Below are 55,617 nucleotides of genomic sequence, written 5' to 3' on the forward strand. Positions count from 1 at the left end.
GTCGGACGTGTTCCGGTAGGAATCGGCAATCCCGCCGTGCCAGCTTACCAGGCCGGTGCCGTTCTCCACGGCTGCCCGCAGTCCGGCGAATTCGTCCTTTTCGATGGTGGTCATGGTCATGCACTGCATGATGAGGTCCACCCCTGCCATATAGGCAGCATCGGCGTAGACCTTGGGGGATTCCTCCACCCGGACGTCGTAGCCGTTGTCCTTGAGGTAGGGGATGAAGAGCTCTGTGGCCTCGTAGGGCTGGTGGCCGTCCCAGCCGCCGCGGACCACCAGGGCGTTCTTGCGTTCTGTCATTTGAGTTTCCTTTGGTTTGCTGCCGGCTCTTGCCGGCAAGGCGTGGGGTCAGCGGCTGGCGAAGGCGGCGTCGAAGGCTGCTGCCGGCGGGGCGATCCGGGCCAGGTCCTGGACCATGGCCAGCGCCTGCGGGGCGCCGATGAGCCGGTCCATGCCGGCGTCCTCCCACTCGATGCTGGTGGGGCCCTCGTAGCCGATGGCGTTCAGGGTCCGGAAGATCCGGTTCCACTGCACGTCCCCGTGCCCTGCCGTGACGAAATCCCAGCCGCGCCGGGGGTCGGCCCAGGCCAGGTGCGAGCCCAGGCGGCCGTTGCGGCCGTCGAGCTGGCGGATGGATTCCTTGACGTGGACGTGGAAAATCCTGTCTGCGAAGTCCTGCAGGAACATCACGGGGTCCAGGTCCTGCCAGATGAAGTGGGAAGGGTCGAAGTTCAGGCCGAAGTTTTCCCGGTGGCCGATGGCTTCGAGGGTGCGCTTGGCGGTCCAGTAGTCGTAGGCAATTTCGGACGGGTGGACTTCGAGGGCGAACCGGACACCCACTTCGTCGAAGACGTCGAGGATGGGGTTCCAGCGGTCTGCGAAGTCCTGGTAGCCGGCGTCAATCATTTCCTGGGAGGCAGGAGGGAACATGGCCACCGCCTTCCAGATGGAGGAGCCGGTGAAGCCGGTGACGGTCTTCACCCCGAGGCGGGCAGCAGCCCTGGCGGTGTCCTTCATGGCTTCCGCTGCCCGGCGGCGTACGCCTTCGGGCTCGCCGTCGCCCCAGACGTCCGCTGACAGGATGCCCTGGTGGCGCTCGTCGATCGGGTCGTCACACACTGCCTGTCCGGTCAGGTGGTTGGCGATGGCGAACACCTTCAGGTTGTTCTTTTCGAGGATGTCCAGCCGGCCCTGGAGGTAGTTGTCATCCTCGGCCGCGCGGTGCGGATCCAGATGGTCGCCCCAGCAGGCGATCTCCAACCCGTCGAAGCCCCACTCGCCCGCGAGCCGCGCCACTTCCTCGAAGGGCAGGTCGGCCCACTGGCCGGTAAACAGCGTGATTGGTCGTGTCATGTCTATTCCTTGGATCGCTTGAAGCTGGTCAATGCCGTGCCGAACTGCCGCTCAGACTCTTTGCCACTGGCTGGAATTTGCGGCACTGGACTCCACGGCGGCCAGGACCCGCTGCACCTGCAGGGCGTCCGCGAAGGACGGTTCCGGCTGGCGGGCTTCGCCGATGGCCGTGACGAGGTCCACCACCTGGTGGGTGAAGCCGTGCTCATACCCCAGGCCGTGGCCGGTGGGCCACCAGTTTCCGACGTAGGGGTGCTCGGGCTCGGTGACGAAGATCTTCCGGAACCCGGCGTCGGGGGATTCGGCGGCGTCGTAGAAGGACAGGACGTTCATGTCCTCGAAATCGAAGGCGAGGGAACCCTTGGTGCCGTTGATTTCCAGCCGCATGGCGTTCTTCCTGCCCAGGGCGTACCGCGTGGCTTCAAAGACGCCGATCGCACGCGAAGCCGTGCCGCCGTCGAACCTGGCACTGAAGATTGCCGCGTCATCAACCGTGACTTTTCCGCGCGGAGCATCACTGCTGAGGTCGCCGTGCCCGCCGAGGCCCACCAGGTCGCCGGTCAGCGGGCGTTCCTGCACAAAGGTCTCCATCAGTGCCGAGACCCCGCTGATGTTCAGGCCCGTGACCCACTGCGCGGCGTCGATGCTGTGTGCTCCGATGTCACCCAGGGAGCCGGATCCGGACTTGCTCTTGTCCAGCCGCCAGGTCATGGGGGCGTTGGCATCGGTGAGCCAGTCCTGCAGGTACTGGGCCCTGACATGGCGGATGTCGCCCAGCCTGCCCTGTTCCACGAACCGCTTGGCCAGCGCCAGTGCCGGAGTTCGGCGGTAGCTGAAGCCGCACATCGAGAAGACGCCGTTCTTCGCAGCGGTTTCCGCGGCGAGCGTCATCCGTTCGGCTTCCTCGACGGAGTTGGCCAGCGGCTTCTCGCACAGCACGTGCTTGCCGGCTTCAAGGGCGGCGATGGCAATATCGGCGTGCGTGTCGCCGGGCGTGCAGATATCGATGAGGTCGATGTCGTCGCGCTCGATCAGGCGGCGCCAGTCCGTTTCAACCGATTCCCAGCCGAGCTTGTCTGCGGCGGCACGGACGCCCTCGGCATTCCTGCCCGCGACCGCAGTCAGCTGGGGCTGCAGGGGCAGGTCGAAAAACCGGGGTGCGGTGCGCCAGGCGTGGGAGTGGGCTGCACCCATGAAGGCGTAGCCCACCATGCCGACCCGCAGGGGTTGTGCGGTGGTCATGGAGATGTCCTTTCTACTTGCTGAAGCCCGCGGTCAGGCCTGCGAGCAACTGGCGCCGGTCGATGACGTACAGCACCAGGATGGGCAGGGTGCTGAGCACCACGGAAGCGAGCACGGCGGGAATGTTGACGCTGAATTCGCCCTGGAAGGTCCACAGGCCCAGGGGCAGCACCCGCAGGCCGGGGCTCTGGGTGAGGACCAGCGGCAGCAGGAACCCGTTCCAGACGTGCAGGCCGTTGTAGATGGCCACTGTCACGATGGCTGGCCGGGTGAGGGGCAGCGCGAGCCGCCACATGGTCTGCCATTCACTGCAGCCGTCCAGCCGCATGGACTCGAACAGTTCGTTCGGGACGTCGCGGATGAAGTTGGAGAGGATCAGCACCGTCAGCGGGATGGCGAAGGCAATGGACGGCAGCATCAGCGCCAGCAGGCTGTCATACAGGTTGAGCCGGATGATCATCAAGTAGATGGGAATGATCGTTGCCTGCAGGGGAATGGCAAGCCCCATGAGGAACACGCCGTTGACCAGCTTGAGGAACCTGCCGCTGCCACGGACGATGGCGAAGGAAGCCATGAAGGAAACCAGCACCGTGGGGATCACGGAACCGAGCGTGACGATGGCGCTGTTCATGAAGTACGTTGCGAAATCCGCCTCGAGGACCATCTGGTAGTTCTCCAGCGTAGGCGATGCGGGCAGGGCCAGAGGGTTCTGGCCAAAGTAGCCTGCCTGCGTCTTCAGGCTGGTGATCACCACGTAATAGACCGGCAGGATGATGATGGCGAGCCAGATCCAGCCGCCAAGGCCGCCGGGAATGTTCAGCCGCTTCAGCCGTGAACCGAGTCCCCTTGTGGCGGCCGGTGGGCCGCCAATGGAGCCGGTCCGGGCCTCCCGTGTATTGCTCTTCAGGACGGTACTCACCCTACAAACCTTCCAATTGGCTGCCCTGCTTGTCCTTGCCTCCAAGGCGCTGGAGGAACAAGGCAAGTGCAAGGCCGATGATGACGAGAATGACGGCGATGACGCTGGCAGGGCCCATGAGGTTGGCCCGGAAGCCCCTGAGGTACATGTCCAGGGCCAGGATCCGGGTGGAGTTTCCGGGTCCGCCGCCGGTGAGGACGAAGATCAGGTCGAAGTACGTCAGCGAGCCCACCACCATCAGCGTGGAGGAGGTGATGATGGTGTACTTCAACTGGGGCAGGGTGATGTGGAAGAACTGCTTGATGGTTCCGGCGCCGTCAATCTGGGCCGCTTCATACAGCGACTTGGGGATCTGCCGCACGCCGCCCTGGTAGATGAGCGTGTGGAACGGCACGAACTGCCAGGCGATGACGAAGATAACCAGGCCCAGGGCAAGGTGCGGAACCCCCAGCCAGTCCTGCGCCAGGAAGGGCAGGCCCAGGCCGGTTGCCAGGCCGAAGTTCGGGTCCAGCAGGGCCTTGAAGGCGATGGCGACGGCGGCCGAGGACAGCAGCAGGGGCAGGAAGTACAGCACTGCCAGGGCGGCACGGTACCGCTGGCTTCCTGCCGTGAAGACCCCCAGCAGGAGGCTGATGGGGGTCTGGACCAGCCACGAGACGATCATGATCAGGAAGGTCAGGCCCAGGGCGTTGTACAGCCCCGGGTCTGCCAGCACGGAGAACCAGTTGTCCAGCCCCGCCGCCCCGATGGCACCGATCCCGTCCCAGCTGGTGAAGCTGAGGATGAGCACGCCGGCCAACGGGATGACGGCGAACACCAGGAAGAAGAACAGGGCAGGCAGTGTCAGCCAGGCCAGGGCGGCCTTGCGCTGTTCGGTCTGCCTGGATTCCTTGATCCTGGCAGTGGCCCGCGGGGCGGTGGAGACGGCGTTACTCATTTCCCGAGGGTGCCGTTCATGTTCTCGGCGAACTGCTGCGGCGTAATCGACTTCAGGAAGAGCTGGTCGATGTTGTTCAGCAGGGCTTCGGCGGCGGTGGGGCTCAGCGCCTGGTCCCAGGACTGCTGGAAGTTCGGGGCGTTCTTGGCCATGTCGTAGACAAAGTTAAGGAACTCTTTGTCCTCGGACGTATTCAGCTTGTCTTCGATGCCGTTGACGATGGGCACCGAGCCGGAGTTGATGTAGGCGTCGATCACGGTCTCGGTCAGGATGCCGTCCTTGAAGAACTTCTTGGCGGATTCCTTTTCCTTGTCGCTGGCCTTGGAGGAGATGGACATGTAGGCCGCGGGGTTTCCCACGCCGTTCTTCGGATCGCCCTTCCCGCCGGCAATGGTGGGGAAGGGGACGAAGCCCAGTTTGCCGTTCTGGACGAAGTTCTGGCCGGCCTTCTTCATGGCACCGTAGGTCCAGGAACCGTGCAGCATCATGGCGGCCTTGCCGGAAAACAGCAGTGCCTGGTCTGCCTGCGAGTCAGCGGTAATGGAGGAGAAGCCCTTGATGAAGCCGTCGGCGGAGACCAGCTCCTGGACCTTGGTGCCGGTCTCGATCACCGCCGGGTCCATCCAGGCATTGGGCTTGCCTTCGAAGATCGCCTTGAAGACTTCCGGGCCGCCAATGCGGTCCAGCAGGTACTCAAGCCACATCATCGAGGTCCAGCGCGACTGGCCGCCCAGGGAGAAGGGAGCCACGCCCATGTCGTTGAAGGTCTTGACCAGGGACATGATGTCTTCCCACGTCTTGGGCGGCTGGACGCCTGCCTTCTGGAACAGGTCCTTGTTATAGAACAGGACAATCGGGGCCACGTACTGGTTGGGCAGGGCGTAGATCTTGCCATTGATCGTGGCGGCACCGAAGGAGGACGGGAAGAACTTGTTCTTCACGTCCGGGTTCTGCTCAAACCAGCTGGTCAGGTCCTCGACCTGGTTGGCCTCTGCGTAGGTCTTCAGGCCACCGCCGCCCCAGCCGTAGATGATGGTTGGCGCCTGGTTGGCGCCGATGGCGGTCTTGATCTTGGTCTTGTAGGCGTCGTTCTGGAAGTAGGTGACGTTGATCTTGTCAGCGGAGTTGGCCGAATTGAATGCATCCACCGCCTTCTGCATGGTGGTCTGGTTCGGCTCACCGGACAGATACCACATGCTGGCGCCTCCACCGCCGCTCGAGGCGCCCGGACCTGACGTTCCGCAGGCAGTGGTTGCGGCAACGGCAAAGGGAGTAAGGGCAGCGAGGGCGAGGAAAGAGCGCCGGGACGTCTGGGGTTGCTTCATTGCTTCTCCATTGTGAATTTGCGGTCGAGGTACGGGGCATCAGCTCCGACGTTCATTCGAAACATTTCGAACGGTGATATAAGTCACGCTGTAAACTAAAGCCCTAAATATTCGCGTGGTCAAGGGATCGTAGAGGATCTTTTTTGGCTCAACACCATAAACCGAGCTGAGCTTGACGTTTCGAAGTCGCCTTCCCCAGAATGAATTCACTCTCCATTTTCGAAAGATTGCGAACCAATGACGACCAGATTGCCTGAGCGGACAAAGCCAACGCTCGCCACCGTTGCCAGGCAGGCAGGGGTCTCGGCTCCAACTGTTTCCAAGGTGGTGAACGGCCGGGACGACGTGGCGCCGGAAACCAGGGCGCGGATCCTCGCGGTACTGGAGCAGGCGGGGTACCAGTCGCCCGTGCAGCGCCGCGCAGCCACGGAAAGTGCCACCGTGGTGGAAGTGGTCATCGACGTCCTTGATTCCGCCTACACCATCCAGGTCCTGAACGGCATCCTGCAGTTCGCAGCCGTCGCCGATGTCGAAATCCTCGTGAGTGTGACCGGCCAGTCCACCGTTGGGGCGCACAGCCCCGAACGCCGTGCCCAGCGCATCCTGGAAGAGGGCAGGGCGGGAATGATCGTGGTCACCTCAGCCTTCAGCGAGGCCCAGCTGAATGCGTTCCGGCGCCGCCAGATTCCGGTGGTGGTCATCGACCCGCTCAATCCGCCTTCCGCTGACGTGGTCAGCGTCGGCGCGACAAACTGGGCCGGCGGCAAGGCGGCCACCGAGCATCTGCTGGGGCTGGGGCACCGCCGCATCGCCTACATCGGCGGGATTGAGGGGGCCGAATGCAACCAGGCGCGGCTTCACGGTTACATGGCTGCCCTCATGGCTGCCGGCGTGCCGGTGGACCCCCGGTACATTGTCTCCGGGGGCCGGTTCCGGACCGAGAGCGGGGTCAAGGGACTCAAAGCCCTGCTGCAGCTCGATGAACTTCCCACCGCCATTTTCGCGGGAAGCGACACGATCGCGCTGGGGGTCCTGAGCGAGGCGCGGCACCACGGGATCAGGGTCCCGGAGGACATCAGCCTCATCGGTTTCGACGGCACCAACCAGGGCGAGCAGTCCGTCCCCTCATTGAGCTCGGTGGCCCAGCCCCTCGAGGAGATGGGACGGGCTGCCCTGAGGTCGCTGCTGCGCCAGGCACGCGGGGAAGTCCTCGATTCCCACCGGGTGGAGCTGGCCACCCACGTGATTGTCCGCGAGTCCACCGCCCCTCCCGCCGCCTGAACGCCGGGGCGGGGCGCACGGGGCGTCAGGCGGGCTTTCCCGCCAGCTGTTCGCGGCCAGGCTTCCCGGTAGTGGCCGGGCACGGCCCCACTGACCCACGCCGCACCAGGGTCGCCGTGAACTGTGCGGGAGCGGCAGGCGGGAGCCCCTCCATTTGCCGGATCAGCGCCTTCGCTGCCGCCACTCCCATGTTGTAGACGGGCTGGGCGATGACTGTGAGGGGCGGGGTTGTAAGCCTGGTCCACGCAAAGTCGTCGTACATCAGGAATGAAACATCCGCTGGAATGGACAGGCCCAGTTCCTGGACCGCTTCCACAACGCTGAGGGCGATGAGGCCGTCGGACGCCACCACGGCCGTGGCCCGGTCCGACCCCCTGAGCACTTCCCGGGTAGTGCTGCGGATGGAGTCTTCATCGCCCGCGTTCAACCGGACCAGGTCCTCCGGAAAAGCCAGCCCGGATTCCAGGAAGGCCTCCCGCATGCCTTCGATACGGTCGGCGATCTGGGAGGACTCCAGCGTCATTCCGGGGGTGTACGGGGCATCGGTCCTCAATGTGGAAATGAAGGCGATACGGCGGTGCCCCGCATCCAGCAGGTAGCGCGTAGCCTCGCGCGAAATCCGCGCCATGTCCACGGCCATGGTCTCAACCGGCATGTCCCCGGCAGTGCGGTCGATGAAGACCATGGGCCGGCCGGACCGGTGCACTTCCTGGAGATGTCCGGTGTCCACCGATGACGCAGGAGCGACGATCAGCCCGTCCACGCGCTTGTCCAGCAGCACCCGCACGGCGTCCACTTCCGCCTCGCGGTCTTCGTCGGTATTGACCAGGATGACGTTGTAGCCGTCCTTCTTTGCCGTGTCCGTGATGCCCCGGGTTGCCAGTCCGAAGTGGGGGTTTTCGATGTCTCCCACCACCACGCCGATGGTGTGCGACTTGCCCGTGTTCATGCTGCGCGCAAGCTCATTGGGCCGGTAGGAAAGGGCCTCTGCCGCGGCCAGGACGCGCTCGCGGACATCGTCACTGACGGCGCCGTAATTGCCCAACGCGCGGGCGGCCTGGGCCTTGGAGACCTGGGCTGCCTTTGCGACGTCCGCGACGGTGACGTCCCGCCGTCGTGCTCCTTCAGCGCTCATCTTCACCTTTCGAAGAGGCTGTTGACGCCCCCTGTGACTTCCGCTACATTTCTATCCATCGATGTGAGTCCGGTCTCAATCCTAGGGTGTGAGACCGGACTCAACAAGAGCATCGGCGACTTTCTTCGGCGGCCCTGACAGCACCGCCTCCCTCCCAACGATTGGACAACGCTGTGAAGAAAAAGAACCTCCGCCCGGCCGGAATCGCCGCCGCGGCACTGGCTGCGGTCCTGGCGCTCTCCGGCTGCAGCTCCACCTCCCCCGCTTCCACCACAGAGAACAACCCCTACGGACTGATCCAGCCGGGCACCATCCGCGTGGCCAGCCTGGGCGACTCCAAGCCGTACACCTTCGCCGACGCGTCCGGTAATTTCACCGGCTTCGACGTCGAACTGTTCAAGGATGTGGCCCACCGGGCCGGTGTGGACAACGTCGTCTTCACCGGACAGGACTTCTCCGGCCTCCTGGCCGCAGTGGCCAACGGGCAGTTCGACGCCGGGGTTGCCGCGATCGGCATCACGGACAAGCGGAAGGAAACCGTGGACTTCTCGGACGGCTACCTGGCCGGTTACCTGACGGTGATCACCACCAAGACGTCGGGCATCACGAGCGCCGAGGGCCTGGCCGTCAAGCGCCTGGGCGTGGTCCAGGGGACCCTGCAGGAAGCGTACGCCGTCAAGAACTTCACCTCAGCCAGCCTGGTCCGCTTCCCGGACAACAACACCGCCATCGCGGCCGTGAACAGCGGCAGCGTGGACGCCCACTTCCTGGATTACGAGGCAGCGAAGGCTTACGAGGACCAGCACGGCCTGGTCAGCGCCGCGGACATCCCGTCCTTCGACGCTCCGGCCGGGTTCGCCGTCGCCAAGGGCAAGACGGCCTTCAAGGAAGCCCTGAACAAGGGCTTGGCCGCCGCCATGGAGGACGGCACCTGGAAGAAGCTCTACCAGAAGTGGTTCCCGGGCTCCCCGATGCCCAAGCAGTACCTGCCCAAGGCCGAACAGGCCGCCTCCGCCTCACCGGCACCCAGCAAGTAGCCCGCGAGCACCAGCCCTCCGGCTTCACGGCCGGGGCGGGCCCGCGGCCCGCCCCGGCACCTCCACTCAATCTACGTCTGAGAGCAACCATGGACTGGTTCAACACCATCATCCGTACTTTCTTCGACTACGGCGCTATGGCCGAGGTCCTGCCCCAACTGTTGGCGGTCGGCCTGCTGAACACGCTGATCATCTCCATCGCCGCCACCGTCCTTGGCACGGTGCTGGGGATGGTGGTGGCCGTCATGGGCATCTCACCCTCGAAATGGCTGCGGGTTCCCGCCCGCATCTACACGGACCTCTTCCGGGGCCTGCTTACCATCCTGACCATCCTGCTGATCGGCCAGGGCTTCGCCCGGCTCAGCCAGTCGATCTTCGGCCCGTCCCCTTACCCGCTGGGCATCATCGCGCTGAGCCTGATCGCCAGCGCCTACATCGGGGAGATCTTCCGCGCCGGCATCCTCAGCGTGGACAAGGGCCAGGGCGAGGCCTGCCGCGCCCTGGGGATGAGCTACGCCAAGTCCATGGCCCTGGTGGTGGTCCCGCAGGGCGTACGCCGGGTCCTGCCGGCCCTGGTGAACCAGTTCATCGCGATCGTCAAGGACTCCTCCCTGGTGTACTTCCTGGGCCTGCTGGTCACCGAACGCGAACTCTTCCGCGTGGGCCAGGACGCCGCCGTGCTCTCCGGCAACCTCTCACCCCTGGTGGCGGCGGGCCTGTTCTACCTGGTAATCACCGTCCCGCTGACACACCTGGTAAACCACTTCGACAACAAGTTCCGCACCGGACGCCGCCGCGCCGCGCCGCCCACCAGCGGCCTGAAAGAAGTCAAGGAACTCGACGCGGCCTCGCCGCTCACCACCGGGAGCAACACATGAACACCCCCACAAAGAAAGCCACCACAGCAGGGCCCGCGGAGGCCCCGACATTCCACGGCTCCAGCCTGGAACTGCGCAACGTCACCATGGCATACGGCGACATCGACGTCCTGCGCAACGTCAGCCTCACGGTTGCCCCCGGAACCACCACCTGCATCATCGGTCCCTCCGGCTCGGGCAAATCCACCCTCCTGCGGGGCATTAACCGCCTCCACGAACCCAAAAGCGGCGACGTGCTGCTCGCCGGCGACAGCATCCTGGGCACCAACCCGGACACCCTGCGCACCCGCATCGGCATGGTGTTCCAGCACTTCAACCTCTTCCCGGACCATACTGCGGAAGAAAACGTGGCCCTGGCACTCTGGAGCGTCAAGGGCATGCCCAAGGCCCAGGCCATGGATCGCGCCCGTCAACGCCTGGCCGAAGTAGGCCTCGCCGAACGCGCCGACCACCGACCCCGCGACCTCTCCGGCGGCCAGCAGCAGCGCGTCGCCATCGCCCGCGCCCTGGCCATGGAACCCGAAGTCATGCTCTTCGACGAAGCAACCAGCGCCCTGGATCCTGAGCTGGTCAAGGGCGTCCTGAACCTCATGGCCGGCCTGGGCGGCCGCGGCATGACCATGCTGGTAGTCACCCACGAAATGGGCTTCGCCCGCAAAGTCGCCGACCAGGTGGTCTTCATGGACGAAGGCGAAGTGGTTGAAGCAGGAACCCCCACCCAACTCTTCGACAACCCCCGCAGCGAACGCCTTCAACGCTTCCTCTCCGAGGTGCTCTGATGGGTACGGTTACCGCTGCACCCATCCGGACCGCCGTCGTCGGCTTTGGAATCTCCGGAAAGGTCTTCCACGTGCCGCTGATCGCGGCCAACCCGGACTTCTCGCTTGACGTGATCGTGACGGCCCAGCCCGGGCGCGCCGCCGAGGCGGCCCGCCTCTACCCACGGGCACGGATCGTTGGAACTCCGGAAGAGCTGTTCGCCCTGTCCGCGGACCTGGACCTGGTCATCCTTGGCACCCCGCCGCACACCCACTTCGGACTGGCCGCGACGGCCATCGCCCACGGCCTGCACGTGGTGGTGGACAAGCCGTTCGTGCCCACGTCCGCCTTGGGTGAGGAACTGATCAGCAGGGCGGACGACGGCGGGGTGCGGCTTACGGTGTTCCAGAACCGCCGGTGGGATGCCGACTTCCTCACCCTGCAGAAGGTGCTGGCGTCCGGAGACGTTGGCGAGGTCACCAGCTTCGAGTCGCGGTTCGAATGGTGGCGGCCCGAAGGATTTGGCAACTGGCGGGACACGGTGTCCCTGGCTGAGGGCGGCGGCATCCTGCACGACCTCGGCGCACACCTGATCGACCAGGCCATCCAGCTGTTCGGCCCGGTGGACACCAGCTACGGCGAGACGGCCAACCGCGGTCCGCATCCGGAGGCGGCGGACACCGAAGCCTTCGTGTCGCTGCTGCACGCCTCCGGCGTCCGCACGCGCCTCTGGATGAACGGCATGGCCGCCCAGGCCGGGCCCCGCTTCCACGTCCTCGGCACCCGGGCCGGCTACACCAAGTGGGGCCTGGACGGACAGGAACCCGCGCTCGCTGCCGGGATGCCGCCGTCGGACCCTGCCTATGGCGTGGACCCCCAGGAGCGTTGGGGGCTCCTGGGGGTGGACGGGGCAACCAGTCCGGTACCTGCCGAACGCGGCGCGTACCCGGAGTTCTACGTCCAGCTGGCCGCCGCCCTGCGCGGGAACGGTCCGCTCCCCGTCGATCCCGCCGAACCCCTTGAGGTGCTGAAGGTCATCGAAGGCATCCACGCCCTGGCCTAACGTCCCCTCCGATTCTTTTCGTTGACGCGCCCTCCGCGTCCATCCCACCCACGTATTCCATAGAAAGTGACCCTCATGACCTCTGCATCAGCCACCAAGCGCGTCGCCGTCATCGGCGGCGGGATCCTCGGCGTCTCCACCGCAGTCCACCTGCTCCGCGAAGGAGCCTCCGTGATCCTGCTGACCGAGCGCGGCCTCGCCAGCGAAGCCAGCGGCCGGTCGCTGTCCTGGCTCAACTCCGCCGGTGAACGGTCCACCCCCTACCACCAGCTCCGCGTGGCCGGTGTGGACCGCTACCGCACCCTCTTCGCCTCCAACCCCCGGCGGGAGTGGCTCCAGTTCGGCGGCGGCCTCATGTGGAACGTGGCCGGTCAGGCTGAAGCGACCGAAGCCCGCCACGCCTACGAGAAGTCCATCGGCTACGACTCCAGGCTGCTCGCTCCGGAAGAGATTGCATCAGCCACCCCCGGCGTTGATTCCAGTGCCGTACCGGACAACGCCATCTTCAATCCCGGCGAAGGCTGGGTAAGCCTGCCGGACCTGATCGACTTCCTGATGGAGGAGTTCCACTCACGGGGCGGCGAACTGGTCCTCAACGCCGGCAAGGCCTCCGTCATGGTGGAGGGCGGCCGCACCACCGGGGTGGAGACTGCGGCGGGCGGGACCTACCCTGCCGACGCGGTCCTGGTGGCGTGCGGCGCCGCGACGCCCGCCGTCGTCCAGCCCCTGGGCGTGCACATCCCCAATGGTTCGCCCGTGTCCATGCTGGTGGTGACCAAGCAGGTGCAGCACGACGTCACCGCCGTGATGAACACTCCGCGCGCCGCGCTCCGGCCCAACCCCGGCGGCACGTTCGCGCTGGACCACGACTGGTATGAGGAACACATCACCGAGCACGCGGACGGTTCGTTCACCATTCCGGAAGAAGTGGTGCAGGAACTGGCTGATGAAGCCTCCAGGCTGGTTGCCGGCAATCCGGAACTCAAGCCGGCCTCCTGGAAGATGGGCTACAAGCCAATCCCCGGCGACGGCGAACCCGTCCTGGGGGAACTGGGCCAGGTGCCGGGCTGCTTCGTTGCCTTCACGCACTCCGGCGCCACTCTGGGCCTCATCGCCGGTGAGCTGCTGGCCGGTGAGATCCTGACGGGCCGGAAGCACCCCATGCTGGCAACGTTCCGGCCGGGGCGTTTCTCCTAGTTCTCCAACAGGGAGGGGCGGGGCCGCGGCCCCGCCCCTTCCGCGCACGCGCTGCTGCTCAGGCGCCCAAGTGCCCCGTAAGGCGCCGGTGGAACCCGGTGCTCCGCTCATCGAGGCCTTCAATGGACACCACCGCGCCGTGGTGCCCGTACTTGGTTTCGATGGAGTCCAGGGCAGCGACCGTTGACGCGTCCCAGATCTGGGCCCGGCTGAGGTCAATAGTCACCGAAGCGGGATCGTCGGCGTACGCGAAATGCTCCACCAAGTCATTGCTGCTGCCGAAGAACAGCGGTCCCACCACCTCGTAACGCACGCTCCCGCCGTCGCCTGCCAAAGTCCGCTCGACGGTGATGACGTGGGCCACCCGGCGGGCGAACAGCACCATCGCCAGGACGACGCCCACCAGGACGCCGTAGGCAAGGTTGCCCGTGAAGACGACGACGGCCACCGTGACGCCCATGACGATCGTCTCCGGCAGCGGCATCCTTTTCAGGGTGGAGGGCTTCACGCTGTGCCAGTCGACGGTGGTAACGGCCACGACCATCATCACCGCGGCAAGGGCAACCATGGGGATCTGCCCCATGATCGAGCTGAGTCCCGTCACCAAGGCCAGCAGGAACAGTCCGGCCACGAACGTCGAGATCCGGGTGCGGGCCTGGCCTGTCTTCACGTTGAGGACGGTCTGGCCGATCATGGCGCAGCCGGCGATGCCGCCGTAGAACCCGGCGAGGATGTTCGAGACGCCCAGGCCCCAGGACTCGCGGCCCTTGTGTGAGGGGGTCTCCGTAATGTCATCGACCAGTTTCGCCGTGAGGAGGGTTTCCATGAGGCCGACAAATGCCACGCTCAGCGCCGTGGGCAGGACCAGCTTGAAGGTCTCAGCGTCAAACGGAACCAGGAAGTGGGTGATCCCGGGCATCCGGCCCGTGAGGGGACCCTCGTCGGCGACGTTCGGAACGGAGAGGCCCGCAATGATGGCGATCGCCGTGACGACGACGATGGCCACCAGGGGCGACGGGACCACCTTGGTGAAGCGGGGAAGAACGAAGATGATGGCCAGCGTCAGGGCAAACAGGACGTAGGCGAGCCAGGGGACATTGAGGACATGGGGCACCTGCGCCATGAAAATCAGCACGCCCAGGGCGTTGACGAACCCGATCATCACCGATCGCGGGATGAACCGCATCAGGCGGGCAAGCCCGGCCAGGCCGAAGACCACCTGGATCACCCCGGCAAGCAGCACCGCCGGCAGGACGTACTGGACCCCGTGCTCGTGCACCAGCGGGGCGATGACCAGGGCGACGGAGCCAGCTGCCGCCGTTACGACGCCGGGCCGTCCGCCAAGGATGGACATCGCCAGGGCAAGCACGATGGAGGCGACAAGGCTGACCATCGGATCCACCCCGGCCACGATCGAGAACGAAATGACCTCCGGGACGAGCGCAAGGGTGGTGACCATGCCGGCGAGGACTTCGCGGGTCAGCTGCCGCGGAGAGCGCAGCGCGGCCATGACGGTGTTCGGCGGCCGGGTGGGGCGGGGGCGGTCGGCGACGGCCAAGGAGCGGCTCCAGGGACTTGGCTCTCAGGAAAGAGCGGGTGGGCAACGTTGTGCGCGCCACGGTGCGCAAGGGTCCAGCCCTGCCATGGAAGACAATTGGGGTGGAGAGAAAAGGCGCCGGTGACTGCCGGCTGCGCATGCAACGCTACCCTAACGTGAGGGTTGAGTCCGGATTGGTGACGTGATGGTGAAAGAGATGACCGCCGAAGAAGTGGTGGCCACGATGCATATTGGCGAACTGGCGGACCGTTCGCAGATGTCCCTGCGCACCATCCGCCACTACGACGAGGTGGGCCTGCTCAAACCGTCCGGCCGCACCGACGGCGGATTCCGCCTCTACACCGAGCGCGATTTCACGCGCCTGCTGCTGATCCGCAGGATGAAGCCGCTGGGGTTCACGCTCGAGGCCATGGCCGGGCTCTTGAAGGTCATTGACGCATTGGAGGCGGCCGCGCCCGGCGAGGATGTTACGGACATCAGGACTGAGTTGAACGGTTTCATTGAAGAGGCAGCACGGCGCCGTGCGAAGTTGGAGGAACAACTCGGCATGGCCGACGAGTTCCTGGCGCTGCTGCGTGCACGGTAGGGAACCCGCCGCTGTTGCCAAACTGTGCCTTGCCGCCCGGCCATGGCCCCGGGGCAGCAGTAAGCACGGCTGATAAAATGACCGGGTTGCAGGGCGGCCCGGAGAGCCGGTGCAACCAGTGCCGTAACAAAGTAGGGGACCACACAATCATGACGGCAGGCGGGTCACACCTTGAGACGTCGGAGAGCCGGCCGGGCAAACCGGTCGACGCCTCCGCGCCCGCCAGGGGCCGCGCCTACCTCGCCACCATCGAAGGTTTCGTCGGCGCCCTCATGATGTTTGTCGGCTCCATCGGCACGGGCTGGATCGCCAACGGCTCGCCCATGATCCGGCAGCCGGTGGTCATCGCGCTCCGCACCGAGGGGTGGGGTGTTGCCGTGTCCACCGTGCTGCTGACGGCCGGCGCCATGCTCCTGATGCGCTCCTGGCTGAGGTTGGGCCAGCGGCTGGGGGACTGGGGGCAGTCCTCGTTGCGGTCCGTGGTGGTGGCCATCTCCGCCTGGTCCCTGCCGCTGCTGTTCTGCGTCCCGGTCTTTTCCCGCGACGTCTACGCGTATACCGGCCAGGGCCGCCTGGTCCAGGAGGGCCAGAACCCGTATGAGGTGGGCATTTCCACGCTCAACAACTGGTTTTCGTTGGGCGCCGACCCCGCCTGGGCCGAGAACAGGACCCCCTACGGACCGTACTTCCTGTGGCTGGCACGCGCCGTCGTGGGGCTGACCGGTGCCCAGCCTGACGCGTCAGTCCTGCTCTTCAGGCTCCTGGCCGGCGTCGGCGTCCTGCTCTGCGTCATCTACGTCCCCAAACTGGCCGAACTGCACGGCATCAACGGTGCGCGGGCCCTCTGGATCTCCGTGGCCAACCCGTTGTTCCTCATCAGCTTCATCGCCAGTGCCCACAACGACGCACTCATGGTGGGGCTCGCCGTCGCCGGTGTCTACCTGGCCGCTACGCGCCGCTACCTGCTGGGCATCCTCCTGGTCACCGCCTCCATCGGCATCAAGCCCATCACCGTGCTGCTGCTGCCGTTCATCGGGGTCATGTGGGCGGGCCCCTCCGCTTCCTGGCCGCGCAAGTTCCTGATGTGGGGCGCGACGGCGGGCATCAGCTTTGGCGTGCTGGCCCTCAGCGGCATCCCCTACAACCTCGGCATCGGCTGGACCTGGGCCATCATGGACCCCACCCCCGGCTACACGGGGTACTCGCCGTCGGGCTTCCTGGGCCAGCAGGTGGAGATGCTCGCCAATGCGCTGGGCCTGCCCGGGGGTACGCTGGCCACCTGGCTGAGGACGGCCATGAAGTGGGCCGCCATCGCCTTGGTCCTGCTGCTGATGTTCCGCGGCGACTACTCCCGTGCGGTGCGCCGGATGGCCCTGGCGTTCACCGCCGTGGTGATGCTCTCACCCATCATCCAGCCCTGGTACATCCTGTGGTTCCTGCCGTTCCTGGCCGTCACCGGCATCCGGGACGACTGGCAGATCCGCTCGCTTTACGTGGGCGTGACGTTCTTCGTGGTGTTCGGCGCCCAGGACCAGCTCTCTGTCTGGTCCTTTGTGGAACTGCCCATCGACGCGTCCTCCCTGGCGTTCTTCACCGCCCTCGCGTTCACGTTCTACCTGCTGGTGCTGGACGTCCACACCCGGAAACTGCTCATCGAGGGAAAGCCGCTGGACCTTGCCCGGCGCGGGTGGCAGTGGGCCGTGGAGCGGCGGGCGGCACGCCGCACCCGCGCACCCCAGGCCCCCGCCGCCGTCGACCGGTCCGAAAGCCGCTAGCCGGGCGGCCGGCCACATAAAAAGCTAGGCTTCCGCCGGCACCCGTGTGGACGTCTTGCGGCCCAGTTCCGCCGTGCGCTTCACCGACCACCACAGCAGCACCACCAGGAGCACGTTGCGGGTGGTGAGGATGGCCGCCATGACCGGGTGGGCGTGGATCAGCGGCGTATAGAACAGCGGGTAAATCACGAACGTGGTCATGGCGATGCCCATCAGCAGGGCAGCGGGTACCTTCCAGCGCTCCCAGTCGTGGGTCAGGCCGGCGATGATCACCGGAGCCAGCCAGATGATGAACTGCGGCGAGCCCACCTTGTTGAACACGATGAACGCGGTGACCATCATGAGGGAGCCCTCGAGGAACAGTTCCTCGCGCTCGGCGCCCCGCCGCATGGCACGCACCAGCAGGATGGCGGCGGTCACGGCGGCGAGGACCAGCAGCGGCTGCATCAGGAAAGCTGCAGTACTGGCTCCGGGGCCGTAAACCTCGGTGGAGTTGATGGCCGTGTTGTCCGCCATCTTTGAGCCGGCGATGTGGAAGACGCTCAGCCAGACCCACGGTGTGGAGAAGGTGGCTTCGAGCTGCATGCCGCGCTCGCCCTGGTTGAGCAGGAAGTCCATGATGTGCGGCAGGCCGCCGGTCAGCCAGGTCCCCAGTCCAACGACGGCGGTCACGGCGGCGCCGGCGAGCACCACCTGGATGCGCTTGTGGCTGGCGATGACGATGGGTACAAGCACGGCTGCGGGCCACACCTTGATCCAGGTGGCCACGCTGAGCAGGACGCCGGCCACCACGGGCCGCTCGGCCGCGTAGAGCAGCGCGATCAGCACGATGGGTGCGGTGATGCCTTCCACCCGGGCGAAGCTCAGGTAGCCCATGAAGACGGTGAAGAACAGCCACCACCAGGCCGGGGCCACGCCCGTCACCTTCCGCGGGCCGCGGGTGAGGTAGAGCAGGCCGACGGCGTTGAGCGCCGTGATGATCAGGAACCACACCAGCAGGTAGAGGCTTGGCCCGGCGATGTTCGCCAGGAAGATGGGGATCTGCGCCAGCACGGGGTAGACCCAGGGGCTGATCTTCCCGGTCAGGTCCGCCGGGTTGTACCCGGCCGTGGCCCACTGCCGGTACTGCTCGGTGTCGCTGAACGTATCGCCGTTCAGGAAGAAGGACGCCATCCAGCCCAGGAAGTACAAGTGGACGACGGCGAAGCCCCACCACACGCTGGACGGGCGGGCGAACCAGTCCACTACCTTGGTAAGCAGGACTTTGCTGCGGACCGTCACCAAACGGTCAAAGAACCTTGTGGAAATCTCAGGTCTCCTTGAGCGCGGGGGCGGGTGCGGGGGTCTTCTTGCCCAGTGAATACAGGCGGCGGACGCTCCACAGGAACAGGACCACCAGCAGGACGTTGCGGATGGTCAGCACCAGTGCCATCCACGGGTTGTTGTGGCTGAGGGCGTCGTAGAAGAGGGGGTAGATGAAGTAGGTGGCCACGGCGATCGCGATCAGCATCAGTGCCGGGACGCGCCATTCGCGCCAGCTGTGCGCCAGGCCGACGGCGACGGCGGGGCCGAGCCACACCATGAACTGGGGCGAACCCACCTTGTTGAAGACCACGAAGGCGGCGGCCAGGGCGAGGGCGCCGGCGAGAAGCAGCTCGGTCCGGTCCACGCCGCCTGCGACTTTGAGCTGCTTGCCGTTGTGGAGCGCCCAGAAGGCCAGGCCCGCCACGAGCAGGGCGGCCAGGACCAGGAGCGGCTGCATCAGCACGGACATGGTGGCGGTGCCCGGACCGTCCACCTGCATGGAGTTGATGTCCGTGTTCATGTACATGCGGGAGCCGCCCACGTTCAGGACGGACAGCCAGAGCCACGGGGTGGTGAAGGTGGCCTCGAGCTGCATGCCGCGGTCGCCCTGCTGGGTGAGGAAGTTCAGGAGCTTGGGGACGCTGCCCAGGGCTGCTGCCAGCGCAACGACGCCCGCCGTCGTCGCGATTCCTGCCAGCACCACCAGCAGGCGGTTCTTGACGACGGCGAAGAGGGCCAGCATGATGGCCGCCGGTCAGACCTTCACCCAGGTGCCGATGGCCAGCAGGACGGAGGCGATGAACGGGCGCTGGACGCCGTATGCCAGGGCAACGAGGACCAGCGGTGCGGTGAGGCCGTCAACGCGGGCGAATCCCAGCCAGCCCATGAGGAACGTAAAGGCCAGCCACCACCAGCCCGCGGGGATGGCGTTGGTGATGCGGCCGCGTCCGGTGAGTTTCAGCAGCGCCCAGCCGTTGAGGAGCGTTGTCATGAGGACCCAGAGGAAGAAGAACGGTCCAGGACCTGCGAGGCCCGCAATGGCCATGGGGATCAGGGCCAGGATGGGATAAACCCAGGGGCTGGGGCCGCCCCGGAGGTTGGCGTCGTTGAAGCCGGTCATGGCCCAGTCGCGGTAGATAAAGGTGTCGCTGAATGCCTCACCGCGCAGGGAGAGTGAAGCTGCGAAGACCAGGAAGACAAGGTGGACCACAATGAAGCCGCCCAGCAGTCCGCGCCCGGAATTCAGTGAACTCCGCACGGGAGTGGGGAGGATGACATTGCGGATCCTGGTCAGATTGCCGAAGAGAGCGTCGGTGGAAATGGCGGAATCCTTGTCAGGTCGTTGCACAGTCAGCGGTCGCGCAATAATGGCTCGGTGGGCCGCGAGGCGGGTTTCAAAGGCAGATGGAAGCCCCGAAAACCGGCTCCCACTCCCTTTCAACTCTAATTGACGGCGCCCTGCGGCCAGTAATTGTCAGGACAAATGGTGGTGCGCAAGGCGCTGACCTGCGTCATTTATCTAAAGTTGCTGGCCCATTTTTGCTCAGGCACCATGGTCGAGGCGCGAAAGCGCCGACCGCCTATGCAGCCAGGGGGAGCGCTGGGCGGAGTATGCCCACCCATCCCCTGAAAGACACAGGCAATATCCATGAACTTCCCCCTGACCCTTACCGTCTCCGACCGCCACAGCATGGACACCGAGCTCGACGCCGCGGTCGCAGCCGCCAAGGCCCACGCATTGATCGGCCGCCGCCACGGAATCCTGGTGACCCGCCATGGCGCTGACAAGTTCACGGTGGACCTCAGTGACGCCGTCCCCTTCGGCCTCACCCGCGAACACCAGGCCTGGTAGGCCCCTTCAGTCGGCGGCTGGCATAGCCGGCCCCCGAACTTAGACTGCCCCTGACGGCGGTGCTTTTGGCGCCGCCGTCAGTGCCGGCGTCGCCCGTTTAGCCCGTCTAGCTGCCGGTGCTGCTGTCCCCGTCGCCGCCCACGCGGTTGCTGCGCTGCTGCAGCCGGTCGATGTGCTTTGACGCCTCCGCCTTGCTCAGGTCCGCCGGAAGTTCCTCCCCTGCCTCGCGTGCAAGGGTATCGAGGTAGCTGCGCTGGGCCGCCGTCATGGGCTCGTCCCCGGTCACCCAGTCTTCCGGGTCCCTGTTGAGGCCTGCGTTGGGTTCCGGTTCCGGGCTGCCGATCGTTTCCTGGTTGCTGTCGCTCATGGGTACGAGTCTAGGCCGGGGCGCAGACATTCCGCCGGAGCGTGCGTGCTGGAATGCCTCCCCTTGAATAAGTCGGGGAATCATGGAGACGTTGAGTAGGTAGACGCCAGACACCAACGCAGCCAGGAGAATGACTCGATGGATACCAAGCTCAAAGTCGCAGTGCTCGGGACGGGAATCATGGGAGCGGCCATGGCCCGGAACCTCCTGCGGGCGGGCCACGAGGTTTCGGTGTGGAACCGGGATGCGGCCAAAACGGAACCCCTGGCTGCTGACGGCGCCCGGCGTGCCGCCAGCCCGGCCGACGCCGTTGAGGCGGCCGACGTGGTCCTGACCATGCTCTACGACGCCGCCGCGGTGGAAGAAGTCGTTCGGGCTGCAGCCTCGGGCTTCCGGCCGGGCACGGCCTGGGTCCAGTCCACCACCGTGGGTGTGCAGGACGCGCCCGCTGTGGCCAAACTGGCCGCGGAGCTCGGCCTGGACCTGGTGGAGGCGCCTGTGTCCGGCACCCGCGCGCCCGCGGAAGCCGGCCAGCTTCTGGTGCTGGCCGCCGGGCCTGACGCGGTGCGACGGCGGGTGGCACCGGTGCTGGATGCCATTGGCGCCCGGACCATCTGGACAGGGCAGGACCCCGCGGAAGGGTCCGCCGCACGGCTCAAACTCGTGGTGAACAGCTGGGTTATTGCCGCCTCCAATGCGGCCGGCGAGGTGGTTGCCCTGGCTGAGGCGCTCGGCGTCGATCCGCAGCAGTTCCTCAACGTGATCGACGGCGGCGGTCTGGACCTTCCCTACCTGCGGACCAAGATGGGCCTCATTTTGGATGAGGGACTCGAGCCTGCGTCCTTCGCCGTGGACACCGCCTGCAAGGATGCACACCTGATCGTCGATGCCGCCGCTGAGCAGGGCCTGAAGCTTGACGGCGCCGAAGCGTTCGCCGCCAGGCTGGACCGGGTGGCAGAACAGGGCCGTGCCAAGCAGGACATGGCTGCGGCGTACTTCGCGAGCCGGTAGCAGGCATCAAGGCCGGATGTATTTATGGCTTACGGACCATCATCGCGGTCAGACTCCAACTGGGTGAAACCAGCAACCCATCCTGAACGGACGGCTTGGTTGATGATGCGAATTTCAGCGACGAGCCTCAAGGGTCACTGCTGGACAGGGAGGAGCAGTACGGTCCAGATCCCCAGGGCAGCAAGGACCACGACGCTTGCCGAGACGGCGGCGATCGAAGTGATGCAAGGCGGAATCGATTCATGTTGAATGCCGTTGATGGCGCGGTGAAAGCGCGGCTTGCGGGTGAGGTTGATAGCTGTGGCGGTGATGACGCATGCCGCTACCAGCGGCGCCGTGAACCAGCCGTGGTGTGGTGTCCACCGCAGGAAGACGGCGCCCGCAACTGCCAAGGACAGCATCGTGCGACCCCACGCCATGTCTGTGCGTTCCGGCTGGAGTCCGGGATCTCCATGGACTGGCGTTTCAGCTCGTGAAGGCATGGATTAGACGAGCACGACAGCCGTCATGATGGCGGCGGCGACGCCCCCGCCAATTGCCAGGACCGGAGCAATCCATGGGAGTGGGAGCGGGGCTTTGCGGCGTATGGCGCGTTCTACATTGAGCCAGCGGAAGAATGAGCCACCTCCGATGAGGAGCGCGAGAACGAGAAGCAGGACGGCGAGCCCTTTGCGAAGTCTGGGGTCGAATAGATCGGCCATGAAGGCTTCAACGGCGACGCCGCCGGCGAGCAGTGCCAAGGAGGTCCTAATCCATGCCAGGAACGTGCGTTCGTTGGCTAAGGTGAAGCGCGGGTCCGGTTCTTGGCCGCCGCCCAGTATCCGGCTGGATATGCCAGTTCTTCCACCATCACTGCGTGAGCTGGGGTTATCCATGGGATGGCTTCCTTCCGTGTCCACGATTTGTCGTGTAGCTAAGGCAGCCAGCGGAGGCCGCGCTTGCCGCCTCCGCTGGCTGCCGTTCGAGAGTTAGTTCTCAGGCCTTAGTGACTACCGCTCTGGCTTCCTCAGCTCCGGCTGCAGGGGCCGCCGCCCCTAGTGAAAAACCAGCGGCTGCGTCAAGGCCGAGCCGGCGACGGTCACGCTGCTGGTTGACGAACACCAGGGCCAGGACGCCGAACGTCAGCATGAGCCCTCCAGCCAGGGCAAACGCCGCACGGTAGCCGTCTGCCGGAGTGGCCGCGCCGCCGATCAGGAAACCTGACACTGCCGGTGCGAACACGCCGCCGGTGGTGAGGACCGCGTTTGCGATGGAGAGGTTGGCACCGCGCTGGCCGATGGTGGTCAGTTCAGCGACCACCAGGTACGTGATGGCGAAGAGCGCCGGCGCGGTACCGAAGCCGAACACCATGAGGACGATGGACAGGACCGGGGATGTGGTCATGGTTGCTGCGACCAGGCACGCCCCAGCGAACGCTCCGGCACCGCCGAGGACCCAGCCGCGCGCTTTCCTGGTGGGAACGCCCTTGAGGTGCAGGCGCTGGGTAAGTGCGCTAAGGCCAACGGTGGCGACGGTTCCCCAGGCCGCGGGCAGGGCGATCATGGTGCCGGACTGCTGGCCGCTGAAGCCCAGGACGTTCTGGAAGTAGGCGGGTCCCCAGGACATGGCGAGTGTGAAGGTCCAGTAGCCGAAGAAGGAGGCCAGGACCGCGAAGATCCAACTGGGGGACAGGATGGTGCGCCAGTAGCGGATCTTGGTTTCGCTGATCACCGGAGTCTCCTCCCGGGCGATGCCGTCAATTTCCTGTTCAGCTTTCCGGCTGGTGTAGGGACCCTCCTTGCCAGCGATGGCCCAGAAGACGGACCACAGCAGGCCCACGATGGCCAGCACGGCAAAGGCGGTCTGCCAGCCGAATTGTCCAATGACCCAGGCCAGGACCGGGGCGAACGCCACAATGCCCAAAGTCACGCCGGATGATGCCAGCGCCGCGGGTGTGGCGCCCTTCTTCTCGGGGAACCACTTGTAGATGCCATGCATCAGGACCGGTGCCAGCGGGCCCTCGCCGGCGCCGAGGAGCAGGCGGCTTGCCCAGAGCGCGGGCAGCGAGGCGAAGAGCAGGATGGGAACCTGCGCCACGGACCACAGCAGGCACAGGACCAGCAGGATCCACTTGCTGGATACCTTGTTGGCGATGGGGGCGGCAACGATCTGGGCCACACCAAAGGTCAGGAACATGGCGCTGCCCACCAAGCCAAACTGCTCGGGCGTGATGCCCAGCTGTTTCATCAGGGGAACGGCCGCGATGCCCAGGACTGCCTTGTCCGCCCAGCTGAGCATCATCAGGAAAAGCAGGCCGAACGTCATGAACCAGCCGTAGCGGTTACGCTTGGCCCGGGACCAGGTGCGGGGATCGCGGGAGGCCGCGGAGCCCGGCGTCATAAGCGGAGTTTTAGACACGGTTTGCCCAATCGTTGAAGGGGATTCTTTGCCGGTTTCACCGGCGTTTCCTTGACTGTAGGCTCGTGTGACCGGCCTTACATTTGAGTTTTCCGTTGGCCGGAAAGTCACTTTTGGCGGCCCGTCCCAGGAGCGCCAGCAGGCCCATTCCCAAGCAGCTCAAGGCACACGTCAGCCACCAGGTGGTGCCCCAGCCGCCGGTAGTGGTGGCGAGCAGGGCGAACAACATGAGCCCCGCAAAGTTTCCCACATTGAAGATCTGCTGCGTCAGCCCCAGCACGGCAGTGACGGAGCCATCTGCGGGTGCGATGCGCACGGAGTAGCTAGTCACCGCCGCCGGTATGAGGCCCCCGACGGCGGAAAACGCGGCGATCAGGACAACCTGGATAAAGATGCCGTTGCCGAAGCGGTCCCAGTTCACGGCGAACGTGGCCACGGAAGCGGCGGACATCGACAGGAAGGTCCAGAAAATGATGCGCCGCTCAGAAATTCCCCGCTGGATTAGCGGACCGGCACTGAGGGCACCGATGGCGTTGACGCCACCGACCAGGGCGCTGAGGATACCGGGCCACGGGCCGTCGAGCCCCGCTGAGCGGTAGATCGAGGGCAGGAAGCCAAGCACCGCCATCCACTGCGCCGTGTAGCAGGCGAACACCACGCCGATGATCCAAGGCCTGCGGGTGGCAACGGTGCGCCCCACCCTGCGTAGGGCGGGCCGGAGTCCGGTCTCGGCTGGAGCCACGTCCTTCGGCACCCGGCAAAGCAGCAGCGGCACCGGGAGAAGCGTGAGAACCGCCATAATCAGCCACCATTCCCGCCAGCCCGCAGCCTGCAGGAACAGCGCACCCGCGGAAAGGCCGATCAGCGTGGCCGTTCCCTGGAACGTGGCCCAGCTTGCCAGCGCAATGTTCAGCCTCTGCGGCGGGGCCACTTTGCGGATGAGGGCGGGCGCCACCACCACGGCAAGCAGGAAGCCGACGCCCTCCAGGGTGCGTGCTGCCATCAGCCATTCGGTGCTGGGGGCGGCTGCACCCACGGCGGACGCGCCGCTTAGCAGGACAAGTCCGAGGATCAGGAGTCGGCGCAGGCCGGCCATCTCCCCGCCCACGGCCGTGGCCAGGCCGCCAACCACGCTGGCCAGCTGGATGATGCCCAGCAGCAGCCCGGCCTGGATTAGCGAGGTGCCAAGATCCGCCTGGATGCCGGCCAGGGCGGCGGGAAGCTTCCAGATGTGCATGGCCGCTGCGATACCGGCCGCGAGGACGGCAAGCCACACCCGGTCCGTCGTCGCCCCGGTGTCATCAACGGGTGTGGTGTGCGACGGCAGAGCCAAGAGTTGTCCTTGCTGAGTTTGTGGCAGGCGACCCGGGATCAGGTTCTTCTCAGGCGGAAGCCAGGACGGGGCTGCCGATGCGGAAACGCTGGCCGCTGACGGCGACGTCCACGGTGCCGGCAAAGGTTGAGGCAGCACGGCTGCGCCACCACTGCGGTTCCGCCCGCCCGGCCAAGTGGGAGAGCACAAGCCGGTCCACCCCCGCCGCGGAGGCTACCCGGCCGGCGGCCTCAGGCGGCGTGTGGGCGATCCGCTGGTGGTTCAGGAACTCCGGCGCGAACCCCTTGTCCGCATAGAAGTCCAGGTTGACCGCTTCATGCACCAGGACGTCCGCACCCTCGGCGAGCACCACCATGGCCTCGCATTCGGCGGTATCACCGGAGAATACGACAGAACCGGCGTCGGTCTCGAAGCGGAACGCCAAGGCGGGCCGCACCGGCGGGTGCTCCACCAGGATGCCGGTGACCTTGACCCTGTCATCCTCGTAGACGTCGAAGGGGCGGGCCGCGTCCTCGGAGCCGTGCGCGGGGGTGGCCAGGTCCACGGTGCGCACCAGCGACGCAAGGTCCGGGCGGGCCTCGTCATGGACCCGGATGTCAATGTCGTAGGAGAAGGCCTGCAGCGAGTGGGATACCAGCTGGCCGGTGCCGGACAGCGCGTTGCCGCCGGGGCGGGTGGCATCCTTGCCCGGGCCGACAATGGACACAGGCTTGGTGAACCCTTCCACCGGGTTCCCCCAGTTCCACAGCAGGAAGCCCGGAAGTTCCACCACATGGTCCGAGTGCAGGTGGGTGACGAAGCTTACCACGAAGTCCTTGCCCCGAAGGCCGGCCTCGTGGGCGGCACGGGAGCAGCCGAGGCCAAAGTCCACCATGTAAAAGGCATCATCCACCACCAGTGCGCTGGAGATGCCGTTTTCAGGTCCGCGGATGGCCGGGCCGGCGGCGGTGCCAAGAGTGATCAGTTCGACGCTCACAGGGAAGTCCTTCTGCAGGGTGTGCGGGGGTCAGGCGTGGGGGCGGGCATTGATGACGCGGGTTTCCAGGTATTCCTCCAGGCCCCAGCGGCCGCGTTCGCGGCCGACGCCGGAGGCCTTCCAGCCACCGAACGGGGCGTCCGGTTCCACCAGGGTGTGCTGGTTGACCCAGACCGTTCCAGCCTCAAGGCGGGAGGCAGTGGCGTAGGCCCGCTCCTGGTCCGGGCTCCACACCGATGCGCCGAGGCCGAATTCGCCGGCGTTCAGTCCCGCGATGGTGTCGTCGAGGTTGTCGTAGGCCACGATAGGCAGCGCCGCCCCGAACTGTTCCTGCTCGACCAGGTCCATGCCGGGTTCGGCGTCGATCACCACGGTGGGGGAGAGGAAGTAGCCGGGCAGGTCGCAGCCGGCGGTGCCGCCGGAGAGGATGCGGGCACCGGCGCCCACGGCGGAATCCACCAGGCCGTGGACCAGCTTGAGCTGGGACTCGTTGTGCATCGGGCCCATGGTGGTGCCATCAGCAATGCCGTGGCCCAGCACATGGCGGGCTGCCTCGGCGGCAATGGCCTCAGCAAGTTCCGCACTGCGGCTGCGCGGGGCATAGACGCGCTTGACCGCCATGCAGACTTGGCCGGCGTTGCGGAAGGCGCTGCCCACAATGCCGCGGGCGGTGACGGCGATGTCCGCATCGTCCAGCACGATGGCAGGATCATTCCCGCCCAGTTCCATGGTGACGCGCTTAACCGTTGAGGCGGCCTGCTGCGCGATGGAGATGCCCACCTCCGTGGAGCCGGTGAAGGAGATCTTGCGGATGCCCGGCGAGGTGCTCAAAGCAACGTTCACGGTCCGCCGCGAACTGGTCCGGACCTGCAGCACACCGGCGGGGAGGGCCTCGTTGAGCAGGTTCACCAGGGCAATCGTGGACAGGGGAGTGGATGGTGAGGGCTTGGCGACCACGGTGCAGCTTACCACCAAAGCGGGGGCAAGTTTCACACAGAGCAGGGAGATGGGGAAGTTCCAGGGCGTGATGGTGCCAACGATGCCCACGGGCCGGTACTGGACCTCCAGGCTGCGGTCCGCGCGCGGGCTCAGCTGCTGTTCCGAGTCCCATTCCAGGTCGGCGTAGTACTCGAACAGCCCTGCGGCCACGGAGAATTCGCCGGCGGCCTCGGCCTTCGGTTTGCCCTGTTCCCGGGAGAGCAGGGTGGCCAGCGCGTCCAGGTCGCGGCGGATCAGGGCCGCGCCTGCCAGCAGGGAATTGCGGCGGGCCTCCCGGTCCGCGGCCCAGCCGGCCGACGCTGCACGGGCGGCTGCCACCGCGGCCTCGACGTCCTGCGCGGTGTTTTCCGGAGCATGTCCAACGAGTTCAAGGGTGGCCGGGTCGTGGACCTCATACTGGGTTGCCGTCATGGTTTTGTCCTTTCGGCCGGGAGGGAATTCTTATCCCAGTGTCATGGCACCCGTCACATCCCGGGATGACCTTTCCGTCCAACGGAAAGTGTCCGGCAACCGCCCGGTCCCGCTTGCCACTATGGAGTGAAGCACGTCACGCACCAACAAGGAGTCTGCATGTCCCACGAGCAACTGCCCATCGTACTCACCGGGGTCTCCTCCGGAATCGGGGCACGCACGGCCCGTATCCTTGCTTACCGCGGCATCCCGCTGATCGGCATCGACCGCAACCCACCCACGGAGTTCAGCGGCACATTTGTCCAGGCGGACCTCTCAAGCCAAGCCGGCATTGACGCCGCCGCGGCATCAGTCACGGCCGCAGCGCCGCACGGCATCGCGGGCCTGGCGAACATCGCCGGCGTCCCTGGCACGGCCCCGTGGCGGACCGTGCTGGCGGTGAACGTATTCGGCGTCCGTGGGCTGGTCCGGGCGCTTGCGCCCTTGCTCGGCGAGGGCGGCGCCGTGGTGAACCTGGCCTCCAACGTTGCCGTGAACTGGCGGGAGGTCAAGGCAAAGTGCTCCGCTTTCGCACTCGCCGAAGACCAAGCTGCCGCGTTGGAGTCCATTGCCGGCGACGACGAGGTGACGGGTGAGTCCTACCTCTTCTCCAAACAGTGCGTCCGGGTCCTCACCGAGCACCTGGCCGCCGAACTGCTGCCGCAGCGGATCCGGGTCAACAGCGTCAGCCCGGGACCCGTGGCCACTCCCATCCTCGAGGACTTCAAGAAAGACCACGGCCGCGACAAGGTGGAGGGCGCCGGTGCACTGCTCGGCCGCTTCGGCGACCCGGACGATATTGCCCCCGTCATCGACTTCCTGCTCCGCCCCGAATCGGGCTGGGTGAACGGCTCGGACATCCGCGTGGACGGCGGCCTGGGCGCGTACCGCGGCTCCGGCCTCGCCGCAGTACCCAAGTGAACCTTCTCCTCCCATGGAGGATGCGCCTACAGTACGACGCCGGCGCCTCGCCTTGCGTCCTGGGAGGCACCGGCGTCGGGCGTTAAAATGGCAGGATGCAGCACCGCGCCACGGGCGGCGCCGTGTCCTCCAGCGCGCAGAAGGGTGACCCATGGCTAACGCTGCCCCGGCAGGCCGGACCACCCGGCGCGCGGGTCCGACGGCCGCGCCAAAGCGTCCAGCCGGCGACGACGGTGCTGCCGCACACCAGGCGGCCAGCGTCACGTCGCGCGCCCTGGCGCTGTTGGGCACTTTCGATACCGAGCATTCCGTTCAAAGCCTCAGTTCCATGGCCCGGAGGGCAGGGCTCCCGGTGGCCACCGCACACCGCCTGGCCGGTGATTTGGTGGCGTGGGGCGGCCTCGAGAAGGCGAACGGCGAATACCGTGTAGGCCAGCAAATCTGGCGGCTGGGCCTGCTGGCACCCGCGCAGCAGAACATCGCCGAAGTGGCTGCACCCTTTATGCAGGACGTTCTCTTCGTCACCCACAACGTGGTGAACCTGTTCATTCTGGACGGCGAGGAGGTCCTGCTGGTGGAGCGGATGTCCGGCACCGGTGCCGGTCAGCCGTTCCGGCGCGTGGGCGCCCGCCTGCCCCTGCACGCAAGCGCCGCGGGCAAAATCATGCTCGCTTACGGAGCCAAGGACCTCTTTTCCTCCGCTGTCCAGCGGCTGGAGCCGCATACGCCGCGGACCATCACCCAGCCCGGACTGCTGGCTGCCGAGATCGAGCGGGTCCGTGCCAACGGCTACGCCACCACTGAGGAGGAAGCCGGCCCGGACAACTACGGCCTGGCCGTTCCGGTTTTCCTGCCGAACAACCAGGTGGTGGCCGCGCTGGGCATCGTCACCCGGGGGCGCCCGGCGCCGGTGGGCAGTGTGGTTCCGGTGCTCAACATTGCTGCACGCGGCATTGCGCGGCGCCTGGGCGTGGAGCACTTGCCGCACTAATTTGCGGCTGCGCGCCAAGTGCCGCGACAGCTGCCAGGGCAGGTCTTTCCGTTGGGTGGAAAGGGTCGCCCCGCATGTGGCGTGCAACACCTAACCTCAAGTAAGCCCTTAGAGCGCCGGACCTCCGGCCGAAGCCTGCCGCGCAGGCGAGCCGTCCCAAAGGAAGTGAAAACCCCATGAGTGCATCTGCAGGAGCCACCATCGACGCCGTGGTCGATCAGGTGGACAGAGTGGCGGACCAGGTGGTCTCCCTGGTGCTGCGGCGTGCCGACGGCCAGCCGTTCCAGCCCTGGCAGCCCGGCGCACACATCGATGTCCATGTGGGGGACGGCCTGGTGCGCCAGTACTCCCTGTGTTCCTCACCTGACGAGCTGGACCACCTCCGGATCGGCGTGCTGCACGTGCCGGATTCCCGGGGCGGGTCGAAAGCGGTGCACGCGCTGCTGGCCGGCACGCCGCTGACCATCTCCGAGCCGCGTAACAACTTTCCGATGCGTGACTCCCGCCGCTACCTCTTCCTCGCGGGCGGGATCGGCATCACGCCGCTGATTCCGATGCTTGAGGCGGCTGAGGCCGCCGGCAAGGAATGGACCCTGGTGTATGGCGGCCGGAGCCGGAATACCATGGCCTTCGCGCAGCAGCTCGAAGACCGGTATGGCCCGGACCGTATCCGCATCATCGCCGAGGACGAGGCAGGCCGGCTGGACCTGGACCAGATCCTGGGCATGCCCCGGGCGCACATGCTGGTGTACGCATGCGGTCCCGGCGGGCTGCTCGGTGCGGTGGAGGAACGCTGCATGGGCTGGCCTCCGGGCGCCCTGCACACCGAACGTTTCGTTGCCTCCACCTTGGGCGCTGCCGCGGCCAACGCCCCGTTCGAGGTCGAGCTGGCCCGCACCGGAACCACCGTGACCGTGCCCAACGACAAGACCATCCTCGAAGCTGTGGAGGAGGTGGGCGTGCGCGTCCTGTCCTCGTGCCGGGGCGGCTTGTGCGGCACCTGCGAAACCCAGATCATCTCGGGTGAGCCCGAGCACCGCGATGCCGTCCTCAGCCAGGAGGACCGTGACGCCGGCGAAGTCATGCTGGTTTGCGTCTCCCGTGCAGCGGCCGGCTGCCCGCGCCTCGTCCTGGATCTCTAGCCACCTCATTCATCCCGCCAAGTTTCGTCCCCAGGAGTGTTTCCCATGACCGTTATCACCCATGACGCCAACGTGTTGGGCGAGGATCCGTTCGACACCGCGAACCTCCTGGACCCGTACCCGTTTCTGGGTCGGCTCCGCGATGCCGGTGCCGTCTCCTACCTGGAGAGCACCGGCAGCTACGCCGTGGCCGGCTACCAGGAGGTCTATGAGGTCCTCACCGACTTCGAAACTTACATCTCCTCCGGCGGGCTGGGCCCGCGGGACATCCGGAAGGATTCGGGCTGGCGGCCGCCCAGCATCCTGGAATCGGATCCGCCCATCCACACCGTGATGCGCCGGGCGCTGACCGGCGTCATCAATCCCAGTACAGTCCGCGCCCTCCGCGAACCGTTCACGCCACCGGCTGTGGAGCTGACGGAACAGCTGGCGCAGCGCGAGCGGTTCGACGCCATCACGGACCTCGCCGAAAAGTACCCCCTGCGTGTCTTCCCGGACGCGGTGGGGATTCCCGACGTCGGACGTGAACATCTGCTGCCGTACGGCAACATGGTGTTCAACGCGTTTGGCCCGGAGAACTACATCTTCAAGCAGGCTTTCGCCCAGGGCGATGAGCACGCTGCCGCGGTGATGCGGAACTGCCAGCGCGAAAACCTGGACGACGTCGGATTCGGTGCCCAGATCTGGAAGCGCGTGGAGGACGGCCTGATTACCGAGCAGCAGGCCACGCTGCTGGTCCGCGCCCTGCTGTCGGCCGGAGTGGACACCACCATCTTCGGCATCGGGAACACGCTCTCGGTGCTGGCGCGTTACCCAGCGGCCTGGGCCCGGCTGCGCGAGAACCCCAAGCTGGCCAAATTTGCCGTGGACGAGGCGCTGCGGCTGGAATCGCCGTTCCAGAAGTTCCACCGGACCGTTGCCGTTGACACTGTCCTGGGTGGCGTGCACCTGCCGGCGGGCGCCAAGGTGCTGGTGTTCCTCGGCGCCGCGAACCGCGACCCGCGCAAATGGGGTGAGAACGCCGATGACTTCGATCTCAACCGCAATGCGTCGGGCCATGTGGCGTTCGGCATGGGCCTGCACCAGTGTGTGGGGCAGCCTATCGCCCGGCTCGAAATGGAAATTGTGCTCCAGCAGCTGCTCGAGCGCGTGGCCGCCATCGAGCCGGACGGTGCTCCCGCGCCGATACTGCACAACGTGCTCCGCGGGTTTGAATCCCTGCCGGTGAGGATCACCGCCGCATAAGCCGCACTTTCCGGGAGGGCGGGAGCCTCCCGGAAGGTGTTTCCTTCACCGGATAGCGCTTGCCCGTTGACATAACGCACGTCACCTTCTATATTTAATGAATCGATTCAAGTGCTGATGCCCAAGCCCCTCTCCGGCGGTTTGCGGCGCAGACACCGCCACAACTGTTTCCAGCGGTTCCGGTTCCTTGCCAAAGAAGACGAAGGACAAGCACATGAGCACCACCCCAACCCGCATGGCCCCTTCCAGCCCAGCTGCCGGTGATGTTTTGCGGGATCCGAAGAAGGCGGCCATAAGCGGCTGGATCGGAAGTGCCCTTGAGTACTACGACTTCGCGCTGTACTCGCTGGCCGCGACACTGATCTTCCCCACCATCTTCTTTCCCGCGGAAAACCCCACCGTCGGAATCATCGCCTCCCTTGCAACCTACGCGGTAGGCTACGTCTCCCGCCCGGTAGGCGCCGTCGTCCTTGGCGCCTACGGGGACCGGCACGGGCGCAAGAAAGTGCTCGTCTTCGCCATGCTGCTCATGGGCTTCGCAACCTTCGCGGTCGGGCTCCTGCCCACCTACGGGCAAGTGGGCCTCCTCGCCCCCGCCCTGCTGGTGATCCTCCGCCTGATCCAGGGCTTCGCGGTGGCCGGCGAACTCGGCGGTGCCAGCGCGATGATCGTCGAACACTCGCCGGACGCCCGGCGCGGCTTCTTCGCCAGCTTCAGCCTCCAGGGCACACAGGTGGGGTCAATCCTGGCCACCGCCGTCCTGCTGCCGCTCGCCGCCCTCCTCCCGGCTGACCAGTTCGGTGCCTGGGGCTGGCGCATCCCCTTCCTGCTCAGCGCCGTCGTCATTTTTGCCGGCTACCTCATTCGCCGCCGGGTGACCGAGCCCCCTGCCTACACCGCGGGTACCGACGGAACCAAACACCGCTTTCCGCTCGCCGAGCTCCTGCGCACCCGGCCGGGCGCACTGCTCCGCTGCATCCTCATGACCTTCACCAACGTCATCGGCATGGCCACCCTGATCTTCGGCGTCTCCTTTGCCACCCAGAAGGGCTACGGCAACGGCTTCTCCAGCAGCGAGTTTCTGTGGGTGACGCTGGTGGCCAATATCGCGGCCGTAGCCACCATTCCGGTGTTCGGCGCGCTCTCGGACAGGATCGGCCGGCGGATGCTGATGGCGGCCGGCGGCGTTATCGGCGGCGTCCTGGTGACCGGATACCTGTGGGCGATCGAGCAGGGGAGCCTCCCGCTGGTCTTCGTCTGCGTGGTCATCGTGCAGGGTATCTTCTTCCAGATGTGGAACGCCACGTTCGCCACGTTCTTCCAGGAGCAGTTCCCCATGCGGATCCGGGTAACCGGCTTCGCTGTCTCGCAGAACATCGGACTCATGATCGCGTCATTCTTCCCGAGCATCTTCACCGCAATCGCTCCTCCCGGCTCGGCCAACATCCCCCTGACCATCGGGCTGGTCACGCTCGGCATCTGCCTGGTCTCCGCGGTGGCCACCCTGATGTCCTCCGACACCAAGGGCACGTCTCTCGAGGACCTCGAGGCGCAAAAGACCGGACGAATCGCAGGCCGCGTTTAGGTCCGCAGTCAACCAGCCAGAAGGAGGGGCAGCGCGTGCTGCCCCTCCTTCTTCGTGGGCCAGCCTGTGCCCCGGGCAGGGCGGCATGCACGCAATGACGATTTGTATAGATGTATACAAGTATGATGACTGGCGGAGGTACAAACGATGCCAGAGTCACCCGCCCGGAACACCGGCGCCCACTTCGTCTACCAGGAACTCAAACGCCGGATCCTGAGCCTTGAGCTGAAACCGGGGGAGCGCATCTACGAACCGGCGATGGCGTCGGCGCTGCAGGTGAGCCGCACGCCGCTGCGCGAGGCCATCCGGCGCCTCATCAGCGAGGACCTGCTGGAACAACAGCCCACAGGCGGGGTGCTGGTGCCGGCCCTGGACGAAGCTGCCATATCAGAACTGTATGAGGTCCGCGCGGCAATGGAATCCCTGATGGCCCGCAACGCCTGCCTGAAAGCGACGCCCGCTGATATCGAAGCCTTGCACGGCATCCTTCAACGCAACGCCGCCATGGTCACGTTCGCCGACGATGCCATGCAGCAGGGCATGGCATTGCACGCCAAAATCGCCGCGATCGCCGGAAACTCCTGGGCCCGCCGTTTCCACGGCCAAATTTCCAGCCACATGGAGCGGTACCGGCACTTCACCAACAGCACGCAGGAGCGCCGGGACCAGGCCCTGGCCCAGCACCGGACCTTGGTGGATGCAGTGGCCGGCGGCGATCCGGACAAGGCTGCCGCCATCGCGTTCGATCACGTGATGGGCGCCCGGGACGCCGCGGTGCGGGCCATCTCCGGCACCGCCACAACCGGCGCATGATCGGTGAACTCGGACGGCGCACGTCCACGGCCCTGCTGGTCCATTCCGCGCTCATCCAGGCCGTCACGTTCCTGGTCCGCCCGGCAGCCACCTACCGTGCATTGGAGCTGGACGTTCCCGGCTTCGCCCTGGGGCTGCTGGCCGCCAGCTACGCCGTCTTTCCGCTGCTGCTCGCCGTGCCCACGGGCGGCCTGGTGGACCGCCTGGGTGAGCGCCGGCTCATGGCGATCGGGTCCGCCGTCGTCCTTTCCTGCTCTGTCTTCCTGCTGCTCTGGGGCTTCTCGATCGTGACACTCGTCATCGGAACCGCGCTGCTGGGCGCCGGGCAACTGGCCTGCGTTGTGGGGCAGCAGGCGGTGGTGGCCAACAATGCCGCCTCGTCCCGGATGGACTCCGCGTTTGGATACCTGACGTTCGCCGCGTCCCTGGGGCAGGCGCTGGGGCCGTTGGCGATTTCCCTGGTGGGCGGCGCTTCCATCCGTCCCGATACCCAGGCGATCTTCCTCCTTTCGGTCGTCATGAGCCTGGTGCTGTTCGCCACCACCTTTGTTGTCCCGGCCCACGTCAGCGCCGGGAAAAGGAAGGCCGTTTCCGCCGGTACGGGCAGCGCGGTATCGCTGCTGAAGTCGCCCGGCGTGGCGCGAGCCCTGGCCACCAGCGCCACCGTCCTGGCCGTGGTGGACCTGACCATGGTCTACCTGCCGGCCCTCGGCACCGACCGTGGACTCACCGCGGCAACCGTGGGCGCCATGCTGACGGTCCGCGCCGTCTTCTCCATGGTGTCGCGGCTCCTGCTGGGCCGGGTGTCCCGGAGGATCGGCCGGATGCGGCTGCTGGTGGTGAGCCTGGCCCTGTCCACCGCGGCGCTGGCAGCCGCAGCCATTCCCATGCCGGCGTGGCTGCTCTTCATTGTGATGGCCCTGCTGGGGCTGGGCCTGGGCATCGGCCAGCCGCTGACCATGTCGTGGCTTTCGGCGCAGGCACCGGCCGGGCAGCGCGGCCGGGCGCTGGCCCTCCGGCTCGCCGGCAACCGGGTGGGACAGGTGGTCCTGCCCAGTGCCATCGGCGTCGTTGCCGCCGGACTGGGCGCGGGCGGCGTGTTCCTGGCGTCAGCCGTCGTGGTGGGCGGGACGCTCCTGCTGCTCCGCGGCGTGCAGCTGGACTAGCGCGTCCGCGCGTCACGCCGGGCATCCTTTCAGGCAACGCACGACGGCGGGTCCCCGGGTTTCCGGGGTTTCCCCGCCTATGGTGGGCCGAAAGCCTGCCGTGCGTGATACCGTCGGCCGTCTTTTAGCGGCGGCGGACGGCGGGGTCAGTAGACGGAGCCCTCCAGCAGCTCAGAGAGCCGGCCGGCGGCGCGGCGCAGCTCGGGGACCCCGGCTTTCAAGGTCGCCTCACTGGCCGCTTCCACTGGGCTGGTGAGCGAGATCGATTCGGTGGGCCGGCCCGTCCGGTTGGGCACGGCCATGGCCACTGACAGGACGCCCGTGGCACGCTCATCGGCGGAGAACGCGAAGTCGGTTCCCGGCTCGGGGAGCCGCGCGCGCAGTTCCTTTGCCGTCAGGTCCGCGTCTTCCTGGCCGGCTGCCGCGGCTGCCGCCACCGCCTGCTGAAGTTCGTCATCGGACGCCGATGCGAGCAGGATCTTTCCTGCAGCGCCGAGCGTCAGGGGCAGCCGCTTGCCAAGCGGCAGGTCGTAGCGGAGGGGCGCCTCGCCGTCGACGCGGGCCACCAGGATGCGCTCGAAGCCGAGCCGTGAGTACAGCGACGCCGTCAGTCCGGTCTGCGAGGCCACCTGCTGCAGGACGGGGCGGGCGGCGACCACCAGGGGATCGTTCTCCAGGAAGCTCCGTGCGGCGGGCAGGACGGCGGGACCAATCCGGTAGGACTTATCCGTCTGGCTCACCATTCCGAAATCCTGCAGCACCCGGAGGATCCTCAGCGTGGTGGGCAGGCTCATGCCGCAGTTCCGCGCCAAGTCACTGAGCCGCTGCGGCCGTTCGGCCCGCTGCAGTTCGGCGAAGACCTCCATGGCCCTCGAGAGGGAGCGCATATTCGAGGACTTGGGGCCCTCTTCTGCCGTGCTTACCGTACTGGAAGTCGTCATAGCCATTCTTTCATTCTATGTAAGTTTCTTGCGCTTGACAGTCCTTGTGTCTCCTGTCACTATTTCTCAGTACGCAATATAGTTTCATTCTATGAAATGCAATGACGCGCTGTGAAAAGGAAACTCATGACAACGGAGTCAGTCACGACAAAAGCAGGGAGCACCATCCGGGTCGCGCCCGGTGTGCTGGCGGGGATCGGCGCCTTCGCCGCCGTCGGCGTCTATGTCCTGGTCAGCTCGGTCGGCCTGGGGCTCTGGACCTCACTCGGCCCGGGCGCCGGAATGTTCCCCTTCGCGATGGGGACGCTGCTGGTGGCGATGTCGGCCGTCTGGCTCCTCCAGGAACTCCGCAGGCCCAGCGCCAGGGGTGCGGGCGTGGACAAGGAGGTGGTCATCTCCGTCGTGACCAGCCTCGTCATCCTGGCGGCCGTGATGGACCTGCTGGGCTTCCAGCTGAGCATGTTCGCGTTCCTGCTCTACCACCTGAAGATCCGTGGACGCCGGACGTGGGTGCCCTCACTGATCATCGCCCTGGCGGGAAGCGTCGGCGCCTTTTACGCCTTCAACTACGGACTGAACGTGGCCCTTCCCGTCTCGGCATTTACTCCGCTGAACCTGATCGGACTCTAGGCATGGAAACCCTCAACGAACTGCTTGGCGGCTTTGCCACCGCCATGACCTGGCAAAACCTGCTGTTTGCCTTCCTCGGCTGCCTGCTCGGCACCATCATCGGCGTCCTGCCCGGCGTCGGACCCGTCGCGGGCGTGGCACTGCTCATCCCACTGACGCTCAACCTCGACCCCGCAGGGTCCATCATCATGCTGTGTGCCATCTTCTACGGCACCCAGTACGGCGGAACCATTACCAGTGTCCTGCTGAACACTCCCGGCGAAGCCTCCTCAGCCATCACCACTATCGACGGCTATGCCATGACAAAGATGGGGAGGGCCGGAGCGGCGCTGACGCTGGCCGCCGTCGGCTCCTTCATCGGCGGCACCATCGCCACCGCCGGCTTGGTCGCCGCTGCCAGGCCGCTCGGCGAGATGGGCCTGCTGGTCGGGCCGCCCGAATTCTTCGCGCTCATGGTGGTCGGCATCTCACTGCTGGTCGCATTGGCTGGAAAGTCCATGGTCAAGGCCCTGGTCTCCGGCGCCCTGGGCCTGCTGATCTCCATGGTGGGCATCGATCCCGTGGCTGGAGCGCCGCGCTTCACCTTTGGCATCGACAACCTGATGGACGGGGTCAGCTTCGTCGCCGTCATCGTCGGCGTCTTCGGGCTCTCCGAAATCCTCTCCTTCCGCCGGAACGAGCCCACCCCGGTGGTGCATGCCCCCGGTTTCCGGCAGCTGTTCCCATCCAGGACCGAATGGCGCCGCAGTGCACCCGCCATGGCCCGTGGCACGGGCGTCGGCTTCGGCCTGGGCCTCATTCCCGGCATGACCGGCTCCGTGTCCTCGCTCCTTTCCTACGCCACGGAGAAGAGGTTCTCCCGGTTCCGCCATGAACTCGGCAAGGGGGCCGTCGAAGGCGTCGCCGGTCCGGAGACCGCCAACAATGCCCACGCCAACGCTGCCCTCATCCCGCTGTTCACCCTTGGCATCCCCGCCTCGCCCACCATCGCCGTGCTGATGGGCGCGTTCCTGCAGCAGGGCCTCACCCCGGGACCCAGCCTGTTCACGGAACATTCGGAGATCGCCTGGGCCATCATCGCCAGCCTCTTCATCGGAAACGTCCTGCTGCTGCTGCTGAACGTCCCGCTCGTGGGCCTGTGGACCTCCATCCTCCGCGTGCCCACCCCGATCCTGACCGCAGTGATCCTCGTGTTCATGGTCATCGGGGCCTACACCATCAACTTCAGCGTCTTCGATGTCTACGTCATGATCGGCTTCGGCCTCCTTGGCCTGGCATTGCGGAACCTCGACATTCCGCTGGCCCCGATGGTGCTCACCCTGGTGCTGGGGCCGCTGATGGAACGCTCCCTGCGCGAATCCCTGGAAATATCCCAGGGCGACTTCACCGTCTTCACCAGCCGTCCCATCTCCGCCGTGCTGATCGGCCTTGGCCTGCTCATCATCTGCAGCCCCCTGCTCAAACTCCGCAAACCCAAGGCCCTCATGGAGGACCCGGAAGCCTGATTCCCCACCACAACCCACATTTCCCGCACCGCTTCAAAGGAGAAGAACCATGTCACGCAAGAAGATCTTCGCAGCCGTTGCAGCAGCGTCCCTGCTCGCCCTCACCGGCTGCGGCGCCAACGCCGGAGCCAGCAACTCCGCCGCAGCCGCCGGCGACTTCCCCAAGAAAGGCAAGTCAATCGACCTGATCGTCGCCTTCTCTTCGGGCGGCGCCGTGGACACCGCCGCCAGGCTCATCCAGCCGGTCCTCGAAAAGGAACTCGGCACCAACGTTGAGGTCATCAACAAGCCCGGTGCCGGCGGCCAGATCGGCTACACCGCCCTGACCAGCGCCAAGCCGGACGGCTACACCCTCGGCGCCACGGGATCCCCCTCGGTGGTGGTCTCACCCCTGGATCCGGCCCGCGGCGCGAAGTACACCAGGGACAGCTTCCAGCCACTGGGCCGGCAGGTGATCGACCCCACCGTCATCGCCGTCCAGCCGGACAGTCCCTACCAGACCCTGAAAGAGCTGCTGGAAGCGGTCAAGGCCAAGCCGAAGTCACTCACCGCCAGCACCACCGGCATCCAGACCGGCGAACACTTCGCCCTGGCCCAGATCCAAGAGAGCACCGGCTCGGAGTTCGCACCGGTCCACTTCTCGGAGGGGGCCTCGCAGGCCACCACCGCGTTCCTGGGTAAGCACGTAGACGTCCTGGTGGCCAACGTGAGCGACGTGAACGACCTCAGCAAGCAGGGCAAGGCGCGGGTGCTGGGCGTCATGTCCGGGGACCGCGCCCCCTCGCTGCCGGACATCCCCACGTTCAAGGAATCCGGCTACGACCTGACCGCCGGGACCGCCCGCGGCTACTCCGCTCCCGCAGGGCTCCCTGCTGACGTTGCCAAGAAGCTCGAAGCCGCCATCGAGAAGGCCATCGAGGACCCCGCCGTGGTGCAGAAGATGAAGGACCTGGGCCTGCAGACCAGCTACCTCAACGGCACCGACTACCAGAAGTTCTGGGCAGGCCAGGAAGACGACTTCAAGAAGGTCCTTCCGCTGGTCCAGAAAAAAGACTGACCCACAGCCCCTAAGGAACCGACCATGACAACTCCAGCCATTGACACCAGCGCCGACTTTGCCCGCCCCGACCAGGTGATCGTGGACCGGCTCGCCAAGCTGCCCGCTGCCAATATCGGTGACGCCATGGACCGGCTCGGCGTCGCGGACTCCGCCATCCAGGCCGTGTGGCCCGGTGCGAAGCTGGCCGGACCGGCGTTCACCGTATGGACCCGTCCCGGCGACAACAAGGGCATCCACGCTGCCCTGCAGCTGGCCCGTCCCGGAGACGTCATTGTGGTCGCCGGCGGCGCCGATGAAACCCGCGCCCTCCTTGGTGAACTGATCGGGGAGCGCGCCATCAACCTCGGCGTCGCGGGCTTCGCGCTGGACGGAGCAGCGCGCGACGCCGAGGCGCTGGGTGAGATCGGCATGCCGGTCTTCGCGCGGGCCACTTCGCCCGCCGGCCCCTACAAGGACGGCCCCTTCAGGCTGGGAACCGCCGTCGCCTTCGGCGGCGTCCCCGTCCTGCCAGGCGATGTCATTGTCGGTGACTCCGACGGCGTGGTGGTCGTCCCACGGGAGCAGGCCGCCGCCGTCGCCGAAGCCGCCGAAGCGGTGTTCGCGGACGAGTCCGGCCGCCGCCAGGCAATCGTCGCCGCCCGCAACTGAACCGCACCACCCCCACAACGTCCCAGAAGGAACAGAGCAAACCATGACAGCGTGCACCGTCATTGGCCTCGGCGAAGCCGGAGCCACCTATGCCGCAGCGCTCGCAGCTGCGGGCCACCAGGTCACCGGGTTCGATCCCGTGGCCCCCACCACCCCGGAGGGCGTGATTCGGGTGGCCACCGCGGCCGAAGCATGTACCGGGGCTGACATCGTCCTGGTGATGACCGGCGCTGCCGCGGCACGCAGCGTGGCGCAGGAGTGCCTGCCGGTCCTTGGCGCCGGCAGTGTCTATGCCGACTTCACATCCTCCTCCCCGGGCGTCATGCAGGAACTTGGACAGCTGCCCACCAAGGCCGGCTTTGCCGACGTCGCCATCCTTGGCCCGGTCTCCGCGCTGGGGGAAAAGACTCCGCTGATGGTGAGCGGTCCAGGCGCCCAGGCCGTTGCCGGCCTGCTGCGTCCCCTCGGCGTGCAGGTTGAAATCGCCGAGGGCGAGCCTGGATCGGCGATGGCCCACAAACTCCTGCGCAGCGTCCTCATGAAGGGCCTGGCATCCGTGGTGGTGGAAGCGGTCACGGCCGGTAAGGCAGCCGGCCTGGAGGACTGGATCCGGGGCCAGATCGCGAACCAGCTGGCAGGCGACGGCCAGGCTGTCATTGACAGGTTCCTCACCGGAACCGCCAAGCACGCCGTCCGCCGCTCCAAGGAAATGCAGGACACCGCCAGCTACCTCTCGGACCTCGGCGTCCCGGCCGAGATGACCACCGCCTCCGCCGCCGCCCTTGCCCGGATGACGCAGGACACGGAGCCGGCCTTGCGCTGACCGCGCAGCAGGGCACAATCAGGAACGGGAAATACGTGATTTCAACAGCAACCGGCATTCCGCCGTCAGGAGCAGCAGCATGATCGGCATCTGGGCACTGGGCGCCTACCTTGCCGTCATCCTGCTTTGGACGACTGCAATCAAGCGCAGCGTGGGGGAGGCCATGATCCTGGGCTTCCTGGTGGTCCTGCCGTTTACCGGGGCCGCCGCGGCGCAGGTTGGGTGGTCGGCCTTCTATTCGGCGGCGACCGACGAGATTGTCTACGCCACCATGGCATTCGTCTTCATGGGCTACCTGTTGGATAAGGGCGGCGTGCTGGATCGGCTGATCGACCTGCTGAACTCGCTGATCGGCGGAGTTAAGGGCGGTCCGGCCTGGGTCTCCACGGTAGCCTCCGCAGGCCTGGGCGGAGTGGTCCACAACCAGGCGGCCATCGCCGCGACGGTGGGCTCAGTGACCATTCCCTGGATGGAAAAGTCCAGGCTCGACAAGCCTGCTGCCGCAACCCTCGTGGCCGGGAACGCCGGCATGGGCATCACCTTTCCGTTCAGTGCCTCCATGTTCGTCCTGGTCGGTTCCGCCACGGTGGGGCCCCTGCTGGACATCAACGCCCTCGTCCTTCCCCTGCTGTTCGGCGGCCTGTGGTGTTTCCTGCACCGGCTCATCGTCACCTGGATGCTCATCAGGAAGAGCGGGATGGCGCCGCTCGACGCCGCCCACCGCCTGTCTGTCCGGGCCGCCTTCGGCCAGGGGTGGGCCACGCTCCTGCTGTTCGTCGTCGTCGCCATTCCCCTGGCCATCACCTCCGGGTTCCTCACCCCGGCGCTCTCGGACTGGACCGGCGGTGACGTCAGCAAGTCCGTCAGCGTCATCGTCTGGATCCCGGTGGTCCTCCTCATCACCGGTGCGCTGTTGGGCAGGAAGCAGCTGCCCCGCACCGGGCGCGACTGGGGAAACCTGCTGCAGGGCTCGGCTCCGCGGTTCGGCATCGTGGGCGTCACCGTGCTCTTCGCCTTCGCCGGAGCCAACGCTCTGGCCGCCACCGGCCTTCCCAAGCAAATGACCGCCCTGCTGAACGGGATGAACCTTCCCCTTTGGCTGCTCGCCATCCTGATCGGGCTGATCGTCATCGCTGTCGCGGCCCCGCTGTCCGCCACGGCCACCATGGCCGCCGTCGGAACGGTCGGCGTCGCCGCCCTCGTCGCGGCCGGTGTTCCGGCCACCACCGCGGCCGTGGCTGTCCTGGTGTTCTCCTCCTGCGAGGCCGCGGTCCCGCCCGGCGGGGCACCGCTCTATGTTGCCTGCGGCATCGCGGACGTCAACCCCATCAAGACCTTCGCCCGCCTGCTCACCCACTATGCGCTGCCCCTGCTGGTCATCGGCGTGCTGATCATCCTCGGCGTCCTGCCGATCTAAGGAACCACCATGAACACATCCCGCAGGATCACCGGAACCGTCTTCACCCTCACCCTCGCAGTCCTCCTCATCGGCGGCGTCCTGTTCGTGGCCGGGCAGGCCGCGGGCCTTGTGGCCGGGCAAAACGGCTGGCTCGAGTTCTTCAACAACGTCATCAAACCGCCCCTCTGCATTGCCGCATCGGCGTGCGCGGTGGCAGGCTTCCTGCTCAGCTACGGGCAGCCCCGGAAAGAGGCCGGGGAGAAACAGGAAGCAACCAGCCGATGACTGCCCACAAACCATTTCCCACCTTCGCGGAACTCCTGGCGAGGGAGGGCAACCTGGCGGGAACATCCTGGGGCCTCTTTCCGGCCCCGGACAGGGGTACACCGTCCTTCATCACCCCCGCGGCCGTCCTGGAAGCCAGGAACAGCATCCGGACCGGCACCGTGTTCGGGTTGGACTATCCCGCTGACGCCTTTGATCCGGGCATGTCGCTCAAACGCGGTGCGCCCCGGCACACCATGTACTCCTCCCATCCGGCCCACCGGGACGACTATCTGGACGGGTACTTCCTCCAGGGATCGACCCAGATTGACGGGCTCCGGCACCGCCGGGCCGATGACGTGGGGTTCTACAACGGCGTCCCGGACCACCGGATCACCGAAGGCACCCGGGACCTGGGGATCCAGGAATGGGCCGAACACCCCATCACTGGCCGGGGCATCCTGGTGGACCTCGACGGATTCCGGAACGGCCTGGGCCAGCCCATAGACCACGCAGCCGGGGAACCTTTGGGCCTTGACCTGCTCCATGCGGCCCTGGAGTCCCAGTCCCTGGCCACGCGTCCCGGCGACATCCTCATGCTCCACACCGGGTGGTGCGAATGGTTCCTCGCGCTGGATCCGGGGGAGAAGCAGCGGCTCCGTGAGAGCCGGAAGGCAACGGGCGTGGCGCAGTCGCAGGAGTTCGTGGCCTGGGCGTGGGACAGCCGGTTTGCCGTGATTGCCGCCGACAACTTTGCCTTCGAGTGCCTCCCCGCGGTCCCGGGAAGCCCCTACCGGGAGTCCGCGTTCAACGACCACGGCATGATGCACCAGCAGCTCCTGGCCAAGCTTGGCCTGCCCCTGGGCGAGCTGTGGCGGCTCGGCCCGCTGGCTCGGCACATGCGCAGCACGGGCAGGTGGGACGCGTTCATCACCATCAAGCCGCTGAACATCACCGGGGGCACGGGCTCCCCGGCCAACGCCACCGCCATCGTGTGAGCTGAGCCCGCCCCGCGTCACGCCGGGCATGCTTTCAGGCAACGCACGACGGCGGGATCCCGGGTTTCCGGGGCTTCCCCGCCTACGGTGGACCGAAAGCGTGCCGTGCGTGACGCCGTCGGCCGCCACAGCAGCCGGTTCCACTGGGCAGAAGCCATTCGTTGCCGCGTGGGCCGGTTGCCGGGCAGGCTGTGTGAATGACGAAGCTGCAGCCCGCCGCCAACCATTCAGGCCTCGACGCCGACGCTGTTGCCTCCGGGATCGAGCCGAACCCCGCCGGGGTCATCGCGCTGGAACCGGCGCTGGCCGGGATCTGGGAACTCACCGCGCCGTACTTGACGGTCCGGGACAACGACGCCCATACCCTGTACGCCTTCGGCCTGGCCCGCGCCCTGCTGGACGCCCACCCGGACGCGGACGCCGCCGTCGTGCTCCCCGCCATCCTGCTGCACGACATCGGCTGGTCACAGGTCCCGCCCGGCGACGTCCTGGCCGCCATTGCACCGGGCGGCGGCAGGCCGGACCTGGTGCTGCTGCACGAAAAGGAGGGGGCGCGCCTGGCCGCGGACATCCTCGCGGAGTGCCGTTATGACCGCACCAGGATCCCCGCCATTCTCAACATCATCGACGGCCACGATTCCCGGCGGGAGGCCCTCTCCATCGAGGACGCAATCGTCAAGGACGCGGACAAGACCTGGCGCCTCAGCCCGCACGGGATCGACACCGTCATGGACTGGTTCGGGCTGGACCGCGGACAGGCCCTGCGGCTCTGCTCCCAGCGCGTGCACGGCCACCTGTTCACCGCAGAGGCCCAGGCCATGGCGCGGGCACTGTCGGCACTGGAATCGGTCACCCTCTGGCCGCAGCGGCAACGCCTGCTTGGCTGAACTGGAAACCGGCGCGGCCCGGAGCCGTTCCCGCGCTTAGACTCTTTCCGGACGCTGCCGGCACCCTGGGCCCAGCGCCAGGAGCGAGGAGGCCCCCATGGCCGGCGGCAGCCGCGACCCCGGACGCACCGTGACGTCCAAAGTGCTGTCCATCCTGGAAGCCTTCGAGACCTCCCGCGGCGCCCTGAGCCTGACCGACATCGCGGACAAATCCGGGCTGCCGCTCAGCACCGCGCACCGCCTGGTGAACGAACTGACGGACTGGGGATTCCTGTCGCGGGAACCGAACGGCCGCTATCAGCTGGGCATCCGGCTGTGGGAGCTGGCGCAGAACACCGGCCGCCAGCTGCGCGATGCCGCCCACCCCTACATCCAGGACCTGTTCTCGCTGACCGGCGAGACGGCACATCTGGCCATCCGGGCCGGCAATGAAGTCCTGTACATCGACCGGGTCTACGGCTCCAAGCGGGTGCCCCGCGCATCCCGGGTGGGCGGCCGCCTTCCCATGTACGCCACCGCCGTCGGGAAAGTCATCCTGGCGTTCGAAGACGACTGGGTGCGCGACGCCTACCTGCACCGGGACCTGGAACGCGCCACCGCCCACACCCACATCGACCCGCAGAAATTCACCGCCGAGCTGGCGGACATCCACGCGCAGGGCTACGCCACCACCCTCGAGGAAGTGCGGCTTGGCTCATGCTCCATCGCGGTCCCGGTGTTCCATACAGGCCGGATTGGCGCCGCCATCGGCCTGGTGCTGCCCACCGCCCAGGCGTCCACCATGACCAGGTACCTTCCCGTCCTCAAGGGCATATCGGCCCAGATCGAAAAGGCCACAGCACGCATCCCCCTGGAGACACTGATCGGCGTCCACAAAGGACCTCGCGGCTGAGGCCATTCGTTTCCGTCCAGTGGAAGCCCGCGCTGTCCCTGCCCGGTGATGTGGACCACACTGGTCACTAAGAACCCCCCGCCGCCCTGAGGCGCCGGACGGAGCCAAAGTCACCAGGAGTCACCATGTCATCGTCGACAGAAACGGCTGGCCGCTGTCCTTTCGGGTACGGCGCCGAAGCCCCCGCCGGGCACCACGGCTACGAACCCTTCCAGATGAAGGATCCCTTCACCGCCTACGCAGAACTCCGGGCCGAGCAGCCCGTGATGTTCGATGAGCGTACCGGCCTCTACGTCGTCTCCCGCTACGACGACATCAAAGCCGTCTTCGAGGACTGGGAAACGTTCTCCAGCGAGAACGCACAGGCCCCGGTCCGGGAGCGGGGACCCGCCGCGAAAAAGATCATGGAGGACGGCGGGTTCACCGCCTACTCCGGCCTGTCCGCCCGCCGTCCGCCGGAGCACACCCGCATCCGCGCCGTGGTGCAGAAGGCCTTCACGCCCCGCCGGTACAAGGCCCTGGAACCGTTCATCCGGCAGAACGTGGTGGACCTGCTCGAAAAGATGCTTTCCCGTGAAGAGCGCCGCGGGGACCTGGTCAAGGACCTGGCCTACGACGTTCCCACGATCACCATCCTCACCCTGATCGGGGCCGACGTTTCCCAGGTGGACACGTTCAAGCGCTGGTCGGACTCCCGGGCCGCCATGACCTGGGGCGACCTCAGCGACGAACAGCAGATCCCGCATGCCCACAACCTGGTGGAGTACTGGCAGGAATGCCTGCGCCTGGTCCGGGTGGCCCACGAACAGGGCGGCGACAACCTCACCGCAGACCTGGTCAAGGCCCAGCAGGACGGCGCCGAGATCTCGGACCACGAGATTGCCTCGGTCCTGTACAGCCTGCTCTTCGCCGGCCACGAGACCACCACCACCCTCATCTCCAACGCCCTGCGCGAGCTCCTGGCGCGACCGGAGCAGTGGCAGCAGCTGGTGGACGATCCTAAGAAGATCCCCGCCGCGATCGACGAGGTCCTCCGCTACGCAGGCTCCATCGTCGGATGGCGCCGCAAGGCCCTGAAAGACACCGAGGTGGGCGGCGTTCCCATCGAGAAGGGCTCGCAGTTGCTGCTCCTGATGGGCTCGGCCAACCGCGATGAAACCAAGTTCACCGCCGGCGAGGACTTCGACATCACCCGGCCCAATGCCCGCGAGCACCTTTCCTTCGGATTTGGCATCCACTACTGCCTGGGCAACATGCTCGCCAAGCTCCAGGCAAAAATCGCGCTCGAGGAAGTGGCCCGGCTCGCCCCCAGGCTGCAGCTCGACGCCCCGGAGGACATCGCCTTCCGCGAAAACCTCTCCTTCCGTGTTCCCGAGACCGTTCCTGTCACCTGGAAGGCCTAAGCACCATGCACAGCAATGACTATGTCCAGTTCTTCGACGGCGGCATTGAGCCGAAGCTTGAAAACCTCGGCGGCAAGGGCGCGTCCCTGGTCACCATGACGTCCGCCGGCATGCCCGTTCCGCCCGGATTCGTCGTCACCACCGCGCAGTTCGATGCCTTCATGGACGAAGCCGGCATCACGGCGAAAATCCACGAACTGCTCGCCGGCCTCGACCCGGAGGACACGCGGCAGGTGGACCAGGTGTCCGCAGCCATCCGCGAGGACATTTGCTCCCGCCCGGTACCGGAGGCCCTGCGCAGTATGACCATTGCCGCTTATGAATCGCTGATGGCCCGCTTCGACGCCCCCGTCCCGGTGGCAGTGCGCTCCAGCGCCACCGCCGAGGACCTGCCGGACGCTTCCTTCGCTTACCAACAGGACACCTACCTTTGGCTGGATGGCGTCAAGGCAGTCACCGACCACATCCGCCAGTGCTGGGCGTCGCTCTACACCTCCCGCGCCATCATCTACCGGCTCAAGAACAGCATCCCCAACGAAGGCCTGTCGATGGCCGTAGTGGTGCAGAAGATGGTCAACTCCAAGGTCTCCGGCGTGGCCATCACCATGGACCCCACCAACGGCGACCGGTCCAAGATCACCATCGATTCCTCCTACGGCGTGGGCGAGATGGTGGTCTCCGGCCAGGTCACCCCGGACAACATCGTGCTGGACAAGGTGACCCTCGCCGTCGTCAGTGAGCACCTGGGCGACAAGCACGCCGAGCTGGTCCCGGACGCCGGTGCCAAAGGGCTGGTTGAACGCGAGGTCGACGACGAACGCCGGGGCCGCCGCAGCCTCACCGACGCCGAGCTCACCGCCGTCGCCCAGATGGCCAAGCGGGCCGAGAAGCACTACAAGTGCCCGCAAGACATTGAGTGGGCCCTCGACGCCGACCTCCCGGACGGCGAAAACCTGCTCCTCCTGCAGTCCCGGCCGGAAACGGTCCACTCCTCCAAGCCCGCACCGGTGACCGCGCCCCAACCGGTCGTCACGGGCGGCTACTTCAGCGGACTGAGCACCCCCGCGCTCAAGCCGACTGCCTGACCCCCATCCGAGGCTTCACCCCCACCAAGGCTCACCGCCGAGCCCTCCTGAAAGGACCGCCATGTCCATGAAGTCGTTCCCCAAGCCCTCCGAGCTGCCGGTTCCCGCCGGGGCCGAAGGCTGGGAAAAGATCTACCCCTACTACCTGGTGTTCCAGGACAAGCTCAAGGAGCAGGAGGACGCCAAGTTCTGGTTCTGCGACAGCCAGCACTGGCCCACCGTGTTCAAGCCCTTCGAGACCATCGGCGGCGAATTCGCGGTCAAGTGCCTGGGCCAGTACAACGCCCGGCACCTGATGATCCCCAACGCCAACGGCATCGAGTTCCGCATCCACCTGGGGTACCTCTACATGTCCCCCATTCCCGTCCCGGAGGATCAGATTGCCGCCCGTGTGCCGCTGTTCGAGCAGCGCGTCGGCCACTACTTCCAGAACTGGGAGCAGCTGCTCAAGGAATGGCACGTCAAGGTCAAGGGCACCATCGCCGAGATGGAGACCATTTCCTTCCCCAAGCTGCCGGACATGGTCCCCATGGAGGACATCACCTCCGGCAAGGGCAAGGACGGCTCCGAGAAGCTCCTGGAAAGCTACGACCGCCTCATCCAGCTGGCCTACCAGAACTGGCAGTACCACTTCGAGTTCCTGAACCTGGGCTACATCGCCTACCTGGACTTCTTCAACTTCTGCAAGCAGGTCTTCCCCAACATCCCGGACCAGTCGATCGCCAGCATGGTCCAGGGCGTGGACATGGAACTGTTCCGCCCCGATGACGAGCTCAAGCAGCTCGCCAAGCTTGCCGTCGAACTGGGCCTCCAGCCCCACTTTGGAAACACGGACGACGTCGAGGCTACTTTGGGTGCCATCGCCGCCGCCCCGGGCGGGGACCGCTGGCTGGCCCAGTACGAAGGTGCCAAGGACCCGTGGTTCAACTTCACCGTGGGCAACGGCTTCTACGGCCACGACAAGTACTGGAACGTGAACCAGGAAATCCCGCTGGGCTACATCGCCGACTACATCCGGCGCGTGGACGAGGGCCAGGAGATTATGCGTCCCGTCGAGGCCCTCATCGCCGAACGCGACCGCATCATCGAGGAATACCGTGACCTCCTTGAAGGCGAGAACCAGGCAGTCTTCGACGCCAAGCGCGGCCTCGCTGCCACCGCCTACCCCTACGTGGAGAACCACAACTTCTACATCGAACACTGGACCATGGGCGTCTTCTGGCGCAAGATCCGCGAACTCTCCCGCATGATGCATGCCGAGGGCTTCTGGACCCAGCCGGACGACCTGCTCTACCTGGGCCGCAACGAGGTCCGCGACGCCCTCTTCGACCTGGTCACCGGGTGGGGCGTGGGTGCCAAGCCCATCGGCCCCGACTACTGGCCCGAGGAGATCGAACGCCGCCGCGGCATCGTGGACGCCCTCAAGACCGCCCGCCCCGCGCCGGCCCTGAACACCCCGCCGGCATCCATCACCGAACCCTTCACCCGGATGCTCTGGGGCATCACCACCGAACAGGTCCAGCAGTGGCTGGGAGCCGGTGAAGAAGTGGAAGGCGGCGGACTGCGCGGCATGGCCGCCTCACCCGGCGTGGTGGAAGGCCTGGCCCGCGTGGTCACCGACGCCGACCAGCTCTCCGAGGTGCAGCAGGGCGAAATCCTGGTGGCCACGGTGACGGCTCCCTCCTGGGGTCCCATCTTCGGCAAGATCAGCGCCACGGTCACGGACATCGGCGGCATGATGAGCCACGCCGCGATCGTGTGCCGCGAATACGGCCTGCCTGCCGTCACCGGCACGGGCTCCGGATCCACCACCATCAAGACCGGCCAGCGGCTGCGTGTGGACGGCACCAAGGGCACGGTCCAGATCCTGGACGCCGAGGACGACCTCGTGGTTGCCGGACCCGGCGCCCACAGCCACAGCCATGTCTGAACGGGACATGCCCTCAGGCGAATATTCCGCTGAAGGCATGAACGAAAAGACGGTCCTTATCACCGGCGCCGCGGGCGGGCTGGGCAGGGCGTTCGCGCTCGGTTTTGCTTACCGTGGATACCGGGTGGCGGTGGCGGACATCAATCTCGAGGGTGCCGAACAGACCGCCAAGCTGGTCCGTGAAGCGGGCGCCCACGCCGCTGCCTTCGCCGCCGACGTGACCGACGTCGACTCCACGGAGCAGCTAGCCGCAAGCTGCGTGGAGTTCGGCAACGGCCGCATCGACGTCGTCCTCAACAACGCGGCGGTGTACGCGGGGGTGACCCGCAGCCGCTTCGAGGACATCAATCCGGCCGAATGGGACCTGGTGATGAACGTCAACCTCAAGGGACCCTGGCTGGTGACCCGTGCCGCGAGCCCCTACCTGGGGGAAGGCGGACCCGTCATCAACCTTTCCAGCGCCACGATCTTCAGCGGCTCCGAGCAATGGGCGCACTACGTCGCCTCCAAGGGCGGCGTGGTGGCACTCACCCGGGTCATGGCCAAGGAACTGGGTCGGCGGGGGATCACGGTGAACGCGATCGCCCCCGGCTTCACGCTCACCGAGGCCAGCTACGGACTGATGGAAAATGCCGAGAACTACGGCGTGGACCGCGGCGCCATCAAACGCGCCAGCCAGCCCGAGGACATTGTGGGCGCCGCCCTGTTCCTCGCCGGGCCTGACAGCTCTTACTACACCGGCCAGACCATGGTGGTGGACGGCGGTAAGCAGTTCATCTGACCGGCCACCCCCGCCCCCATCCAACCAACTTCAAGCAAGGAGGACCACAATGCCAACGGTTCACTTCACCGACGCAGAAGGCACCGTCCGGGACGTCGAAGGCAATGCAGGCGATTCGGTCATGGAAACCGCGGTGCGCAACGGCGTCCCCGGCATCGTGGCCGAGTGCGGCGGTTCGCTGTCCTGCGCCACCTGCCACGTCTTCGTCCGCGAGGACTGCGCCTCGCAGCTGCCCGCCATGGAGGACATGGAGGATGAAATGCTCTATGGCACTGCCGTGGACCGTGAGGACAACTCCAGGCTGTCCTGCCAGCTCCGCCTGACGGAGGAGCTGGAACTCTTCGTCACCACCCCCGAAACCCAGGTGTAGCCATGGGAACGCAGGCAGTAGAGCGGGAAGCCGGAACGGCCACGGTTCCCACCAGGACCGGGCTCCTGATCATCGGCGCCAGCCAGTCCGGCGTGCAGTTGGCGGTATCGCTCCGGGCGCTGGGCTTCGACGAACACATCACCCTGCTGGGGGACGAGGACCACCGCCCGTACCAGCGGCCGGCGCTGTCCAAGGAGTTCCTGCAGGGCACCGTGGAAAGCGAATCCCTCATCTTCCGGTCCAACGACTACTGGGCCGAGCACAACGTGGACCTGGTCAAGGGCGAATACATCGTCCGGATCGACAAGGACGCGGACGGTTCCGGGGTGGCGCATGCGTCCTCGGGCCGGGAGTTCCCGTTCAAGCGGCTGGCCCTCACCGTCGGCGCCCGTGCCCGGAAGCTGGAGATCGAGGGCAGAGGCCTGGACGGCGTGCTCTACCTCCGCAATGCCCACGACGCCCTGGCACTGAAGGCAAGAGTGGGCGACGCCACGGATGTGGTGGTGATCGGCGGCGGGTTCATCGGCCTGGAGGCCGCGTCCAGCCTGCAGAAGATGGGTAAAAATGTCACCGTGCTCGAGTTCGGGCCGCGGCTGGTGGGCAGGGCCGTAGGGGAGGAGACCGCCGAATACTTCCTGCAGGCCCACCGGTCCCGCGGCCTGGATATCCGCCTCAACACCAGTGCGGCGCGCTTCACCGCTGACGACGGCGGCACCCGGGTTGCCGCCGTCGAACTCCAGGACGGGACGGTACTGCCGGCGCAGATCGTCCTGATCGGCATCGGCGTCATTCCCAACACGCAGCTGGCAGAACAGCTGGGCCTGGCCGTGGACAACGGCGTGGTGGTGGACCGGTTCGCGCTGGCCTCCGACGGCACCACGGTGGCCGTGGGGGACGTCGCCAACATGCCCAACCCCGTTCCCGGCTCCGAGCCCGGGAAACGGATCCGGCTGGAAAGCGTCAACAACGCCATCGAGCACGCCAAGGTGGCCGCCTATTCGCTGACCGGACGGCGCGAGGAATACGCCGGCATCCCGTGGTTCTGGTCCAACCAGGCGGACCTCAAGCTGCAGATCGCCGGCCTGTGCAACGGCTACGACCAAACCGTGGTCCGGAACGACCAGGAACGCGGAAAATTCAGCGTCCTCTACTACCGCCAGGGCCGCATCATCGCCGCGGACTGCGTCAACGCACCACTCGACTTCATGGCCGTCAAGAACGCGCTCGCCAAGGGCCTCAACATTCCCGCCGAAGCGGCGGCAGACCCCGGCACCCAACTCAAGACCATCACCACGGACGGCTAGCCGCGAGGCCGGTCAACCCGAAGGAGCATTATGAGCACCCCCAAGACGCCGTTTGCCCCGGCGGAGCCCGGCACCGCCGCCGGCAGCGCCCCCGGCACCGCACCGGACACGGGCGACGCCCTGGCCGATGCCTTTGCCGCTGAGTACAGCGTCCGGCCCATTCCCGCCCCGGGACCCGTGGATACCACCCCCATCACGGGCACCCCAGCGGCCCTGGACTCGCTCGACGCGCTCTGGAAAGCAGTGGTCCACGAAACCAGGACCCGCGGCAACGACATCCACCTGCCCATCTCCCTTGCCTTCGCCGAACGGCTGTGCCGGGCCTACCCGGACGCGGACGCCGAACTGGTCCGGGTGGCAACGCTGCTGCACGACACCGGCTGGGCCCACGTGGATGAGTCCCGGATCCTCTCGGAAGGGTTCACGGGGGACTGGCGCAAGGCCACCATCCGCTATGAGCACGAGAAGCAGGGCTGCGACGTGGCCCGACGGGTCCTCCCCGGACTGGGCTACGCCCCCGGCTTCGTGGACCAGGTCTGTGCGATCATCGACGGCCACGACACCCGGCCCGTGGCCCGCTCACTGGAGGACGCGCTGATGCGTGACGCCGACAGGCTGTGGCGGTTCGACCACGCCGGCATCGCCCTGGCCTCATCCTGGTTCGGGATGGACCCCGCCACCTACACGGACCGGCTGGCCGCCGAAATCATCCCGGAACTCATCACTGAGGCTGCCCTGGAGATGGCCACCGCGGACCTCTGCCGGTCCAACGCCCTGCTGAAGACGGCGGTGATCCGATGACCTCCGCCACGCACGACGCACCCGCCCTGGCCACACGGTCCGGCCTTGCCCTGCCGCACACCCACGTGGACACCATCTACTACGACGGCGCCTGGCAGCGTTCCCGGGGCATCGGCCGCAACCCGGTCACCGACCCCGCCACCGGCGAAATCTGGGGCTCGGTCCCGGACGGCACCCCGGACGACGTGGACGCCGCCGTCGGATCCGCCCACAAGGCGTTCGCTGGCGAATGGCCCCGGCTGGCACCGTCCGGGCGGGCCGCCTACCTGCTCCGGATCGCCGACGAAGTGGAGAAACGCGCTGACGAACTCTCCCTGACCAACTCGCGGGAGAACGGATCCCCGGTGGCCGAATCGTCCGGTGCCGCCGCCAACGCCGCCGGGATCCTCCGCTACTTCGCCACCCTGGCCGGTTACCTGGAACAGGAGGACGTCCGGCCCTTCCCCCGCGGCGGCGGCGAATCAGTGGTGCGGCGCGATCCCCTGGGCGTCTGCGCCCTGATCGCCCCGTGGAACTTCCCCATCAACCTGGTGATGATCAAGCTGGCGCGGCGCTGCTGGTACTGCACCGTGGTGATCAAACCGGCGTCCCCCACCCCGCTGTCCATCCGGGTGATCATCGACGCCATTGCCGCAGCAGGCGTCCCGGCCGGCGTCGTCAACCTGGTCACCGGCTCCGGCCGCCTGGGTGACGTGCTGGTCAAGCACCCCGGAGTGGCCAAGGTGGCGTTCACGGGTTCGACGCCGGTGGGCCGCAAGATCGCCGCGGCCTGCGGCGGGCTGCTGCGCCCGGTCACGCTGGAACTGGGCGGCAAGTCCAGCGCCATCGTCCTGCCGGACGCGGATTTGGACGCCATGTCCCGGGTGCTGATCAAGTCCTCCATGCGCAACACCGGGCAGACCTGCTACATCTCGACCCGCATTCTGGCCCCGGCCAGCCGCTACGACGAAGTGGTGGACATGGTTACTGCCACAATTGCCGCCGGGAAACAGGGTGATCCGTTGGATCCCGAGACGGTGTTTGGCCCCTGCGCCACCGAATCGCAGTACCGGACCGTCATGGAGTACGTTGAGTCCGGGCTGGCTGAAGGCGCCCGCGCCACCACTGGAGGGCGCGCTGCGTCGCTGACCGGAGGGTTGGAGAACGGCTACTTTGTGGAGCCCACGGTGTTCGCCGACGTCACCCCGGACATGCGGATCGCCCGCGAAGAGATCTTCGGGCCGGTGATCACCATCCTCAAATACAACGACGCCGGCGGCAGTGTCGAGGAGGCAGTGGCGCTGGCGAACAACACTGAATTCGGCCTGGGCGGCCTGGTGTTCGGCCGGGACGAGGACGCCGCGCTCGCCGTGGCGGACCGCATGGACACGGGCTCGGTGGGACTGAACTTCTTCGCCTCCAACCACTCCGCCCCGTTCGGCGGCCGGCATGACTCCGGGCTGGGCACCGAGTACGGGATCGAGGGCCTCAACGCCTACCTGAGCTACAAGTCGATCCACCGGAAAAGGTAGGGCGCGGCAGGCGTCGCGCCAAGCATGCTTTCAGGCAGCGCACGACGGCGGAAGCCAGGATTTCCGGGGCTTCCCCGCCCAAGGTGGGCCGAAAGCGTGCCGTGCGTGACGCCGTCGTCCGTCTTGCGTCTTGCAGGGCTGGGCCTGCTACGGCAGGCGGGACGGACGGAGGACGCTCGCCTCGCCTGCCTGCGCAGGGTCCAGCGGCACCGGGCTGACCAGCACGGCAGGACCCTGGTGCAAAAATCCACTGGAGACGGCCCGGCAGCGGATGCCGCCACGGCCGCGCATGGCCGGATGGGCGCCGGGGGCGAGCATTTCGTTCATCCAGGCGCAGGGCTGGGCGTGCCGGCCCCCGTGCAGGGTCACCGAGGAGTCGCCGGATTCCAACACGAAGTCCTGCCCCAGCAACGGCACCAGCTGGGCTCCGCGCAGCACCAGGTTCCGGCGGGTCAGCAGCGGATCGAACGGCGCCGTGCCCAACTCGGCGGCGATGGCCTCGAGGGACTCCACGGCGAACAGGGTTACCGCAGCGTCCATGTGCGCGGCCCTGCCGAAGAAACGGTCGCCCACGATGCCCTTGCTTACCACCACCTCAGCCTGCGGAGCATCGGTGGTGGGGACGTCGGCTGCGCCGTCGCGGGCACGGCCAAAGTACGCGTGCGCGGGGGATACCAGCAGGTGCAGGATCTCGACGTCGTACCGGAACTTTTCGGGCATACGGCCAAGCGTAGGCCAGCCCGGCATTGAAATCCTGCCGCCGGATGGAAGGATCAGGAACCAT

54 protein-coding genes and 1 pseudogene (2 of these 55 only partly in view) are annotated in these 55,617 nt (G+C 66.6%); 36 read left to right on the forward strand and 19 right to left on the reverse strand.

Annotated elements, in window-relative coordinates; genetic code table 11:
* The 6 genes in view from NMQ03_RS00295 to NMQ03_RS00320 are tightly spaced (at most 51 nt apart) and all read right to left on the reverse strand, a layout consistent with a single transcriptional unit that may run on beyond the window.
* Positions 1-303: the 5' portion of a ThuA domain-containing protein gene (locus NMQ03_RS00295; protein ID WP_255173877.1), read on the reverse strand. Its footprint begins 396 nt before the window's first position; only the first 303 of its 699 coding nucleotides appear in the window; the start codon lies at positions 301-303; the stop codon falls past the left edge of the window.
* A gap of 48 nt (positions 304-351) precedes the next feature.
* Positions 352-1,356 (reverse strand): sugar phosphate isomerase/epimerase, encoded by a 1,005-nt coding sequence (locus NMQ03_RS00300; RefSeq protein ID WP_255173878.1) that lies wholly within the window; start codon positions 1,354-1,356, stop codon positions 352-354.
* A 51-nt stretch (positions 1,357-1,407) separates the two neighbouring features.
* Positions 1,408-2,598 (reverse strand): Gfo/Idh/MocA family protein, encoded by a 1,191-nt coding sequence (locus NMQ03_RS00305; RefSeq protein ID WP_255173879.1) that lies wholly within the window; start codon positions 2,596-2,598, stop codon positions 1,408-1,410.
* Between the two features lie 13 nt (positions 2,599-2,611).
* Complete coding sequence (locus tag NMQ03_RS00310; RefSeq protein ID WP_255173880.1) at positions 2,612-3,517, reverse strand: carbohydrate ABC transporter permease; 906 nt, start codon at positions 3,515-3,517, stop codon at positions 2,612-2,614.
* Position 3,518: 1 nt separating this feature from the next.
* Positions 3,519-4,454: a carbohydrate ABC transporter permease gene (locus tag NMQ03_RS00315; protein WP_159634882.1), complete on the reverse strand. Its 936-nt coding sequence runs from the start codon at positions 4,452-4,454 to the stop codon at positions 3,519-3,521.
* Complete coding sequence (locus tag NMQ03_RS00320) at positions 4,451-5,779, reverse strand: extracellular solute-binding protein (RefSeq protein ID WP_159634879.1); 1,329 nt, start codon at positions 5,777-5,779, stop codon at positions 4,451-4,453. The genes NMQ03_RS00315 and NMQ03_RS00320 overlap by 4 nt, the downstream gene beginning before the upstream one ends.
* A gap of 237 nt (positions 5,780-6,016) precedes the next feature.
* Between NMQ03_RS00320 and NMQ03_RS00325 the strand changes: the two genes are divergently transcribed.
* Positions 6,017-7,060, forward strand: a complete 1,044-nt coding sequence (locus tag NMQ03_RS00325; RefSeq protein WP_255173881.1) for a LacI family DNA-binding transcriptional regulator — start codon at positions 6,017-6,019, stop codon at positions 7,058-7,060.
* Positions 7,061-7,085: 25 nt separating this feature from the next.
* Here the strand turns inward: NMQ03_RS00325 and NMQ03_RS00330 are convergent, their stop codons facing one another.
* Positions 7,086-8,195: a LacI family DNA-binding transcriptional regulator gene (locus NMQ03_RS00330; protein WP_255173882.1), complete on the reverse strand. Its 1,110-nt coding sequence runs from the start codon at positions 8,193-8,195 to the stop codon at positions 7,086-7,088.
* Between the two features lie 173 nt (positions 8,196-8,368).
* On the opposite strand from NMQ03_RS00330, the gene NMQ03_RS00335 reads away from it, so the two are divergent.
* The 5 genes from NMQ03_RS00335 to NMQ03_RS00355 all read left to right on the forward strand — a co-directional run bounded on the left by NMQ03_RS00335 (position 8,369) and on the right by NMQ03_RS00355 (position 13,129).
* Complete coding sequence (locus NMQ03_RS00335) at positions 8,369-9,232, forward strand: ABC transporter substrate-binding protein (RefSeq protein ID WP_255173883.1); 864 nt, start codon at positions 8,369-8,371, stop codon at positions 9,230-9,232.
* An 89-nt stretch (positions 9,233-9,321) separates the two neighbouring features.
* The gene (locus NMQ03_RS00340) at positions 9,322-10,110 is read left to right on the forward strand and encodes an amino acid ABC transporter permease (RefSeq protein ID WP_255173884.1); all 789 of its coding nucleotides are present in this window, start codon (positions 9,322-9,324) and stop codon (positions 10,108-10,110) included.
* Positions 10,107-10,889: an amino acid ABC transporter ATP-binding protein gene (locus tag NMQ03_RS00345; RefSeq protein WP_303694166.1), complete on the forward strand. Its 783-nt coding sequence runs from the start codon at positions 10,107-10,109 to the stop codon at positions 10,887-10,889. Before NMQ03_RS00340 ends, NMQ03_RS00345 begins: the two co-directional genes overlap by 4 nt.
* Positions 10,889-11,932, forward strand: a complete 1,044-nt coding sequence (locus NMQ03_RS00350) for a Gfo/Idh/MocA family oxidoreductase (protein ID WP_255173885.1) — start codon at positions 10,889-10,891, stop codon at positions 11,930-11,932. Before NMQ03_RS00345 ends, NMQ03_RS00350 begins: the two co-directional genes overlap by 1 nt.
* Before the next feature lie 75 nt (positions 11,933-12,007).
* The gene (locus tag NMQ03_RS00355) at positions 12,008-13,129 is read left to right on the forward strand and encodes an FAD-binding oxidoreductase (RefSeq protein ID WP_255173886.1); all 1,122 of its coding nucleotides are present in this window, start codon (positions 12,008-12,010) and stop codon (positions 13,127-13,129) included.
* Positions 13,130-13,187: 58 nt separating this feature from the next.
* Here NMQ03_RS00355 and NMQ03_RS00360 read toward each other — a convergent pair whose 3' ends face one another.
* Positions 13,188-14,687 (reverse strand): SulP family inorganic anion transporter, encoded by a 1,500-nt coding sequence (locus NMQ03_RS00360; protein ID WP_255173887.1) that lies wholly within the window; start codon positions 14,685-14,687, stop codon positions 13,188-13,190.
* A gap of 184 nt (positions 14,688-14,871) precedes the next feature.
* Here NMQ03_RS00360 and NMQ03_RS00365 point away from each other — a divergent pair, with 184 nt between their 5' ends.
* Positions 14,872-15,273, forward strand: coding sequence for a MerR family transcriptional regulator (locus NMQ03_RS00365; RefSeq protein ID WP_255173888.1), 402 nt, complete (start codon positions 14,872-14,874; stop codon positions 15,271-15,273).
* A 149-nt stretch (positions 15,274-15,422) separates the two neighbouring features.
* Positions 15,423-17,048: a polyprenol phosphomannose-dependent alpha 1,6 mannosyltransferase MptB gene (mptB, locus tag NMQ03_RS00370; protein ID WP_255173889.1), complete on the forward strand. Its 1,626-nt coding sequence runs from the start codon at positions 15,423-15,425 to the stop codon at positions 17,046-17,048.
* A gap of 24 nt (positions 17,049-17,072) precedes the next feature.
* Here the strand turns inward: mptB and NMQ03_RS00375 are convergent, their stop codons facing one another.
* Positions 17,073-18,329 (reverse strand): glycosyltransferase 87 family protein, encoded by a 1,257-nt coding sequence (locus NMQ03_RS00375; protein WP_255173890.1) that lies wholly within the window; start codon positions 18,327-18,329, stop codon positions 17,073-17,075.
* 28 nt (positions 18,330-18,357) lie between these two features.
* Positions 18,358-19,647 (reverse strand): annotated as a pseudogene (locus tag NMQ03_RS00380) (glycosyltransferase family 87 protein).
* A gap of 354 nt (positions 19,648-20,001) precedes the next feature.
* Between NMQ03_RS00380 and NMQ03_RS00385 the strand changes: the two are divergent.
* Positions 20,002-20,205: a hypothetical protein gene (locus NMQ03_RS00385; RefSeq protein WP_159634846.1), complete on the forward strand. Its 204-nt coding sequence runs from the start codon at positions 20,002-20,004 to the stop codon at positions 20,203-20,205.
* Positions 20,206-20,311: 106 nt separating this feature from the next.
* Here NMQ03_RS00385 and NMQ03_RS00390 read toward each other — a convergent pair whose 3' ends face one another.
* Positions 20,312-20,572 carry a DUF3072 domain-containing protein gene (locus NMQ03_RS00390; RefSeq protein ID WP_255173891.1) on the reverse strand — a complete coding sequence of 87 codons (261 nt, stop codon included), beginning with the start codon at positions 20,570-20,572 and terminating at the stop codon, positions 20,312-20,314.
* Positions 20,573-20,710: 138 nt separating this feature from the next.
* Here NMQ03_RS00390 and NMQ03_RS00395 point away from each other — a divergent pair, with 138 nt between their 5' ends.
* Positions 20,711-21,583 carry an NAD(P)-dependent oxidoreductase gene (locus tag NMQ03_RS00395; RefSeq protein WP_255173892.1) on the forward strand — a complete coding sequence of 291 codons (873 nt, stop codon included), beginning with the start codon at positions 20,711-20,713 and terminating at the stop codon, positions 21,581-21,583.
* A gap of 134 nt (positions 21,584-21,717) precedes the next feature.
* Here NMQ03_RS00395 and NMQ03_RS00400 read toward each other — a convergent pair whose 3' ends face one another.
* From NMQ03_RS00400 to NMQ03_RS00425, 6 genes are all read right to left on the reverse strand, one after another.
* Positions 21,718-21,984 (reverse strand): hypothetical protein, encoded by a 267-nt coding sequence (locus tag NMQ03_RS00400; protein ID WP_255173893.1) that lies wholly within the window; start codon positions 21,982-21,984, stop codon positions 21,718-21,720.
* Between the two features lie 84 nt (positions 21,985-22,068).
* Complete coding sequence (locus NMQ03_RS00405; protein WP_255173894.1) at positions 22,069-22,458, reverse strand: YidH family protein; 390 nt, start codon at positions 22,456-22,458, stop codon at positions 22,069-22,071.
* Positions 22,459-22,558: 100 nt separating this feature from the next.
* Positions 22,559-23,962, reverse strand: a complete 1,404-nt coding sequence (locus NMQ03_RS00410) for an MFS transporter (protein WP_255173895.1) — start codon at positions 23,960-23,962, stop codon at positions 22,559-22,561.
* Between the two features lie 55 nt (positions 23,963-24,017).
* Positions 24,018-25,313 carry an MFS transporter gene (locus tag NMQ03_RS00415; RefSeq protein ID WP_255173896.1) on the reverse strand — a complete coding sequence of 432 codons (1,296 nt, stop codon included), beginning with the start codon at positions 25,311-25,313 and terminating at the stop codon, positions 24,018-24,020.
* A gap of 49 nt (positions 25,314-25,362) precedes the next feature.
* Positions 25,363-26,289, reverse strand: coding sequence for an MBL fold metallo-hydrolase (locus NMQ03_RS00420; protein WP_255173897.1), 927 nt, complete (start codon positions 26,287-26,289; stop codon positions 25,363-25,365).
* Between the two features lie 30 nt (positions 26,290-26,319).
* Positions 26,320-27,699 carry an aldehyde dehydrogenase family protein gene (locus tag NMQ03_RS00425; RefSeq protein ID WP_255173898.1) on the reverse strand — a complete coding sequence of 460 codons (1,380 nt, stop codon included), beginning with the start codon at positions 27,697-27,699 and terminating at the stop codon, positions 26,320-26,322.
* A 159-nt stretch (positions 27,700-27,858) separates the two neighbouring features.
* Here NMQ03_RS00425 and NMQ03_RS00430 point away from each other — a divergent pair, with 159 nt between their 5' ends.
* The 7 genes from NMQ03_RS00430 (at position 27,859) to NMQ03_RS00460 (ending at position 35,601) form a co-directional block, all read left to right on the forward strand.
* Complete coding sequence (locus tag NMQ03_RS00430; protein ID WP_255173899.1) at positions 27,859-28,659, forward strand: SDR family oxidoreductase; 801 nt, start codon at positions 27,859-27,861, stop codon at positions 28,657-28,659.
* Positions 28,660-28,810: 151 nt separating this feature from the next.
* Complete coding sequence (locus tag NMQ03_RS00435) at positions 28,811-29,650, forward strand: IclR family transcriptional regulator (protein ID WP_255173900.1); 840 nt, start codon at positions 28,811-28,813, stop codon at positions 29,648-29,650.
* A 176-nt stretch (positions 29,651-29,826) separates the two neighbouring features.
* On the forward strand, positions 29,827-30,792 hold the full coding sequence (locus tag NMQ03_RS00440; RefSeq protein WP_255173901.1) for a PDR/VanB family oxidoreductase: 966 nt from the start codon (positions 29,827-29,829) through the stop codon (positions 30,790-30,792).
* Between the two features lie 45 nt (positions 30,793-30,837).
* The gene (locus NMQ03_RS00445) at positions 30,838-32,037 is read left to right on the forward strand and encodes a cytochrome P450 (protein ID WP_255173902.1); all 1,200 of its coding nucleotides are present in this window, start codon (positions 30,838-30,840) and stop codon (positions 32,035-32,037) included.
* Positions 32,038-32,251: 214 nt separating this feature from the next.
* Positions 32,252-33,622, forward strand: coding sequence for an MFS transporter (locus NMQ03_RS00450; protein WP_255173903.1), 1,371 nt, complete (start codon positions 32,252-32,254; stop codon positions 33,620-33,622).
* Positions 33,623-33,769: 147 nt separating this feature from the next.
* Positions 33,770-34,435 carry a GntR family transcriptional regulator gene (locus NMQ03_RS00455; RefSeq protein ID WP_255173904.1) on the forward strand — a complete coding sequence of 222 codons (666 nt, stop codon included), beginning with the start codon at positions 33,770-33,772 and terminating at the stop codon, positions 34,433-34,435.
* Complete coding sequence (locus NMQ03_RS00460; RefSeq protein ID WP_255173905.1) at positions 34,432-35,601, forward strand: MFS transporter; 1,170 nt, start codon at positions 34,432-34,434, stop codon at positions 35,599-35,601. Before NMQ03_RS00455 ends, NMQ03_RS00460 begins: the two co-directional genes overlap by 4 nt.
* 146 nt (positions 35,602-35,747) lie before the next feature.
* On the opposite strand, the gene NMQ03_RS00465 is transcribed toward NMQ03_RS00460, so the two are convergent.
* Positions 35,748-36,542 (reverse strand): IclR family transcriptional regulator, encoded by a 795-nt coding sequence (locus NMQ03_RS00465; protein WP_255173906.1) that lies wholly within the window; start codon positions 36,540-36,542, stop codon positions 35,748-35,750.
* 126 nt (positions 36,543-36,668) lie between these two features.
* Here NMQ03_RS00465 and NMQ03_RS00470 point away from each other — a divergent pair, with 126 nt between their 5' ends.
* From NMQ03_RS00470 to NMQ03_RS00555, 18 genes are all read left to right on the forward strand, one after another.
* On the forward strand, positions 36,669-37,172 hold the full coding sequence (locus NMQ03_RS00470) for a tripartite tricarboxylate transporter TctB family protein (RefSeq protein ID WP_255173907.1): 504 nt from the start codon (positions 36,669-36,671) through the stop codon (positions 37,170-37,172).
* Between the two features lie 2 nt (positions 37,173-37,174).
* Complete coding sequence (locus NMQ03_RS00475; protein ID WP_255173908.1) at positions 37,175-38,677, forward strand: tripartite tricarboxylate transporter permease; 1,503 nt, start codon at positions 37,175-37,177, stop codon at positions 38,675-38,677.
* A 49-nt stretch (positions 38,678-38,726) separates the two neighbouring features.
* Positions 38,727-39,734: a tripartite tricarboxylate transporter substrate binding protein gene (locus NMQ03_RS00480; RefSeq protein ID WP_255173909.1), complete on the forward strand. Its 1,008-nt coding sequence runs from the start codon at positions 38,727-38,729 to the stop codon at positions 39,732-39,734.
* Positions 39,735-39,758: 24 nt separating this feature from the next.
* Positions 39,759-40,385, forward strand: a complete 627-nt coding sequence (locus tag NMQ03_RS00485) for a methyltransferase (RefSeq protein WP_255173910.1) — start codon at positions 39,759-39,761, stop codon at positions 40,383-40,385.
* A 43-nt stretch (positions 40,386-40,428) separates the two neighbouring features.
* A complete protein-coding gene (locus NMQ03_RS00490) occupies positions 40,429-41,208 on the forward strand; it encodes an NAD(P)-dependent oxidoreductase (RefSeq protein ID WP_255173911.1) in 780 nt (259 codons plus the stop codon).
* 79 nt (positions 41,209-41,287) lie between these two features.
* A complete protein-coding gene (locus NMQ03_RS00495) occupies positions 41,288-42,625 on the forward strand; it encodes a TRAP transporter large permease subunit (protein WP_255173912.1) in 1,338 nt (445 codons plus the stop codon).
* A 9-nt stretch (positions 42,626-42,634) separates the two neighbouring features.
* The gene (locus NMQ03_RS00500; protein ID WP_255173913.1) at positions 42,635-42,892 is read left to right on the forward strand and encodes a hypothetical protein; all 258 of its coding nucleotides are present in this window, start codon (positions 42,635-42,637) and stop codon (positions 42,890-42,892) included.
* Positions 42,889-43,869 carry a cyclase family protein gene (locus tag NMQ03_RS00505; RefSeq protein ID WP_255173914.1) on the forward strand — a complete coding sequence of 327 codons (981 nt, stop codon included), beginning with the start codon at positions 42,889-42,891 and terminating at the stop codon, positions 43,867-43,869. Before NMQ03_RS00500 ends, NMQ03_RS00505 begins: the two co-directional genes overlap by 4 nt.
* Positions 43,870-44,066: 197 nt before the next feature.
* Positions 44,067-44,756 carry an HD domain-containing protein gene (locus NMQ03_RS00510; RefSeq protein ID WP_255173915.1) on the forward strand — a complete coding sequence of 230 codons (690 nt, stop codon included), beginning with the start codon at positions 44,067-44,069 and terminating at the stop codon, positions 44,754-44,756.
* A 97-nt stretch (positions 44,757-44,853) separates the two neighbouring features.
* Positions 44,854-45,648 (forward strand): IclR family transcriptional regulator, encoded by a 795-nt coding sequence (locus NMQ03_RS00515; RefSeq protein ID WP_255173916.1) that lies wholly within the window; start codon positions 44,854-44,856, stop codon positions 45,646-45,648.
* 125 nt (positions 45,649-45,773) lie between these two features.
* Entirely contained in the window at positions 45,774-47,051 is a 1,278-nt protein-coding gene (locus NMQ03_RS00520) for a cytochrome P450 (RefSeq protein ID WP_255173917.1), read from the forward strand.
* Between the two features lie 5 nt (positions 47,052-47,056).
* The gene (locus tag NMQ03_RS00525; protein ID WP_255173918.1) at positions 47,057-48,136 is read left to right on the forward strand and encodes a PEP/pyruvate-binding domain-containing protein; all 1,080 of its coding nucleotides are present in this window, start codon (positions 47,057-47,059) and stop codon (positions 48,134-48,136) included.
* Positions 48,137-48,203: 67 nt separating this feature from the next.
* The gene (locus NMQ03_RS00530) at positions 48,204-50,066 is read left to right on the forward strand and encodes a PEP-utilizing enzyme (protein ID WP_255173919.1); all 1,863 of its coding nucleotides are present in this window, start codon (positions 48,204-48,206) and stop codon (positions 50,064-50,066) included.
* A gap of 37 nt (positions 50,067-50,103) precedes the next feature.
* A complete protein-coding gene (locus tag NMQ03_RS00535; RefSeq protein WP_255173920.1) occupies positions 50,104-50,847 on the forward strand; it encodes an SDR family NAD(P)-dependent oxidoreductase in 744 nt (247 codons plus the stop codon).
* A 49-nt stretch (positions 50,848-50,896) separates the two neighbouring features.
* Positions 50,897-51,217 carry a 2Fe-2S iron-sulfur cluster-binding protein gene (locus tag NMQ03_RS00540; RefSeq protein ID WP_110542213.1) on the forward strand — a complete coding sequence of 107 codons (321 nt, stop codon included), beginning with the start codon at positions 50,897-50,899 and terminating at the stop codon, positions 51,215-51,217.
* Positions 51,218-51,219: 2 nt separating this feature from the next.
* Entirely contained in the window at positions 51,220-52,521 is a 1,302-nt protein-coding gene (locus tag NMQ03_RS00545; protein WP_255173921.1) for an NAD(P)/FAD-dependent oxidoreductase, read from the forward strand.
* 30 nt (positions 52,522-52,551) lie between these two features.
* Positions 52,552-53,322: an HD domain-containing protein gene (locus NMQ03_RS00550; protein WP_255173922.1), complete on the forward strand. Its 771-nt coding sequence runs from the start codon at positions 52,552-52,554 to the stop codon at positions 53,320-53,322.
* Positions 53,319-54,833, forward strand: coding sequence for an aldehyde dehydrogenase family protein (locus NMQ03_RS00555; RefSeq protein ID WP_255173923.1), 1,515 nt, complete (start codon positions 53,319-53,321; stop codon positions 54,831-54,833). Before NMQ03_RS00550 ends, NMQ03_RS00555 begins: the two co-directional genes overlap by 4 nt.
* A 147-nt stretch (positions 54,834-54,980) precedes the next feature.
* On the opposite strand, the gene NMQ03_RS00560 is transcribed toward NMQ03_RS00555, so the two are convergent.
* On the reverse strand, positions 54,981-55,553 hold the full coding sequence (locus NMQ03_RS00560; protein ID WP_255173924.1) for an MOSC domain-containing protein: 573 nt from the start codon (positions 55,551-55,553) through the stop codon (positions 54,981-54,983).
* 62 nt (positions 55,554-55,615) lie between these two features.
* On the opposite strand from NMQ03_RS00560, the gene NMQ03_RS00565 reads away from it, so the two are divergent.
* Positions 55,616-55,617, forward strand: partial view of an alpha/beta hydrolase gene (locus tag NMQ03_RS00565; RefSeq protein ID WP_255173925.1) — a 2-nt sliver only. Its footprint extends 973 nt past the window's final position; only 2 of the gene's 975 nt are visible here; its start codon straddles the right edge of the window (only 2 of its three bases are visible, at positions 55,616-55,617); its stop codon lies off the right edge, out of view.

It is taken from the genome of Arthrobacter sp. DNA4, assembly GCF_024362385.1.
In the GTDB taxonomy this organism is placed as follows: domain Bacteria; phylum Actinomycetota; class Actinomycetes; order Actinomycetales; family Micrococcaceae; genus Arthrobacter.

What these genes read in the sequence shown, in the direction of transcription:
- NMQ03_RS00300 (WP_255173878.1), bottom strand. Translation starts at nt 1,356, where the DNA reads ATGACACGACCAATCACGCTGTTTACCGGCCAGTGGGCCGACCTGCCC.
- NMQ03_RS00305 (WP_255173879.1), bottom strand. Translation starts at nt 2,598, where the DNA reads ATGACCACCGCACAACCCCTGCGGGTCGGCATGGTGGGCTACGCCTTC.
- NMQ03_RS00315 (WP_159634882.1), bottom strand. Translation starts at nt 4,454, where the DNA reads ATGAGTAACGCCGTCTCCACCGCCCCGCGGGCCACTGCCAGGATCAAG.
- NMQ03_RS00320 (WP_159634879.1), bottom strand. Translation starts at nt 5,779, where the DNA reads ATGAAGCAACCCCAGACGTCCCGGCGCTCTTTCCTCGCCCTCGCTGCC.
- NMQ03_RS00325 (WP_255173881.1), top strand. Translation starts at nt 6,017, where the DNA reads ATGACGACCAGATTGCCTGAGCGGACAAAGCCAACGCTCGCCACCGTT.
- NMQ03_RS00330 (WP_255173882.1), bottom strand. Translation starts at nt 8,195, where the DNA reads ATGAGCGCTGAAGGAGCACGACGGCGGGACGTCACCGTCGCGGACGTC.
- NMQ03_RS00340 (WP_255173884.1), top strand. Translation starts at nt 9,322, where the DNA reads ATGGACTGGTTCAACACCATCATCCGTACTTTCTTCGACTACGGCGCT.
- NMQ03_RS00345 (WP_303694166.1), top strand. Translation starts at nt 10,107, where the DNA reads ATGAACACCCCCACAAAGAAAGCCACCACAGCAGGGCCCGCGGAGGCC.
- NMQ03_RS00350 (WP_255173885.1), top strand. Translation starts at nt 10,889, where the DNA reads ATGGGTACGGTTACCGCTGCACCCATCCGGACCGCCGTCGTCGGCTTT.
- NMQ03_RS00355 (WP_255173886.1), top strand. Translation starts at nt 12,008, where the DNA reads ATGACCTCTGCATCAGCCACCAAGCGCGTCGCCGTCATCGGCGGCGGG.
- NMQ03_RS00365 (WP_255173888.1), top strand. Translation starts at nt 14,872, where the DNA reads ATGGTGAAAGAGATGACCGCCGAAGAAGTGGTGGCCACGATGCATATT.
- mptB (WP_255173889.1), top strand. Translation starts at nt 15,423, where the DNA reads ATGACGGCAGGCGGGTCACACCTTGAGACGTCGGAGAGCCGGCCGGGC.
- NMQ03_RS00385 (WP_159634846.1), top strand. Translation starts at nt 20,002, where the DNA reads ATGAACTTCCCCCTGACCCTTACCGTCTCCGACCGCCACAGCATGGAC.
- NMQ03_RS00390 (WP_255173891.1), bottom strand. Translation starts at nt 20,572, where the DNA reads ATGAGCGACAGCAACCAGGAAACGATCGGCAGCCCGGAACCGGAACCC.
- NMQ03_RS00395 (WP_255173892.1), top strand. Translation starts at nt 20,711, where the DNA reads ATGGATACCAAGCTCAAAGTCGCAGTGCTCGGGACGGGAATCATGGGA.
- NMQ03_RS00400 (WP_255173893.1), bottom strand. Translation starts at nt 21,984, where the DNA reads ATGCTGTCCTTGGCAGTTGCGGGCGCCGTCTTCCTGCGGTGGACACCA.
- NMQ03_RS00405 (WP_255173894.1), bottom strand. Translation starts at nt 22,458, where the DNA reads ATGGATAACCCCAGCTCACGCAGTGATGGTGGAAGAACTGGCATATCC.
- NMQ03_RS00410 (WP_255173895.1), bottom strand. Translation starts at nt 23,962, where the DNA reads ATGACGCCGGGCTCCGCGGCCTCCCGCGATCCCCGCACCTGGTCCCGG.
- NMQ03_RS00425 (WP_255173898.1), bottom strand. Translation starts at nt 27,699, where the DNA reads ATGACGGCAACCCAGTATGAGGTCCACGACCCGGCCACCCTTGAACTC.
- NMQ03_RS00430 (WP_255173899.1), top strand. Translation starts at nt 27,859, where the DNA reads ATGTCCCACGAGCAACTGCCCATCGTACTCACCGGGGTCTCCTCCGGA.
- NMQ03_RS00435 (WP_255173900.1), top strand. Translation starts at nt 28,811, where the DNA reads ATGGCTAACGCTGCCCCGGCAGGCCGGACCACCCGGCGCGCGGGTCCG.
- NMQ03_RS00440 (WP_255173901.1), top strand. Translation starts at nt 29,827, where the DNA reads ATGAGTGCATCTGCAGGAGCCACCATCGACGCCGTGGTCGATCAGGTG.
- NMQ03_RS00445 (WP_255173902.1), top strand. Translation starts at nt 30,838, where the DNA reads ATGACCGTTATCACCCATGACGCCAACGTGTTGGGCGAGGATCCGTTC.
- NMQ03_RS00450 (WP_255173903.1), top strand. Translation starts at nt 32,252, where the DNA reads ATGAGCACCACCCCAACCCGCATGGCCCCTTCCAGCCCAGCTGCCGGT.
- NMQ03_RS00455 (WP_255173904.1), top strand. Translation starts at nt 33,770, where the DNA reads ATGCCAGAGTCACCCGCCCGGAACACCGGCGCCCACTTCGTCTACCAG.
- NMQ03_RS00460 (WP_255173905.1), top strand. Translation starts at nt 34,432, where the DNA reads ATGATCGGTGAACTCGGACGGCGCACGTCCACGGCCCTGCTGGTCCAT.
- NMQ03_RS00465 (WP_255173906.1), bottom strand. Translation starts at nt 36,542, where the DNA reads ATGACGACTTCCAGTACGGTAAGCACGGCAGAAGAGGGCCCCAAGTCC.
- NMQ03_RS00470 (WP_255173907.1), top strand. Translation starts at nt 36,669, where the DNA reads ATGACAACGGAGTCAGTCACGACAAAAGCAGGGAGCACCATCCGGGTC.
- NMQ03_RS00475 (WP_255173908.1), top strand. Translation starts at nt 37,175, where the DNA reads ATGGAAACCCTCAACGAACTGCTTGGCGGCTTTGCCACCGCCATGACC.
- NMQ03_RS00480 (WP_255173909.1), top strand. Translation starts at nt 38,727, where the DNA reads ATGTCACGCAAGAAGATCTTCGCAGCCGTTGCAGCAGCGTCCCTGCTC.
- NMQ03_RS00485 (WP_255173910.1), top strand. Translation starts at nt 39,759, where the DNA reads ATGACAACTCCAGCCATTGACACCAGCGCCGACTTTGCCCGCCCCGAC.
- NMQ03_RS00490 (WP_255173911.1), top strand. Translation starts at nt 40,429, where the DNA reads ATGACAGCGTGCACCGTCATTGGCCTCGGCGAAGCCGGAGCCACCTAT.
- NMQ03_RS00495 (WP_255173912.1), top strand. Translation starts at nt 41,288, where the DNA reads ATGATCGGCATCTGGGCACTGGGCGCCTACCTTGCCGTCATCCTGCTT.
- NMQ03_RS00500 (WP_255173913.1), top strand. Translation starts at nt 42,635, where the DNA reads ATGAACACATCCCGCAGGATCACCGGAACCGTCTTCACCCTCACCCTC.
- NMQ03_RS00505 (WP_255173914.1), top strand. Translation starts at nt 42,889, where the DNA reads ATGACTGCCCACAAACCATTTCCCACCTTCGCGGAACTCCTGGCGAGG.
- NMQ03_RS00510 (WP_255173915.1), top strand. Translation starts at nt 44,067, where the DNA reads ATGACGAAGCTGCAGCCCGCCGCCAACCATTCAGGCCTCGACGCCGAC.
- NMQ03_RS00515 (WP_255173916.1), top strand. Translation starts at nt 44,854, where the DNA reads ATGGCCGGCGGCAGCCGCGACCCCGGACGCACCGTGACGTCCAAAGTG.
- NMQ03_RS00520 (WP_255173917.1), top strand. Translation starts at nt 45,774, where the DNA reads ATGTCATCGTCGACAGAAACGGCTGGCCGCTGTCCTTTCGGGTACGGC.
- NMQ03_RS00525 (WP_255173918.1), top strand. Translation starts at nt 47,057, where the DNA reads ATGCACAGCAATGACTATGTCCAGTTCTTCGACGGCGGCATTGAGCCG.
- NMQ03_RS00530 (WP_255173919.1), top strand. Translation starts at nt 48,204, where the DNA reads ATGAAGTCGTTCCCCAAGCCCTCCGAGCTGCCGGTTCCCGCCGGGGCC.
- NMQ03_RS00535 (WP_255173920.1), top strand. Translation starts at nt 50,104, where the DNA reads ATGAACGAAAAGACGGTCCTTATCACCGGCGCCGCGGGCGGGCTGGGC.
- NMQ03_RS00540 (WP_110542213.1), top strand. Translation starts at nt 50,897, where the DNA reads ATGCCAACGGTTCACTTCACCGACGCAGAAGGCACCGTCCGGGACGTC.
- NMQ03_RS00545 (WP_255173921.1), top strand. Translation starts at nt 51,220, where the DNA reads ATGGGAACGCAGGCAGTAGAGCGGGAAGCCGGAACGGCCACGGTTCCC.
- NMQ03_RS00550 (WP_255173922.1), top strand. Translation starts at nt 52,552, where the DNA reads ATGAGCACCCCCAAGACGCCGTTTGCCCCGGCGGAGCCCGGCACCGCC.
- NMQ03_RS00555 (WP_255173923.1), top strand. Translation starts at nt 53,319, where the DNA reads ATGACCTCCGCCACGCACGACGCACCCGCCCTGGCCACACGGTCCGGC.
- NMQ03_RS00560 (WP_255173924.1), bottom strand. Translation starts at nt 55,553, where the DNA reads ATGCCCGAAAAGTTCCGGTACGACGTCGAGATCCTGCACCTGCTGGTA.